This is a genomic window from Lentibacillus sp. Marseille-P4043 (assembly GCF_900258515.1).
Taxonomy (GTDB): domain Bacteria; phylum Bacillota; class Bacilli; order Bacillales; family Amphibacillaceae; genus Lentibacillus_C.
This window is the reverse complement of record NZ_LT984884.1, coordinates 921,712-979,382: the sequence shown is the minus strand read 5'-3', so window position 1 is coordinate 979,382 and position 57,671 is coordinate 921,712. Positions and strand designations below refer to the sequence as shown.

The window sequence follows — 57,671 nt, the reverse complement described above, 5'->3', positions numbered from 1 at the left end:
CAAATATTCCGTTTGGACAATGGCCTTATCCACTATTTCGTAAAATGGCCTCATCATTTCATAACCAGTCAAAGCCGGATCAGGAAAACTATGTGGGAAAAGAACACTATTTTCAATAAACATTTTCAAATAGGTAAAGCCAGAAACTGTATATATCACATGATCAATATTTTCCGAGTAAATTTTGTCTAAAACAATATCATAATTGACCAGATCGCCTTTTTCATGCTCATATCCTGGAATCCAATCATACCCGCTAACATGCCGCTCAGGAGATATAAAGACAATATCCACACCAAATTCTTTACATAGTTGCTTCAGTCTATCAGCAAAAATGCGTGGTCCTTGCGCTTCGGTAAATTGTATTTTTCTCATCACGAGTCCAACTTTTTTCATCGATACTCACCTTAATTTTTTCTTCATCATACCATACTTTATATTTCTGTTTTACAAAAAGCAGTTTTCTTCCTGGAGTTGATCACGTTCGGGGCGATGTTTCCTCGCTCGGGCTGATGTTTCCTCGCTCGGGCTGATGTTCCCGCGCTCGGGTTGATGTTCCCGCGTTTCCGGTCGATATTCTCGCGCTCGGGCTGATGTTTCCTCGCTCGGGCTGATGTTTTCGCGATTCGGGTTGATGTTCTCGCGATTCGGGGCGATGTTTCCTCGCTCGGGCTGATGTTTCCTCGCTCGGGTTGATGTTTTGCGATTCGGGTTGATGTTCTCGCGTTCGGGTTGATGTTCTTGCGTTCGGGCTGATGTTTTCTCTCTCGGGTTGATGTTCTCGCATTCGGGCTGATGTTTCCTCGCTCGGGCTGATGTTCCCGCGCTCGGGTTGATGTTCTTGCGTTCGGGCTGATGTTTTCTCCCTGGCGCCGATGTTTCTGCCCCCGGGCCGATGTTTCTGCGTTCCGGACGATGTTTTCTCTCTCGGGCCGATGTTTCTGCGTTCCGGACGATGTTTTCATCCTAGCGCTGATACCCTCGCACTTCATGCTACAAAAAAGGCCTTACATAAAAATTTCTAAAACCGCAACACTGACATTTGATAATAGGTGTCTCATATTGCTATGATAAAGTAAGAATAATTCATTATTTCAGCCATGTTAGGCGTTCAAATATTGAAGGAACATAGAAAGTAGGGGAAAGACGATGAAAACTTTGGTGATTGTATCACATCCAGATATTCTAGAATCCAGTAGTCAACAATACTTTTTAAATTCAGTTCCCGATAAAGAAGATGTGACGATTCATCATTTAGAAAAAACGTATCCAAATGGAAAGATTGATGTTGCTAAAGAACAGGAATTACTGAACCAGCATGATCGTATTCTTTTCCAATTTCCGTTTTATTGGTACAGTTCACCGGCCCTCTTAAAGCATTGGCAAGATGAGGTCTTAGCGTATGACTTCGCCCATGGGAAAAAAGGGAATGCTCTAGTCGGGAAGGAATTTGGTTTAATTTTAATGATCGGGGTTAATGAAAGTGATTATCAAGCTGGCGGCAAAGAGCAATTCAGCATCAGTGAACTTACAAAACCATATCAAGCAATGGCCTATAAAACAGGAATGATTTATCTTAAGCCATTATCCATTTTTCAGTTTTCCTTTATGACCGAGGAAGAGAAGATGGAAATGTTAGTAGCTTACCAGCAAATGCTTACAAACGAAAATGATAGTAGTCTTGAGTCAAGAGAGAAATGGTTAATTAAACAGCTTAAAAATACAGATAAAGCAACATTGAAGTCTGGTGACGATACAACTTTAATACATGCGATCGACCTTATCGAGGAAAATAGAGAAACCATTGACGAATTAAAACTAGTGTTGGAACAAATGTATTAAGTCCAGGAGGGTCGAAATTGGAAAAAGAAGATTGGATGCTTCAGGAATTGGAGCGTGTATACCACAATAGCAGTGACTACAAACAGAGAGCTCTTATTGAAGCGGCACGAGGCATTATAAAAGAACAAGCAAAACGAATTACGCAAATGGAAGGCGAATTGGACGGTACCCTGTGGAGCCCACGAAATTGGAGTGAATAATGGTACAGAGGGGCAGATTAGTGTTCCTCTGCTGGGACAACTAACCTGTCCCCTCGTCCCACTTATTTTACTTCAGTTGGATGTTTCATAAAAAACGGAACTTCTTTAGCCCCGGTCATCCGGACATACGTAAATAGCTGTCCTTTATGATGAATTTCATGATCGATTGCATTCGATAGCCAGAAGCTCCCAGGTGCTTTATCATTGTTGAACTCAATCTCTGCATTTACTTTTACTTTATTCAGCGATTTCAAGTCCCACTTCGACATTTCCGTGTACTTCTTAACAATCTCACGCACATCATCCATTGTTTTATAATCAACTTCCGCTTTTGGTGGTGCAAACTTTCCATTCACAACCATTTTAGCGAACATATCCATTGACGTTGCAATATGAATCGCCAAATCACCTAATGAATAGGCGCCATCCCATGGTTTAAAATCAATATGCTCATCATCCACTAAATCAAGCAAATCATGAACAACCAAACGATGTCTCAACCATCCTTCTACAACTTCATCCATTGTACCCATATCAAGTCCCTCCCTTACACCCACTATGCTACAATTAACAGACAACTTCAACTACAATGCTTCTGAGACATGGGGACAGGTTGAGGCCGCTGAAAAAGTCCGGTTACAAAAATGACTATCCACGATATATAGATAACTGTATTTAATAACGACGCTAAATATAGTGGCCTCGAACAGGTTAGTTATCCCACCGTGAAGGTTTAGCAACAAACGGTACAGAAAACCTCCTGCCCCCATCTCCCTGCAAGTCACTTTTTATTTAAAATAAAAATTGCTCCTCCATAACCTAATAAGCACCATATAATGAGGTTAATGTAATTGCCTGTACTTGCAGTGAAGGTAGAGGCAGCCATTGATGCACGCATAATTTCAGCCATCGAGTATATTGGCAGTACTTCATGTAGCGTTTGAAGCCACTCTGGAAGTCGCTCCATCGGGAAATTTACTGGCGAAAACATAAGAGCCCCAAAGACGATTACTTGAGAAATTCCAAGTGAAGCTGCGGGAGGTAGAATGTAAGAAAAACCGTATCCAACACCAATGGATGTCAGCGCAATCAAAATTAAAGCTGGAATAACAGTCCAGGAGACACTATATCCGGGGTTAAACATAAAATGGGCAACGATTGATGAAATAACGATACCTGGAACAGTTATAAGTATCCATATAGTTGTATCAGCTCCTAGAATGACAGAGCGCTTGACAGGCCACGTCCTGATAAACTCCATATACCCATCAGCTTTGGCCGTGCCGATCTGCTGAGGTAAAATAACTAATCCTGTGACGATCAAGATGATGGTGGGTGCTCCCGTCGCTAAGTAGAGAATGCTGTTTGTACTGGGGTCTGGAATCAGGTAGGTAAAACCAATAACGATTCCAATCGATATCAATATTTGAATGAGAGCTATCACGATAAAAAAACCTGCATTTCTAATAAACTGCATTTGAAAAACGTATTTATAGTGACTTAACATATTCACCATGATGCGATACCCCCTTCCCTGAAGTTAATTCCACATAAACATCTTCAATTGTTGCAGGAGACAAGGAGTAATCCATAATATGACCTTTATCCACTTGATCTCTTGCCCATTGAATTGTTGATGGTACTTCTGAAGGATCTATTGAGAATAGCAAACGGGAACCACTATGATGGTAAGAAGGCGCCCAACTAGGTAGATCAATTCCATCTAACTCCCCAGCCAAACTGACCTCCATTCGCATTTGATGACTTACTGACATTTTTACTTCTGAAGGCGTTCCTTGGGTAAGAAATTTCCCTTTATGCAATATAGCCAATCGATCAACTACCTTTTCGGCCTCAACCACATTATGCGTCACTAAAATAACTGAAGTTCCATCATGCGTCAGTTCGCGTATCACTTGCCATAGATATCGTCTACGTACAGGATCTACATCATTTGTAGGTTCATCAAGTATGACTAAATCACCAGGGGCAACCACCGCCATACAAAAGGCAGTCAACCGACGTGCACCACCTGAAAGTTTTTCCCCCTCGGTATTTGCCCACTGACCCATATCCAACGCTTCAAACAGTATTTCCACCCGCTTCGGATCAAACCCTTTTCCCGCTCGCATCTTCCCCATAAGTGTAACGGCTTGTTTTGGAGTAAGAAACCCCAGCGGTACCTGAGACTGTGGCTGTACGGAACAAATGGATCGCGCCCGAGTTGTTGACTCGACTACAGGTTTTCCTAGTAAATTAATTTCACCTTCATCAGGAGTTAACAACCCTAGAATTTGGTTTACCAAAGTCGTTTTTCCTGCACCATTATGTCCCAAAAGACCAAAAATCTGTCCCTCTTTTATGTTGAATGTAAGATTATCATTGGCAATCACCTTTCTCTTACCTGAACGAGAGAAAACCTTCGTCACACCTCTTACATCAAGAATCATCATTTACCTCCAGCTATTTTATTTACCAATCAAACGATGGCAGGCTATTCATAAATTCATTTTTCGTTTTAGTTCATCCAACATACCGTCTTTGCGAAAATGCGCTGTAGCAATCACATCCTCCGCTGCACTATCTAGAGTCTCAATCATCATCTCATCACTGAAATTTTTAGGAAGTAATCCATTCGCCGCCATAACAGAAAGACCCATTTGAAAGATCTGCATTTTTAATAAAATAGTCTTGAGTTCTTCATTAGAAAATCGGGCAAGCATTGGATCCTTTCCCATTTGCTCCATTACCATTACCATATCGATATCATTGGTTTCATACTCCATATGGGGATTTTTCTTCATAATTAAGTCCCTAAAAAGCACACTATACTCTTTTGCAAATCTAAGGCTAGCGATTCCAATATCACGAAATGGCTCCCCAGAATTCTGCTCCTGTAACAGTTGTCTTGAAATCTCCTTCGTCTTCGTTACCACCTCCTGTATTAGTTCATCAACATCACTAAAGTTCACATATATTGGTGCTATGGAACTTCCTAGCTCATTAGCAACCCTCCTAATCGTAATCGCCTCAAGTCCTTCAACCTTTGCTATGTTAAATGCTGCATGAATGATATCTTCTTTAGAAAATTTTTTCTTCGGTGCCATAATAACTCTCCCTGTACGATTAAATAGAACAATTGATATATATCAAATGATTTATAATGATTATACAATTTTAAAAACAACATTGCAATATTAATTTTCAGAATAGTAAGTTGAGTATGGGGACAAGTTGTTCTCCCGCCGTGAATATTTAGCAATAACCGGGACAACTAACCTGTCCCCATGTCCCGATAACTTCATCCTTCTATATCTCTTTTATTATATCCGATAAACCCGAGTGTCGTTATAACGGCTGCTATAAGGGGTAATACCACAATCGGCGTCCATGACATGTCATCTACTGGAAGGCTTGGAATGTGTCCAAATGGAGAAATTTTGCCGACCCAATCCGAAAGTTGAAACATTCCTCCTAAATAAAGAGTGAAGAAAGAATAAAGCATATAGAGCCAGATTAGACTTGTGAACTTTGGTAAATATCCAATTAAAAATACGGCCACACTAATCATCACAAGTGTCGCTGGATAATACGCTAGTGAGTTTCCATAAATTGTTCCAAATTCAAGGCCGTCTTCCATTACGGAGGTACCCGCTATCCACATGCCCACTGCAGCAAGTGACAACATTACAAAGCCATTAACAACAGAAATAACTAGATAACTTGCCATCAGCCGTGTGCGGGAAACCGCCCTCCCTAAAAAGTGTTCCATACGTCCTTTCTTTTCCTCTCCGTACAGTTTGTTCATTGCCATTAGTGGTGGAACCGTACCAAGTATTGCCATTACCATCAATATTATCGACACAAACTGTTCCGTATAAGAGAATTCCTCCTCGGATGCTAGTATCTCCATTACCGATTCATTACCTTCGAAAAAGGTATCCAAATCCCCTAACACTGAACCGTAAGATACCCCCATGATGAACATTCCAATTGCCCAAGCAATCGTACCTGTGCGCTGTAATCTAGCCCCTAGACCAATTGGACTTTGTAAAGATGCCGAAGCAAACTTTCTACCAGGTTTTGATGGTAAAAAGCCAGCCTCTAAATCTCGAATTGCATTTAAATAGTTTGCAATTATAAATAGAACAATAGATACACCAACCATTAATAGAATTGGCCACCAGTTATTTTCACCATAAGTTTGCGTTTTCGTTATCCAACCAAGTGGTGATACCCAACTTAACGCTTCATTACCAACATCCCCAATCCCACGAACGAGATAAGCAAAGAGAAGAACTGCAATTGAAAAGCCAATTGTCCCACGAGAACTTTCCGAAACTTGGGCCAAAAGCGCTGTTACGCCAACAAAGAAGATACCAGTTATCCCTAAAGCTGCGCCATATAATAATGATCCCTCTAAATCCATACTTTCTATGTTTAGTGCATATAATCCAATGCCAATGATGAGTGCTAAAAGAAGATTGACAATGGTATAAACAAGTAACGTTGCATTCAAATGGGATAACCGCCCTACTGGTAAGGATCGTATCAATTCAATACGTCCTTCCTCTTCATCGGCCCTTGTATGGCGTGCAACAAGAAGAATACACATTAACCCAACCACAACAGCTGTTAAAAGCAGCATCTGATGAGCTGTCATCACACCAATGGTATAGTTACTTAAATCGGCCGGTCCAACCATAGCAGTCATCGCAGGGTTTTCCATTGTTTCAGCCATGACATCTCTATCTTGCTGTGCGCCGTATAACTCACTGAAGGATATTGGTACCATAAAAGTAAACAGGCAGATTCCAATTAACCATATGGGAATACGAAACCGATCCCGCCTAACAATTAATTGAGCAAGGCGTCCACTTCGTTTATAAAACGTACCAGCCATTACGATCTACCCCCTGCACCTGTCCCCGTTTGACCTTTCTCCTCATAATGCCGCATGAATAAATCTTCCAATGTCGGTGGGGTACTTTCTAATTTTAAAATACCAAACGAACTTACATGTTTAATAACAGTATCCAATTCTTCGGTATCTACTTGGAAGGACATTCTCCCATCTTTCTCTACAAGTTCATGAACACCTTTTAATTCATGTAAATTTGTAATTGGTTTCTTTGTTTCTATCAGCAGATTTATGCGCGTTAAGTGCCGCAACTCGCTTAAAGAACCGGTTTCAATCATTTTACCCTGTCGAATAATCCCAACCCGGTCACATAATTTCTCTACCTCCGATAAAATGTGACTCGATAACAGGACGCTTTTCCCTGCTTGTTTTGCCTCCATGACACACTGTTGGAAAACTTGCTCCATTAACGGATCCAATCCGGATGTTGGTTCGTCAAGTATATAGAGATCCGCATCAGATGAAAAAGCAGCAACTAGAGCAACCTTCTGCCGATTACCTTTTGAATAGGTTCGGCATTTCTTTGATGGATCCAAGTCAAATCGTTTCACCAGTTCCTCTCGTCTCGTTTTATGATTTACGCCACGCAATTTCACAAATAAATCAATGACCTCTCCACCAGTTAAATTAGGCCATAAATTAACATCCCCTGGCACATATGCAATACGTTTATGGATCTCCACTGCATCTGACCATACATCCTTGCCAAAAATTTTCGCGCCTCCCTCTGTTGCTTTTAAAATCCCCAATAATACCCGGATAGTTGTTGATTTTCCAGCGCCGTTTGGACCGATAAAGCCAAATACTTCCCCTTTATTTATTTCTAAATTGACGCCATCTAAAGCAGTAAACTTACCAAACCTTTTCGTTAAATTGTTGACCTGTAATACACTCATTTTGTTCCCTCCTTATGTTAATAAAAAATCATTTTAAGGCACTTTTGGCATTATAATTATTAATTATGAAATTTTTTTACCCGTATAGTTCATTATATACAAAACAACATCTCCCTTCAATATAATTATGAATTATTTTTGTTGTTTTATTACATAATTTTTATTAAACTAAAGAATGAGGTGAACAAAATGGACGGTTTTGAACGTCGCAGAGAACAAAAAAAGAACAACATACTAGATGCTGCACTACGTTTATTTCAAAAATACGGAATTCAGAAGGTTTCCATTGCGGAGATTGCCAAGGAAGCGAATGTTTCACAGGTAACGATCTACAACTACTTCGAGAGCAAGCATAAATTAGCTGATGATGTAATTGTTTACTATATAGAAAAGGAATGGTCCAAGGCTGAAGAATTACTTGACAGTGACCTTTCTTTTTCAGAGAAAATTAAACAGATCATTTTTCGTAATACAGAAGCAGTAAATGAAATTCATGAAGACTTTTATCAGTATCTTATGAAGGCATATACAAGCGAAAATCAGTACATTAACAAATATATTGAAAAGTCTTTATCCCGTCTAACAGAGTTTTTAAATACAGGCAAGGAACAGGGGTATATCGATCCAACCATTTCAAATGAAGCAATCTTATTCTTCATTCAGATGTTTGATGATTACCTTTCAAAAGAGGAAGTTTACAAAAAGGCACTCCCCTTGAGTGAAGAACTTACAAAATTGTGTTTTTATGGGATTGTTGGAAAAAGGGACGACTAAAAATTTTTAACTGTTTCTATGGTAGTTGGAGAGCAGGGCAATTCTAAACGGGCTTGGAAATTCAAGCCCGTATTATTCATTTAAGTTCTCGTTTCGATTTTACCCGACTTTTTTTCCTATTTTCATTTATAGAAATCACAATCCACAGTCTTCGTTACCCAATTTTGTATATTTATTGATCTAATGTGACATACTTTTAGGAGTTACACCTTGAAAAATTATCCAATTAACTCTAGAATATAAAATAGGATAAAAGATATGATGCTTTTATCTAAAATAAGGAATGATTTGAACAAATGGCTGATAATCAGCGACAAACAGAGCTGGCAAGCTATATTGGCAAATTGCTGAGGGATAGCTTCGGAAAAGGTCCAGAATCAATTTTTGTAACCATTGAGAAGTCGGTCGTAACCATTTACCTAAGAAATTTCATGTCGCCAATGGAAAAAGCTCTCCTTGATCAAGACCAAGTGGGAATTTTCCAGAAGACAAGGGATTCACTTATGAAAACGCTTATTCCTGAAATTAAAGCCTATATAAAGATTGTTACGGGAATGGAAATGAGTGAATTTTACTATGATTGGGGACTGCATAACCGATCAGGAATATTTATCGGTATCGGGGCAGATTTGGATACGGAGAACCTTTGGCTGTCAGAAAGCTATGAAGGAAAAGAACAAGTTCATCAGGAAATCATGCGTCTCAGCAAACAAGTTGAAAAAGCACCTGCAGAAATCTATTCTCATCGACTTAATCCAAGAACACTGTTACTCTTTCGGAATGACATTTTGGTCAACATTGAAAAGGAATTAATTAGACAGGGTTACGCGGAAATACTGCGGATAACTAAAAGAACATTGGAAAAGACGTATCTTCATAATAATAACCATTTTGAGTCAATCCTGGATACAAGTGTTATTGATATATTTGTTGACTGGGATTTTGATAAAAATAAGAGCGCTATCGTTTTTATTACGAAGCCACCTACATAATCTGGCGGAAATGAGCTAAACAATTGAGTTAGACATGAGCCAAATAAGAAGCAAAGGGCTTCTTATTTGGCTTTTTTATTTTTCAGAACAGAGGGTTCAGCACCCAAGGTCATTGGGGTGGATATAGTCTGAACTAAGACGGATTCTGAGTTCCTTTGTTCCAAAACATAGGGGGAGTATATGAAACTTCATAAACTAAAAAATCCATATTTATTAAAACATGCGTTTGATTACGCAGCTATTGGGAAAGGATTGGTAAAACTAGATGGTAGTATCATTAAAGTAAATCATTCGTTAGGTGCATGTCTTGGTTATGAGGAAGATGAGTTGTTAAGCTTGCCGTCTCGACATTTTGTTCACCCTGAGGATTTGGAGAGTCTTTGGAACGAAACGGCATCATTATTAAACGGAAAGACTGACTCTGTTCAAACAGAAAAACGCTTTATTCATAAGGATCATTCCGAAATTTGGGCTTCATTAAGTATTACCTTGGCCAAAAATGATCAAGGCCAACCGTTATATTTTGTATGTCAGCTTTTTGATATTACCGATCAAAAACATGCACAAAAAAAACTTCTCGATGGGGAAAAAAGATACAAACAGATTATTGATGAGACGCCGGATGCAGTACTTATCCTAAGAAATCAAAAATGTTTGTTTATCAATGAAGCTGGAGTTCAGCTTATTGGAGCCGAACATAAAGATGAGGTAATTGGAGAAAATGTGTTTAATTTTATTGATCGGGAAACCAAAGAAAAACTAATTGACAAGCACGTTTTCACAGAGGCAGTTGGTCCTTTAGAAGGAAAAGTTATCCGTTATGGAGGAGAAAAAGTCGATATTGAATTAAAGACAATTCCAACAGTTTATCAAGAAAAACAAGCAGTACACGCTATTATAGAAGACATAACCGAACGTAAGCGGACACAAGAACTGATGATTAATACAGAAAAACTTACCGTAGCTGGGCAATTAGCAGCGGGAATTGCCCATGAAATTAAAAACCCATTAACTGCCATTAAAGGGTTTCTGCAAATAATTGAAAATGACTTACCGGACAAAAAAACATATTTTAATGTTATTTCTCAGGAAATGAATCGGATAGAGACTATATTAAGCGAACTATTAATTCTTGCAAAACCGCAAACAGTTAAGTTCGAGCAAAAAAAGATTGCAGTTATATTAAATCATGTCATGACATTGTCCAAAGCTTTGCCAAATTTGAACAACATCATCATTACCGAAAATATTGAATCAGATTTACCCAAAATTTTTTGTGATGAGAACCAGCTCAAACAAGTATTCATTAACTTTGTAAAAAATGCCGTTGAGGCCATGCCTGATGGTGGTGAAATACATATTGAAGCAAAAAGGGGAAACCACAAAACAATTATTATTCGCATTATTGATCAAGGACATGGAATCCCAGAACATTTACTAGGTCGGGTTGGGGAACCGTTCTTAACAACTAAAGACAAAGGCACAGGATTAGGACTAATGATCTCCAGACAAATTATCGACAGTCATAACGGCAAACTGCAATTTAACAGCAGCAAAGAAGGAACAACGGTAGAGGTGACACTGCCATATACAGAATAACAAGACAAATCTAAGATGAAATATAGTGATTTTGATTGTATTTGCTCTTATTTAAATCATATTTTACGCAAATCAGATCGTATTTCATGCATTTTAGTGGAACTTTGAACTGTATTCAATGCTCGTTCGACATGTATGGTACAATTTAGATGATACGAATACAAAGGAGTAATGGAAATGGCGTCTGTATCATCCGTTTTTAAAAGAAAATACCATATTGATCTTAGAGATGTTGATTTCACAAAAAGTCTAAAGTTAAGCACTTTGTTCAGCTACTTCCAAGATATTGCTAGCCTAGCTTCCGAAGAAATTGGTTTTGGAATAGAAAAACTGGAGAAGGAGTTCGGCGTTGCCTGGGTATTAACCCGAATCCGCGTTAATATCATACGAAACCCGATTTGGGATGAAGAAATTACGATCGAAACTTGGCCACTTGAACCAGGTAAGGCTGACTTTGATCGGGATTATCTTGTTAAAGATGAAAACGGAAACATAATCATAAAAGCTGTTTCCAAATGGGTAATCATGGACTTGCATGAGAGAAAAATAAAACGAAGTAAAACAATCGGCATTCGCTATCCAGAAAATATAACGGAACGAGCGATTGAAGGAAAACTAGAGAAATTAAAAGACTTTGGTACGTTAGAGGAAGTATATAATAAAGTAATCGGATACAGCGATATCGACTTTAATGGACATTTGAATAATTCTAAGTATGTTGATTACATCATGGATTGCTTCCCCATAGATGATCATAAAAGCCATGCCATCCATACAATTGACCTTAGTTTTAATCACGAGGCCTTGCCTGGAGATTCCATTACACTTTATAAAGATATTTCCAAATTAGATGAGAATTTTATATACATTGAGGGCGTTAATCAAACAAATGATCATGTGGCATTTAAATCATTAGTCAACATTAAACAGAACAGCTAGCAATTGTCTCCCATTCTAAATGATTGGGAGATATTTTTTCTTCCCTCAGTTAACGTCCCTTTATTTTTCTATCATATTCCATTGTTCAGTTAAGCAGCTAACAAAAGCAGAATAAATTGTTCTCTTGCTTTTGTTAGCTTAATGGCTATGGGAGCGGAAATCCTGCTCCCGTGTAACTTAAAGGTATCCCATTTTTTTAGCTTCAAATGTAAGTTCTTCTTTAAACGTTGGATGGGCGATTTCAATAAGTGCTTTCGTCCGCTCTCTTATTGTTTTACCACGTAATCTTGCAATTCCATACTCTGTTACCAAATAATCAATGTCATTTTTCGAAGTAGATACAGGTGTACCTGGGTTTAGCGTCGGTACTATTTTAGAAATCGTATCCCCTTTTGCGGTAGAGTGCAGACAAAGTACACCCCGGCCGCCTTCTGAAATATGGGAGGCTAATTGGAAATCTGATTGGCCACCTGTGGATGACCAATACGTATCGCCAACCATTTCCGAGTTTGCTTGACCCAAGAAATCTACTTCCACTCCTGCATTTACCGTTACTAGATTTTTAACAGATTGCAAGCAACTAATATGATTCGTCTTGTTCACTGGCATCATATACACATCTTGATTTTCATGAAGAAAGTCGTAAAGCGCCCGCGATCCGTATGCAAATGTTGCCGTTATTTTCCCCTTTTGGAACGGGTTATTTTCATTGGTCACTGCCCCACTACGATATAATTCAATAATTTTCTCAGGTATCATTTCTGTATGAATGCTTAAGTTTCGATGGTCCTTCAAATTATCGATGATTGCATTTGGAATGGATCCATAACCAATCTGAAGTGTATCACCATCCTTGATCAAACTCGCGACATATTCACCAATTAGCTTATCCTTTTCTGATTCTTTAGCGGACGGCGCCTCTGGTATAGGTTGGTGATTCTCAACTAAAGCGGTTACATCTGAAACATGTACTTGATTTTCCCCAAATGTACGAGGCATGTATTCATTAACCTCTAGTAACACGGTACTCGCAGTTGAAATCATCGCTGCTACATGATCACTATTTGTTCCTAGTGAAAAATAACCGTCTTCATCCATTGGCGAGACAACTGCCATTACAACTGGGTCCTTAGCAGTTTGTTTCAAAATCTTCGGTATATCAGAAAAGTGGTTTGGTAATAGATCTATTTTCCCTTCCTTAAATGCTTTTCGCTCCGTCGTCCCCATAAACATGCTAATGATTTTCAATTTCTCTGGATCTATATCTAGCACTTCACGTGTGGTAAACATTTGAAAAAGACGGTTTCCATCCAGGCCTGCGTAGGTTTCCAATTGTTTCATCAATGCATATGGTTCCCCAGCAAGTATTGGGGTAATAATATCTACTCCGGGCCGAATAAATGTGATTGCTTCCTCTTTTGTTCGTAGTTTTTGCCGGTATAGTTGAACAGGATTCATGTTGATAGCCCCCTTTTATATAGACTGTTTTCCCATTGTTTGTTGCCTTCTGCCCTGCAGCCTTTATACAATATACTTCATCTATAGATTACAAAATTTCAGAGCAAAAAGATAGACTAAAAAAATAGTAATTAATGGTGGGGCATTGGGACAGGTTTCTTATACCAATAGAGACATAATTTAGTCAGCTTTAATAACTGGGACAAGGCTCCTGTCCCCATGTCCCACGCAATCAAAAAAGGAAGCATAAATTGCCAAAATAACAATTTATGCTTCCTTATAACATACATCTTTTTCAGTTATGCTAGACTTGTTTGCTTTCTGCTATCCAAGCCAAGCGCTTTATCCGTTTTTGTATGAACTTCATCGACAAGCTCTGGATTATCCACTAGTGACTTGCCATAAGATGGAATCATTTCTTTTATTTTTGGTTCCCACTCTTCTAAACGTTGTGGGAAGCACTTTTCGATTATCTCCAGCATAATTGGAACTGCCGTAGAAGCACCTGGAGAAGCACCAAGCAATGCAGCTATCGATCCTTCAGCACCAGTAATTACTTCGGTACCAAATTGAAGTGTTCCTTTACCGCCTGCCTCTGTATCTTTGATAACTTGTACACGCTGGCCTGCTACAACAATGTCCCAGTCCTCAGCTTTTGCATCTGGGATAAACTCGCGTATTTCTTCCATACGCTGTTCTTTTGATAACATAAGTTGTTGAACTAAGTACTTTGTTAGTGGCAAGTTTTTTGCACCTGACGCTAACATCGTAAAGACATTATTTGGTTTTACAGAACCTATTAAGTCCATATTTGAACCAGTCTTCAGGAATTTTGGTGAGAATCCTGCAAACGGCCCAAAGAGCAGTGATTTTTTGTTATCAATAAATCTTGTGTCAAGATGCGGTACAGACATTGGCGGGGCACCAACTGCAGCTTTGCCGTATACTTTCGCATGATGCTGTGCCACAATATCCGGATTATTACATACCATAAATAGTCCGCTTACAGGGAATCCCCCAACATGTTTACTTTCAGGAATATCCGTTTTTTGTAGTAACGGTAAAGCTCCCCCACCGGCACCGATAAAGACAAATTTTGCAGTATGGTATTCAAGTGTACCACGTTCAAAGTTGCGCACTTTCACTTCCCATGCGCCGTCGTCAGTACGTTCGATATCTTCCACAGTGTGATTGTAATTTATATTAACGTTTTGACTCTCTAGGTTGCCCATCAATTTACGTGTAAGGGCCCCAAAGTTGACATCGGTTCCACTTGCCATTCTGGTTGCTGCTATCGGTTGATCAACTGACCGATCTTCCATGATCAGTGGGATCCATTCCTTTAATTTTTCTGGATCATCGGAAAATTCCATCCCTTGGAACAACGGATTATCTGACAGCGCTTCAACCCGTTTCTTCAAAAACCTTACATTATCTTCCCCGTGTACTAAACTCATATGAGGCAATGGCATGATAAAATCACTCGGATCATCTATCTGGTTGCTGTTTACAAGGTGAGACCAGAACTGTTTGGTAACCTGAAACTGTTCATTAATCTTTAACGCCTTGCTAATGTCTATAGAACCGTCCGATTTTTCAGGAGTGTAGTTTAGCTCGCATAATGCAGAATGCCCCGTTCCTGCATTGTTCCATTCGTTAGAGCTTTCCTCTCCTGGTTTTGCAAGTTGTTCAAAAATTGTAATGTTACAATCTGGTGCCAATTCTTTTAATAATGATCCTAATGTTGCACTCATAATTCCGGCGCCAATTAGGATAACGTCTGTTGATGTATTACTGTTACTCATTTTTTCCATCCTTATCCCTGTGATTTGCAGAAAGGATGTAGGCACTTAGGCGTCACAGCAAGTTAGGGCGCAATCTAGCCGCACATCTTTTCTGGATCAATTGTTATATAATATTATCTTATATTAGTGTATCACTATTATTAATGGATTAAAATATTTATTTATTTTTTATATGATAGTTATAGGCTATGAAAAAGCTGGTAAGAAGTGTGACGGTTGGTAATATGATGCCATGGTTCGGGCAAAATGGACGTTCAATTGTTTTCTCTCTCTAAAGGCGTGACACTAATCCTTGAATTTTTTCCCTAAAGATGCTATTTCATTATTTTATCCGTATTTGCTTAAATCATTACTTTTATTAGCAAGCCACTCCAAATCACTTCAACAATTATTACTTATTTTCACCATGCATTTTCGCATATCATATACTATGCAAAGGTTTTAATACTTTACCGATAGAGAAAGTGAGATGTGCGAAATGAACAGTGATTCGGATGATCACTACCTGTTTCAAAATCTGCAAGAAAACCGGATGCCTTTGTAGCCTCTAGCTATGCCAATCGTTTTACGAAATAGGCGTACGCAAGGGTCTGTTATCATTATTCCACGGCTGAGAACGAGCGAAGGGACACATTGTGCGGTCCCTTTCAGTTTTACCATCGCTTATGACATGGCCCTTCAGAATTGGCTGCAAACTTAATTCGATGTTGACAAAACAAGTTCTCTGCAATGATTTGTTTCTCTCGTGAGTGATCCTTAATTCCTAATCTCTGCCCCACCAAGAACCGTAATACAATTAAGTTTCAATACAACGGCATCTTCCTTTTTCACAAGGTTTCTTGTCTTATCTTCCCAGCCTCCCAATATTGGGATACCTGAAAGTTCAACATGGACATTTTCTGGAACTATGATGCTTACCCCTCCCAAAACAGAAGTGAAATCAAGTGAAGCCCCTTCTGCAATAACCGCATCACGGAGGTCAATTTCTGCTCCACCTAATATCGACACCACACTTCCACCTTGAAAGTTTTTCGATTGACTCTTAATCTCCGTACCTGAAAAGAGCACAAATGTGTTTAAATTCTCACCCGTATGAGGAGTTTTTCCACGTTTGAATCGGGTAAAAATAATAACGATACCAATAAAAATGAAAATTAGCGGCCAGAAATAAGCGATTAAATTCAAGTCAAACCATTGATTTACGGAAAAAAAGACCCCAACTAATAAAAACACAAAACCTGAGACGGTAGAGGAATATGTACGATTGAATAGCTGGATAATACCGATGATAATTAGAATCACCGGCCACCAAACAGACAGTATTTGTGACAAGTCAATGATATTACCTTGGTGCAAGAGAAAGCCAAAACCAAACAATAGAAAAAATAGACCTAGCCAGACTCTGCCAGACATGGACACACCTCCTAAAGTCATTTTATGTATCGTGATGTGTTTAAATGATGATTGGAAAGTGATTTGCCGATTTGGAACTTTATACTTTACTATGTAAAGTATAAAGTTCTGCCGAGAGCTAAAAGACAAATACTGATTCGCCTAAACCCGCAAATAAAACATCATCTTAAAGCAGAAACAAGTTCCGCAGCAGAATGATTTTTTATAATTGTGAGGTAATACTTGCATCCGATTGCGGTACAAGATGCTTACTTATTCACCAACGTCTTTTCTGCACCATCATAATAACGGTCGATTTTCAACCCATTTTTCGTATCTACAATAGTCATTTGTCCCTTCATTTCTTCCTCATCCACTTTGTTTCCATCCTGGTCCGTAAATATCAAAGTGAAGGTATGTTCAAAATTTTGATCTCCATCACTTTTTTTGATGGAGATCCTTTGAACAGAAATTTTATTGTTTAGTTTATTTGCTACTTCTTGTGGTATTGTAAAAAATCTAATCTTTTCTAAATCCTCAAATTCCTTCTTCGTAAAATAAGATGAAAAATTGTCTTGAAAATCCATGAGCTCTTCAATGCCCATCTTCTTTGCATCAACACTTGGGTCATCAACACTATATAGCTCTTTAATAAATTTCTCTCCAAGTTCGGTCGCCGCGTCCTCTTGGTTTTCGCAAGCACTAACCAAGAATAAAAGAGAAACAGAACAACACAGTAAAACAAATAATTTCCTCATAAAAACATCCTTTTCTGCGATAACATCAAATAGGCTAAACATTTTTATGTGTGGCTTTTTTTGATATGTCGAAAACAGTGATGAGCACCTAGCACAAGGAAGGCGAAGTGTATTTCCATAGCGGTAATTAGTGCGCATACTATATCAACTACAAACTTAAAAATCAGCAATATTACGAAAGGGTTTTTCTGTTTAAATGGTCCTTTATTTTGTGGTTAGTCCTATTATTTAGAATTTTTTATGATTTGTCAATACGCAAGCTAAATTATTTTTAGGATTCTGCCATTCCGTTCATCCGGTTCATCATTTCACTGGAGACAAACGAATGTATGGCATCAAAATTTTTTGGCAAAATGCGATGGATCTGCATCTGCAGTAATTATTTCTTTTTGTTTTATTTTCTTTAGTTTTGTTTATGTATTGTTTAATAATGGGGCCGCAGTGTGGTTCATACTGTGGTTCGGATAGTGGTCCATACTGTGGTCCGTATTGTGGTTCATACTTCGCCCACGGATATCATTTAAGGCCGGGTAGTGGTCCGCGTTGTAGCCCGCAGTGTGGTCCACATTGTCGGTCATAGGGCGGTCGTTCGTATGGTCATTAGCGGTTCAAAAAGCTACAAAATTGCTCGTGATTCTGTACTTGCAAGACGATATGAAACTGAAAATTCACCTAGTTTCCACCACTTGATCAATAATGAACATATCCTTTTCCTGAAGTTCATTCCTTGGAGTAGTTCCATGACACATTTATATTTAAACACGCCAAATAGACCCCACCTCGAATGGGGTCTATCAACCTTAACCAAGTTCAATTTCCTCAACATTTCGCTCTACAATTCGTGCACTCTTGATCGAAACGAGATCCCCGCCTGTTGATGTGAAAGCATTTTGAGTAATGATTTCGTCCATGGCACTTTTGATTGTTGCCGGATCAACAGGTTCAACGGGTTTTTCCAAGGAATACGTAACTGTTTTCCCTTCTTTATTTAAAAATTTAAGTTCAAGCTTTTTCATGGTTCTCCCTCCCTTCTACCTTATTTACGAGAGGCTTATGCATCTCTGATTTCTGAGCTATCCCTACGTTCAATGTTGTAAAGCGGGCGCTCCTGTAATGGTGCAATTGCATGTGCAATCGCGTACAACTGATCTGCTGTTGCAGCCGTTTTGACATTGTTGAAGCTTTTTGTTTTATAAAGTGGTTTCCCAGTCAAAACATCCGCACCATCATCTAGCACTAGACGTAGTGTGGAATCATATTTTTCTGCTACTGCCATTTTTCATCCCCTCCTTTCACCATTACAATCGAATGGACTAAGGTGAAAGGTGGCATTGATGTTGAAAATTGAAAAGTGCCAGTTTTTCTTGGAAACTGACACTTTTTTAAGACTCTTTTTCTATGGATTGTTGTACCTACGTCGTTTTCCTGAACCTAACCAATAGAAACCATACGCTCAATAGCCAATTTCGCTTGCTTAGCCGTATCGGCGGGGACTGTGATAACATGCTTGTTTTCCTTTAATGCAGCTAAAACTTTTTCAAGTGTGATCATTTTCATAAATGGACAAACGGCCTCTGGATTGGCTGCCATAAATCGCTTATCAGGGTTTTGTTTTTCCATCTGATGGATAATTCCTACCTCTGTTGCGACAATGAATTCATCGGCCTGTGAACTTTTGGAATGCTTAAGCATATTACCCGTTGATAGAATGTGAGTTTTATTCTTTGGCAGTACCCCTTCAGACTTTAAGTACATGCTAGAAGTAGAGCAGCCACATTCCGGATGAACAAGCAGATCAGCTTCTGGATGCTGGGTTAAAACGTCATCTACCTGATATGGTTCAATCCCTGCATGGACATGACACTCTCCCATCCAAATATGCATATTTTCACGACCTGTTTCATTTTTGACAAAAGAGCCAAGGAACATATCGGGTAAGAATAGGATCTCTTTTTCCTTAGGGATGGATTGAACGATATCAACAGCATTGGACGAGGTACAACAATAGTCGCTTTCTGCTTTAACTTCTGCCGTTGTATTGACATAAGAAACCACAACTGCGCCCGGATGTTTCGCTTTCCATTCACGGAGCTGTTCTACTGTAATTGAATCTGCTAACGAGCAACCCGCTTCAAGATCTGGAAGAAGCACGGTTTTCTCAGGGTTTAATATAGCCGCTGTTTCTGCCATAAAGTGAACACCACAGAACACGATGACGTCTTTAGTAGTGTCAACTGCTGCACGCGCAAGACCTAGGGAGTCACCTAATACGTCAGCAATATCCTGAATTTCTGGAATTTGATAATTGTGAGCGAGTAAAATGGCATTTCGTTTTTCCTTCCATTCTTGAATTTCCTCAACTAAGCGGCTTTGCCTTTTAGTAACTGTCATTTAAAAATTCCTCCCTACTACTTCATGTATTTTAAAACTGGATACCTTGTCGTTTTGAATCCTCTATTAACATTTATTGCGGTCATTTGTATTTTTAGAGTGCTTTCATATCACGACTTTCGCACTGATATCAAGAGCTTTAACCGAGTGGGTCAAAAAACCAAGGGAAATATAATGCACACTCGTATCACGATAGGAAGCCAAGTTGTCTAATTGAATGCCACCTGACGCTTCCGTAATAATAGGAGCAGGTACTAGTTTTATATATTCCTTCATTTCATCTGGCGTACAATTATCAAACATAATTACGTCCGCACCTGCTTCGATCGCCTCGATTACTTGTGCCTTTGACTCTGTTTCCACCTCTACTTTGACCATATGTCCTATATTTTCACGTACGAGCTCGACCGCACGCTTGATTGAGCCAGCAAACGAAATATGATTATCTTTAATCATGACTGCATCATAAAGGCCAAATCGATGATTGTAGCCACCACCACAGCGTACAGCGTGTTTTTCAAGCATCCGGAGGCCTGGTGTCGTTTTTCTAGTATCACAAATTCTTGTATAAGAACTATCTAGCGTGTCCACTGCTTTTCTAGTTAATGTCGCAATGCCGCTTATGCGCTGAATAAGGTTAAGGATAACGCGTTCCCCTTTTAAAAGACTTGAAATTTCTCCTGAAACAATAGCCAACTGTTGACCTGTTTCAATTAGGTCCCCATCTTTGACCAGCAACTGTATGTCAATTTGGGAATGCAAAAGGTGGAACCCTATCTTAACAACCTCTTCCCCACAAAAAATGCCATTTTCCTTTGCCCAAAAAACGACCTGTCCTTTCGCATCGCCTGGAAAAATCGAGTCTGTTGTGACATCGTGTTCCCCATGGTCTTCCATAAAAAATCGCTCCATTAACGATCGTAGTTTTAATGTGTTCATGATTGATTATCACTTCCTTTATGTACTTCTGTTTAATCACTATTTACGTACATTACCTTCATCTTCAAACGGAATTTGCTTCAAAAAATGAGCCCATCAGCTATTATCAATATATACATATGTCTTTACATATATGTTTACACATTTTTAAACCTAAAACAAGACTTTTCGTACAAAAAATAACTTTTGACGAAAAGTCTTGTTAATAAGCGAATTTACTTGCCTTTATGGAGCATAAAATCATTGACTAAGAATGAAACATGGAATTTTTTCATGTCGTCTCTTTCTATTTTTCTAAAGAGGCTTTAATTGGATCAGGTAACAGTCGAAAAAATAATCCTTTATATTTTAAGTCAGCCAAACCAGCAATGAAGAGGATAGCTGCCATTAAAAATAACAATGGTTTTTTATTGTTTTTGTAAGGCTTGGTCATGTGTTCACCTCCAGCGTGAAAGTAAAATAGGAAAAGCAATGATACATGCAATATTCAGACTCTGTATTTGCCTTCTAAATGTACCAAACACTTATAAGATTAATCTACTTCAACGACTAAAATACTTTCCAAAAATTCATCCGTTACTTTATATTTTTTTGGTCTTTGGCTAGTTAATTTCACTTGGGCATCATCTTCTAATTTACTCATAATTTTATTTACTTTATACCTCGATTTATCGGTTAGTTCCATTAACTTAATTACTGAAAAATTTGCTTCATCATTAACGAACACACTTAAATAAGTCATTATTCGTAATAAATTGGCTTCTTCTATTTGTTCAGACCAATTATCACTTTTAAAATATTCCTTGATTCGTTCTATTTTTGATAAGTTTACTTCTAAATCTTCAATAATTCCTTCTTGACCTGCCGAAAGCAATTCTAGCATATCTATCAAGTAAAACGTCATTTCACCTTTATTTAATGGAGAAGGTATTTCCTCAAGCGCTTTATAATACTTTGATTTATTCCTATTAACCGTATAAGAAAAAGTGATAGCAGAATATCTCTCTAAATATCTAGATAAATAACTACACACTAACAAACGCCCAGTCCTTCCATTTCCATCATAAAATGGGTGTATATATTCATAGTAATAATGAGCAACCATGTAGCGGTATAATTCTGAATGTCGTTCATCATCAAGAAAATTTACTAACGCATTTAATGATTCAATTATTTTCACCTCAGAACTTATCCCTATATGTGTTGTTTGTGTGCCATCATTTATCTCTACATACCCTTTTCTAAATAATTCACCATCAGGTGCATTTTCCTTGTCAATTTCATCCGAAACTAAATCATCATAAAGCCTTCTAAAATCGGATATTTCCGTGAATGGCTTGATTTGATCGATAAACAAATATGTTTTCATTAACCCTTTAAAACGTTTTTGTTTTTTTTCAGATCTCATTAAATCGCTTAAAACTTCTTTTAATTCCTTTTTTGTACTACGGATACCCTCTATCTCATTATTACTTTGTGCTTCGTTGACTATTAGTTTATGGAAATAGGGCTCAATAACAAAACTCGGCAATTTGCTAATTAGTGAAGAAATCCTTGAACTATTTAGTAATATTTTGTTATTTAGAGACATCAACTGGTGAGTATTTACATAGAATAACTGGTTAGGTTCGCTTAATGTTTGTCCCCTTCGAAATCCTTTTACCGTTAATGATGTTAAATAACTGCCGTAACTACTTGTTCTTTTATCAAGTTCATTCTTGTAATATTCATTACCCTTTTTATAAAAAAGTTTTGATAGTCTCTCGTATTTCACATTTATCACCTGCCCTATTTTAAATTATTGTCCTTTTTTTAAATTATATAACCAAACGAGGACTATTTCCAATAAAAAAGCCCCATTTTTAATTTTATGTGATAATATTAAAATCATCTATCGCTTGCATATTCTGCTCTTCCAGGACAAGAACTGAAAGGTGATCCCAATTCTTATCCAACAAAGGATGAAATGGCTGATTACATAGAAGATTACATAGTACATTTTAATTTGCCTCACAAAATGAATACCATGGTTACAGGGATTGAAAAAGTAAATAATTATTTTTACGTATTTACAACAGGTGGAAATCTTCAATCAAGAAAAGTAATTGTAGCCTCAGGAGCCTTTTTAAAAAAACTATATACCACCCGTAATCCATAATGATAATGTATTATCACATATCCACTCTTCCTCCTATACCGAACCTAAAGATCTTAATAGTGGAAATGTATTGATTGTAGGAGGGGGTAATTCAGGAGCGCAAATTGCGGTAGAACTGTCGGAGGATAGAGAAGTCATCCTTGCGATATCACATAGGTTAAAATTCCTTCCTTTACGAGTGTTTGGGAAAAGCCTTTTTTATTGGCTACAGAAACTTCAACTTTTATATGCCGGTACGGATACAATTAGAGGCAGACTCTTTCAAAAAAGAAATGATCCTATATTTGGAAAGGAATTAAAACAAGCCATTAAAAGTCAGAAGGTAAAACTTAAACCCCGGGTAACAGAGGTTGACGGGAAAAAGGTGACCTTTTCTGATGGTAGTACACTTAAAGTAAATCAAATCATCTGGGCAACTGGCTTTGTTCCATCTTATGAAATGATCCACATTGATGGAGCAATTGATAAAAAAGGCAGACCTATACATAATCGGGGTGTAAGTCCTATTGATGGGTTATATTATATTGGACTACCTTGGCAACACACTCGTGGTTCTGCACTTGTTTGTGGTGTTGGCAGAGGCGCAGAGTACTTAATAGATAAATTGAGTAGCTAAGTCTTCAACAATAGGGACATTTAACGGAATAAGGACAGGCATTAGTTGTTAGTTGAATTAAAGCTTCTAAATGCAGGTAATTCAATAAGTGATTAATAATAAAATATGAAACTTTGACTAGTTAGCTATCGTAAAATAAATAAAGCAATTAATGATAAGGAGCATCTAAATGATAAATAACCGTGAAAAGAACTGTGAGAAATGCGGGGGTCAAATGATAGAGTGTTATGTTGATCAAGGGTTCAAAGGAGTACCCGTTAAAAACCCACAAGGAGAACAGCTGTTTAAAAATAAAAAAAACACCCGTATAAACCCCTTCATATGTTCTAACTGTGGCTTTGCAGAATGGTATGCACAGAATCCCGAAGACTTAGTTTAATCTTATATTCAAAATTTGTTGATATTCTATATTCAGGGAGACTTCCGTAATGAGATTTAGCTTTAAAGATATAATAAAAACTATAATAATTAGCTTAGGATGGTTAATAGCTATTTCCATAATGGGTATTATCATATTATTTTTGTTTGGTAATCCTGATAATCCGGATACCATCTTATATTCTGTTGGTATTATATTCATTCCATTTTTTATTATGACAATGCTTACAATTAATAAGTACCTCCTTAGAAAAAATGGTTTAGGTTGGGATTCACTGGGTTTTATTCCCTTGAAGAAAAAGCAATTATTAAAGTTGGCTTGGCAAGTCCCTTTATGTTGGTTTTTTATTTTTTTGGTAGAGTTAGTCTTTTTAGTTGTTTTTTTCGGTGATAGCAGTAATCTTCCAGATACACAAAGTTCTGCACAAATAATGGAGCTTACTCCTTTTATTTTTGTCTTGGTTTTTCTGGCTTATGCCATATTAACTCCCATTTTGGAAGAAATTATATTTAGGGGTGGGTTGTTACAAGCTTTGGAAAACAAATTTAACGCTCCTGTTGCGATGATTGGAAGTTCATTTTTATTTACACTTGCACACGGGATACCACTTATCATCCCTGCATTATTTATGATGGGCCTGTCGTTTGCCTATCTTTATCAAAAATATAGAAGTATTTATGCTCCGATTATTTTACATATGTTTACCAATGGAGTAAATGTTATTGCTGTAAATATCGTTTTGTAAATGGATTATAATTGTTCAATAAAAGGGTGCATTTCTTGATTAATAAACGGTGTCAGTTCCGGATATAGGGCGGAATTTTGTGTAATCAGGAAAGGATAAGGTGGGTAAATAGAAGTCATGTTGAGAACTATGTGTAAAATATTTCCTGAGGGTATATAAAGCAATTTTATAGCCAAAAAAGAAAAGGCAATCTATCATAAAATGTATGTTTCTGCGGGCAAATACATTTCAGAAAGAGACCTTCTCACGGGGAATATTATATCAGAATTACAACTACTAAATAAAGGATACTGACAATTTAATTGAAATAGAAGAAAGTCTTCGATTGTTTATGTATGAAGTGTTTGCTTCTCATCTGGGTGAAGTATTTTCAACGCTGGATCGGGTGGTAAAACAGAAGAAACAAGAAATAGGCTGGAAGGTGAAAAGAGAAGATTGGAAAACCATTCAATTTACGTTTGGTGCAGTTCGGTTTCGCCATACATTGATGAGTGATGAAAAGGGCGATTCTTCTTATCCTTTTGATGCGTGGATGGGATTTAGGAAACACCAACGTCTTAGTCCTTTGGTGGAAGTGAAAGTGGCCGAATTGGCGAGTGAAAGTACGTATCGTGAATCAGCACGCATATTGAGCGAATGGACGCCCGTTACGATTAGCCATCAAACGGTTGGAAGTATTGTGAAACGTGTGGGAGAAATACAAGCTAAAGCTGATGAGGAAATGGTGATTGAGTTAGACGAGGCTGCTTCTTTACCAGAGGGGAAAAAAGTTGATTATTTGTATGCGGAGGCTGATGGAGTCTTTGTTCGAGGAACGAAGAAGAAAAAGAGCCTTGAGGTTCATCATGCGGTGATTCATGAGGGTTGGGAGAAGAATGGGAAAAGGATATCACTAAAGGATCCCAAAGTAATCATGACTACCAAATCAACGCAAGATTTCTGGAGTGAGGTTCAGGCCTCTGCTGCCCACCGTTATTCATTAGAAAGTACACAGGTTGTGACAAATAGCGATGGCGGCCTGGGTTACACTGCTGAGAGGTTTCAGGAAGCGTTTTCCCAATCCGAATATTCTGTTTTAAATCAATTGGACCCGTATCATGTTTCACAAGCTTTAAATCGTGCTTTAGGTGGTGGCAAGAGTAAATATAAAGATGCCATCAAAAAGGCGATGAAAGAGCACAATATCGATAATTTCACCCTATGGCTAGACACATATGAAAGCACGCTAGAAGGCAAAAAGGAAATTGAAAAAGTAAATACATTTCGGACTTATATCGTGAATAATTGGGATCGAATTTTTGACTGGAGAGAGAAAGTAGAAAATCCGCCAGCCGATGCATGAAGCCTGGGGGCGATGGAATCCAATCAGCGACATATCTCTTTCCGCATGAAGAAAAGGGGCATGCATTGGAGTAAAGAAGGCGGAGAGGCCATGGTGAAAGTGAAACAGGGCATACTGAATCAAACCCTACGTGATGCATACTTAAAAAACCAAAACAGAAGCGCAAGAAAACAGCGTGAAGTAAAACAGGTAGTTCGGATGTCACAGATTTTAAAACAGCCTGTACGTCCTTCAATTGGCGCGAAACAGGGTACAGTAAGCCTATATGATGCAAACTCGTCAGCTATTGGAAATCTAAGAAAGATTCTTAAATAACACCCTGATTTTTGTGAAACGTTCTTGGTTTTTAGAACGTTTCATGGAAATCAGGGCCACCAAGCGACAGGTGTCGTGCGGTAGCCGAAAGAAGCGTACAAAAATAGAGTGCTGGAAATATTGGTATTATAGCTATGTCGAGAAAAACTTGACACAAACAAATAATAAATAAAATGTGTACAAACATTGATTTCGTGGTATAATTAACATAGAAGGATAATAAGTGCATACACTAATAAAGACCGCCCATGCTGGTGCATGGAACGGTCATAATAGACTGAACCCCATCAAGAGGGGCAGGCAGCATTTAGGAAAAAATAATCCCTCAGCGCCACTCAAACGCATAGGAGGGGTTATTTTTTATGGTCCGACATTATAAACGCCACCAACATCCCGAAGGATATCATAAGCGTTAGTACATGTGTCATTTCCATTCGCAACACCTCCCTCCCCGGGAAGTCTCTTAACCGTTGACTACCGACGAGCGACAGTGCCACCAACCCCTCATGCGAAGCCAGTCTATTATATTTTATTATATCATATTGCTATCATTTATACTTTAATTACTAGGTTATTTTTATTCAAATAGCATCAATGGAGCGTTTGTAGAAGATCATAAGCCAAACCCCTCACTTAAAGAACGAGGGATTTGGCCTTTTTATCCTTTGGTTAAACTCGGTGGCAACAAATGGTAAGCCTTGTGGAAATACCTGATAAAATAGATGACAAGAGTAGTACATTCTTATGGGTATAATCAATTGACCTAGTTACCAAAAAAGGGCTAATCAATATTCGTATTCGGCTTGTAGTGTAAAATAACGAAATGGAGAGGAATTATGTAACCTCTCCTTTACAATTGTAGACTCAGATGTATGAATAAATGTATCCTAATGTTAATCTTATTCATCAAAGAAATATCTTACCCCTAATGATCCCTGCTAATACTATAATCTAATAAATATTTTAGAAACGCTGTATTGCGAGGCACCTTTTGTAAGGCCTCCATCGCGAGACAATAATGATCCCACATTGCCTTCTTAGCACCTTCTGAACCTAAGATAGACACAAACGTTGAATTGTTATTTTCAGCATCGATTCCAATTGATTTTCCTAGTAAGTTAACATCTCCCTCAACATCAAGTAAATCATCCTTAATTTGAAAAGCTATGCCAAAATGATAGGAGAACTTTTTTAAAGCTGCAATTTCACTTTCATTTGCTTGAGAGAGAATTGCTGGCATGACAAGGGAAGCTTCGAATCCGATCCCTGTTTTATAAAAACAAATCATGTTTAGCTGGTCTAATGTTAATTGTTTCCCCTTGGCATTCAGATCCATCATTTGTCCCCTGCACATGTCCTCTGTTGATTTCGCGGTATATTGAATCAACCGAAGCACTGTCTTCGGATCGAATTCATCAAGCGATGTTTGCTCTTCTATAGCCTTCTGGGTTAAAAAGAGAGCCGTTAATTCGGCAACGCTCGTATTATACACTTGATGTATTGTTGGACGCCCCCTGCGCATGGACGCATTATCCTGCGCTGGAAGATCATCAAAAATTAACGATGCTGTGTGCATGTATTCTAGTGATTTAATTAGTGGTTCAATTGCTGAGCGCTTTAACCCATATTCATTCACACCCATCATCCAAGTGACGATTGGGCGGAGTCGTTTTCCACCACCATTTAAACTGTAATTGGCTGCATCGATAATAGGTTCACCCACAGAAGCAATCCCATCAGATTTAGGGATATTCAAAATATCATTGATTTGATGACGCACCGTTTTAATCGTTTCCGAAAATCGCTTCCTCTGCTTACTTTCATTTTTCATAGTTGTTATCATATGGTCCCGAATCAGTTTATCAAAGAAATTGACATCGTCCGCTTTTCTAACCATCTTCTGGATCAGTTTATTAAACTCTGGAATATCCGCAGCAAAAAGTTCCATTATCTCTTTGTACTTTTCTGCCCCAAAATTCTCCTTTAACCGTTTCTGGCTATTTATTGCTCGATTCAATATTACCTCACGACTCTTGGGGTCTGCATGATAGACGTTATGAATTAAATTGCAGACAACCGCCCAGTATAATTCAAATGGGTTAATTAAATCCGGGCGCTGAGTATGATAGTTATAATAATAGGTGTAAGGTGTTACCGAACCTTCCTCCAGATCACTGAACATGTCCGTCAAATCATCAGATAGCTGATTATAAATACCATAATAAAATGTCCGATTGATAAATTCCTCTTCCTTTGGTCCATTTGTAATATAATGGACAATTAATCGGGATGAAGCAGATTTCAATATGACAGGGATATAAAGTTCCTCATTCGTGTAGGATTGATTCGTTAAATCCTTTAATCGGTCCACTTCCTGCGAACGGAAAAAAACATAAGCCTGCTCCAAAAAGTTGTTTTTTGTCGCTTCAGGCTGGTGATCCTTTATATACTCAAAGGCACTTTTCAATTCAGAGTGTACAAAATGAATTAATTCCTTATTCTTTCCATCCCAATTGCCCAAGCCGGGTACAGATCCGGTAATCAGTGTGGTACGTATCATATCAGAATATCGCTTCTCTTCTTCCGCTGATAATACTTTGCTATCTAATAGATCATCAATGAAGGGGTATGTCAGCCCATAAGCATAACCTAGCCTAATTGCTTTATCCAGCCGTTGCGTGCGTTCTTCTGGTGGTATGTCATCCCCAATTTCGTCAAGTTCATTCATTACAACACCAGCAATGATTTTAATTAATTTTACCTTGGCCCGATCAGCATCAATTTCTTCTGGAATGTGGGAAGAAACAATCTTAAGTTTATCAATTAAACAAATCATGGTGGTTTCAATACCATCTTTCTGAGCCGATTTATATAACCAATCCATGCCAAACATCCCAGCGTCTGCTTCACCTTTTTCACTGGAATCAATCAGTTGTGTTTTTAAGTTTTTGACTACATCCCTAACTTTCGTCTGTGTTTCAGGTGTGCTTAAGTCTTTCCCCATATCTCTCATCAAAATATAGGAAATACTACGATCCAGGTAATCATCTAGTTTTCCTGCATAATTCAACCACTTGATATAGTCATGATACCCTTTTGAACTATCCTTTCTACGTGAAAAAAGGGATATGAATGGATAATGGTGAATGTGACTCTTTTTCCACAAATTTATATCCAGTGTTAGGGTAGAGGCATAAGTCTTTTGTTTGACTTGATCATAAAGTGTATTAAAATAATTCATCGCCCTCCGCTCTGCATGGGAATAGCATGCATCAGCATTTATTGCATTTTCCTTAATCATATACATTCCTCTACTTTATGTTCTTTAATATTTTTGTTGTAACAAATGGCCATCTAGCGGGGAGTATACTGCCCATTATTGCAGGAAGATTTAGCCCAAATATGCATATATCGTAATAAAAATTGTATGCCGTGAAACCCCATTTATACCTGACAAGACTCTCAGACTATGTGCATTTTTTATTCAGGCCAAGTGGACACTCCTCCAATTGAACTCTAACTTATCTTCTTCTTTTAACAAAAATATACAAACCAATTACGATTAAAAACAACATCGCGTAAATTGCATCTGAATAAATATCCATATAACCGACAATCGCTTCCCAGGAGGTTCCAACTGATGCACCTAACCAAACAAGGGCAATATTCCAAATTAAAGTTCCTAATATTGTAAACAGAAGAAATAAACCTGTTTTCATTTTCGTGATACCAGCAGGAATGGATATTAAACTACGAATGAGAGGAACAAAACGGCAAAAGAAAACCGTCCACAGGCCATATCTGTCAAACCATGTAAATGCCTTGTGAATATCATCGACTTTCAAACGAATAATATGCCCCCATCTGTTAACGATCTTCTCCAGTCTTTCTCCACCCAGTTGCAATCCAATTATGTATAGAACGATCGCTCCAATAACTGAACCTGCTGTTGCAGAAATAACGACACCAATAATACTTAGGTTAGATGTAGTTGTCATAAATCCTCCGAACGTAAGAATTACTTCAGAAGGTATTGGGGGAAAGATATTTTCGATTGCAATTAAAAATACAATACTCATATAGCCATATTCATTTATAATTTCGATTAACCAATCTTCCATATTTCCTCCCTACATTTATAAGAATAAAAACAACACCGTCAGCGAGCCTTCCTTTACTACAGATAATTTCTCGTGAGGGCAGATGGTTTCCCGCTAGCGCTGATAGTTCTCTGTCACGGCAGATGGTTTCCCACGAGCGCAGATAGTTCTCCTACAGGGCAGATAATTCCCCGCTAGCGCTGATGATCATTGCCATTTTATATCTATTTTACGTACTATTACATAAAAAGGTTGCATAATTAATACATATTCAGCCCAGCGTTTCCACATAACAAAGGCACATGAAATGATGAAAAATAAATAAGCAACCACTGTAAAAATACATTGATTGCCTAAGACTTAATACAACATTTTATTCATCTGTTATTTTACATAATTACGCAGTTTACCGATATGTTCGACCTCTACAGACACTACATCCCCTGACTTCATTGGACTACTTCCAGAAGGTGATCCAGTAGCCAAAACATCTCCAGGCTCAAGTGTCATCACCTGTGAAATCCAACTGATAAGGTAAGGGATGGAAAGGGACATCTCGTTTGTATTGCCATTTTGTACAACTTTATCATTTAAAGTTGTAACGATTTTTAAATTTGTTGGATCTAAACCTGTCACAATCCATGGACCCAATGGACCAAATGTATCAAAACCCTTCCCACGTGTGAATTGGGGATCTGTTTTTGTCAAATCTCTTGCAGTTACATCATTAAAAATCGTGCAGCCAAAAACATAATCCAAGGCATCTTCTTCCGTTATGTTTTTCCCGTGTTTTCCGATAATAAGTGCCACCTCGCCCTCCATTTCCACCTGGTTTGTTAAACGAGCAGGGGGAAGGACAATGTCTCCCTCGTTTGGGATCAAGGAGGATGCAGGTTTTAAAAACAAGAAGGGTTCTTCGAGATTGGCTTCCCCTCCGGTCTCATTAGCATGCTCGGCATATGTCCAACCAAAATTAATCAGTTTTGAAGGGCTTACAGGCTCTAATATCTCCACATCTTCAACCTTAACTTTAACGCCATCATAGTTTAACTCATTGTTTACTATTTCATTAAAATCACCGGATAATTGTAAGATTTCTTCATCATCAACAATCCCGTAGCATACTTTATCCTTTTGATTCCGATAACGAACGATCCTTTGCGTTTTTTGCAATAACTTCATTCCATAACCATCTCCATATATTACTATTATTCCCAAAACCATTATACCTATATTTTCGGCTTTCTTCATTCAATTCTTCCCTAAGAACATGTTTTAATCCATTTTCATAAGATCCCCCGGACTATAACAACATTATTTGGGTTATAACTGGCTATGCTTACGGGAAATATATCCTTGATCTCTCTTTTATACATTGTAATACATTTTCCGGCACTTCCTTGACCTTGATGTCCCCGCCAAGAAAAAGCAGCCAATTTGTTATTTCCGTCAATTCTTCGGGATTATTAACATCGATAAAAGCCTTTAGAATAGCTGTAGTTTGATATGGATTCGTATAGGAAATTGAAGCTTTTAAAGGATGGTATTTTTTAAACTGGACAATTGCCTTGGGACCAAGCTCAAGGACAAGGTTATTTACTTCTTCCTGCTTCCTTAGTTTTTCTAAAATCTTTTTCCAGCTTAATCTTTTTTTCTTAGGGAATGGTTTGACACCGGTAAGATTATCGACTGGAATAATCCTTCTTTCTTCATCCTTTAGGTCAAAGCATTCGATCAGCCAAATGCCTTTTTCATGATAAAGGTGCACAAGATAAATCGGATAAGACTTTATTTCCTTCTCATCTTTGATGGTAATGAATAAATAGCTGTCCAAAAGAAGGATTTGGATAAGTTTTTCTAACATGGGATGCGGGAGGTCTGACAAATCAAGCAAGTTAGGATTATTCGGATTAGTGCCTTCAAAAAGCAAGATTTGATTTAAAAGAATAAGATCATCTTGCCGGTTTTCTGAGATGAGGCCAAGTAACTTTTCAGCTAAAGACTGACGACTCTTTAGATAAGGAAGTTGCTGATTTCTTGTAGCCATAAAGGCAATAAAAAGCGCTTTTATTTCATTATCAGTAAAGCGAACAGCGGGCAGAACCGAGTTGTTCATGACGGAATAACCCCCATCTCTGCCAACTTCAGCGACAAGCGGCATCCCCATGGCTTCAATTTCCCTAATATCTCTAATAGCTGTTGAGCGAGAGATGTTAAATTCCTGCATGATTTCAGAAATTGTAAAATGGGCACGGTTGTTAATATACCGCATGATAATGTTAATCCGTTCTACTTTTTTCATTGGATCCCCCCTAAACAGTATCACTTTTTGACATGGTTTAAGGCTATCCTATACTTATCAAGTTAAGAAAACAAGCATTAAAAAATTTAAAGAAGAGGAAGTGTTCGAATATGGCAGATTATACTTTAGAAGAAAAAGACGGTTTTACTGTAATAGGTTTAGGGACTGATCTTAAGAGCCATTACACAGACTTTGCGGGCATTAATAAGGAAAAGGCAGAATTTTGGCAGGCTGTCAGTGAAGATGGACGGCTTGAAACCTTAAAGTCCATTGCCGAAAATGACTACATTTTTGCTGTAAACGAAGCGGTAAATAACAAGATGATGCACTATGCTGGTGTCATGTCAGAGGCACCAGCACCAGAAGAGGCAAGAGTAATCCAATTTCCTAAGGGAGAGTACCTGGTTGTTAAAGGGGAAGAGGAAACGGCTGAAGAATTAATGAATAAGTTAACCGGTATTGCCTTTGGTCAAGCCTTGCCAGAAGCAAAGAATGTTGCCTATGTTGGCGGGCCAAATGCAACAGTTGAGATGGGACAGCGAAATGGCTTCATATATGGTGAAATGTGGATTCCTGTTGTTAGGAAATAAGGAGATAAAGGCAGGAGATGGGCAAGAAATACCATTCGCGCAACAGCATTCATATAACAAAACAGCACCTCTTCATTAAGTTGAGGTGCTGTTATTCTTTTGCAAAAACTTCATTTACTCGGATCAAATTATCAATCTGACAAAGCTGCATCTCGTTATTTTTCTGGCTATTATGCAATGAAAAATTGAAATTTTGCTTTAGTTCCATCTCTTTGTTTCCGCTATAGGTTTATACTTTTAGCACCCTTTCATCATAAGGTTTGCAATAAAGGGAAATAGTAAAGGGAGAAAGGTAGTAACGTGTTAACAGAAAGGACGATGGAACATGTTCGAAAAACGGACTGGTGAAGTGCTTACTGAATTGTTGATTGACTGGGATGTTAAACATATCTATGGAATGCCTGGTAACTCCATTAATGAATTCATGGATGATATGCGCAAGAAAGAGAAGGAAATTGATTTTATTCAAATTCGCCATGAAGAGGTTGGTGCCCTTGCAGCATCATCTTATGCCAAATTAACAGGGAAATTGGGTGTTTGTTTATCGATCGCAGGGCCTGGTGGCGTTCATTTGCTTAATGGGTTATACGATGCCAAAAAGGATAGGGTTCCCGTACTTGCGATTGTTGGCCAGGTACCATCTGATGTCGTCGGAACGGATACCCATCAAGAAATTAATTTGGAACGAATGTTTGATGGGGTGGCTGTTTATAACAAGCGCGCGGAGAAGGCTACACACCTGCCGGATATGCTGAATACAGCCATTCGGGAGGCGTACACACATAGAGGTGTTTCCGTTTTAATCGTGCCAGACGATTTGTTCGCTGTAAAACAAAAGCATGACAATAAGAAACTTACCAATAGAACACTGGCAGCCCCAACGACAATCCCGCATGAGGGCAGATTGAACAATGCTGTCAAACTAGTGGATAAGGCTGAGAAACCGGTTATTCTTGCTGGGAAAGGCGCTTATGATGCAAGGGAAGAATTACTTTCGTTTGCCGAGAAGATAAAAGCACCTATTGTGTTAAGTTTGCTTGGAAAGGGGACCATTCCCGATGAGCATCCATTAAATCTGGGGCAACACGGGCAAATTGGTACGAAGCCGGCATTTGAAGCGGTCATGGATACAGACTTATTACTACTAATTGGGACAAGTTTTCCGTATCGGGATTATTTGCCGGATGATGTAAATGCAATTCAAATTGAGATTATGCAGGATAGGGTTGGAGCAATTTATCCCATTACCGAGGGACTGTGCGGGGATACAAAAGAAATTTTACCAATGTTAACAGAGCGAATTTCGGAAAAGAAAAATACGGAATTCCTTGAAACGTATCAGGAAAAAATGAAGCGATGGCATACCCATATGAATGAAGAAAAAAATAAAACGGATGAGATCCTTTATGGGCCGCAAGTAATCGGCGCATTGGAAAAAAACGTGCATAATGATGCCATCGTATCCTGTGATGTAGGAAATGTAACGGTGTGGACTGCCCGTTTTTTCAACTTTACCAGACAGCATTTTCTTCTTTCCGGGGGACTTGCCACGATAGGAATTGGACTGCCAGGTGCAATCGCTTCTCAGCTTGCTTATCCGGATAAACAAGTTGTTGCCATCTGCGGAGATGGAGGTTTCGCACAGAACATGCAGGATTTTGTAACAGCTGTTAAGTATGAATTGCCACTCAAGGTTGTCATATTGAACAATAGCATGATTGGGATGATTAAGTATGAACAGGAAGCATCTGGTCATGTCAATCATGAGACGGATTTGGGAGCAATGGATTTTGCCGGTTTTGCCAGAACTTGCGGAGGGGAAGGATACCGCATCGAGAAGCATGCCGATTTGGAATCAACGATGAAACAAGCATTACAGTCAACAAAACCAGCTATTATTGATGTGGTTATAGAAGATATGGCACCATTGCCTGGAAAAATCACCTATGATCAGGCAGTAAGTTATGGGAAGTTTTTAATAAGGGATTTCTTCCTAAATAAAAAGATTGAGTTCCCAGATATTGAAAAAACAGTGCGCCGTCTGTTTTAATGAACATATTTTCATGGTGCAATTAATGTTTGATTACGACGTTTTGGAGGATTAATCGTGTACATGCTGTCAAGTAAATGACAATAATCATCCCTCTGGCCCTGGTTAGAAGGGACGTGGATTAGGTTCCTCGTCCCGGCTTGTAGGGTAAAATAAATTACTTCATGTAAATACAAGGTAAACAAGGTAAAACCGCTTCATGTTTATCGGTGAAAATCACTCCGTTCCTATAAGGTTGCAAAGTTAAAACGCCATGAAAACCTATATTCTTCTAATCCCTAGAAAAACACAAATGACCACTCTTGCCAAAACGGTGATTATGAGTCTTATTATGTAACTTTCACTAATATCTTCCAATTGTTATGAGGATTTCCTTTAAAAATTAGTCGATTATACCGATATAGTCCATAGTTAGATAAAATTTTAGGGAGGACATCACGTGTTACACAAATGGAAGTGGGGCAATATTAGAATTGGTGCAAAGTATGGATTTGTATTTTCCATCATGGCAATTATATTTATTAGCTCTATATTGCTAACCCTTTATTTATTAAATCAAATCAATACCACTATGGATGATACTACCTCAACAAGTGAAGTAGCGATTGATTCATCTGAGTTGGTTTCTTATTTTCATGAAAAATACACACAAATTCCAGATTATCTTGTTGCAGAGGATGAGGCAAAATTGCAGCAATATTTAACCTCTAGTAAACAGTTTGTGGAAACTGCAAAATCTCTAAAAAAGAAATTAGAGAATCAGGAGCAACTTGATTTGTTTGAGCAAATCATTGCCAATAATAATGAGCTGGACGAATATTTTTTTGGTATGGTCGTTCCACAAGTACAACAAATTAATACAAAGCAATATGAGGAATTACAAGTAGCTACCAATGAACTAAAAGAGAATACCAGACAATTGGGAGAACAATTAAAAGAAGCTGCAACCGAATCCAATCAAATCGCGGTAACGGATGCTAAATCAAGTATTAGCAAAACTACCAAACTATTATTAATAACAGGGATACTATCCATTATTATCTCCTTCATTCTACTAGTACTAATTAGTAGAAGAATCAGCAAAAACTTAAATCAAATTGTTGATAAGAGTAATCAAATTGCATCTGGTGATTTAAATATTACCGATTTTGCCTATAAGGGTAAGGATGAAATCGGTCAACTTTCTAATTCCATTGATCACATGGGTAATAGTTTACGGGAGATGATCAAAGAAATAACTGGATTATCCGAAGAAGTTGACGAGCAGGGGAGCATTGTGTCTGTATCAACAGAGGAAGTTAAATCAGGCAGTCATCAAATCGCGTCAACCATAGAGGAATTAGCTACGGGTACAAGTAACCAAGCAAATGAAGCATCGAGTATTTCTGAAAGTACAAATGAATTTAGCCTGAAATTGCAGGAAGCAACCCAACATAGTAAAGAGTTAGTAGAATTTTCAACCGGGGTACAAGATTCTTCTATTAAAGGTGATCAACAAATGAAACAATCGTTAAACCAGATGAAACGAATTCATGGTGTTGTGGAATCATCAGTAACCAATGTGAAGACTCTGGAAGATAAAACAAATTCAATTACAGACATCGTTTCCGTGATTAAGTCAATTTCAGAACAGACAAATTTACTAGCTTTAAATGCCTCGATAGAAGCGGCTAGAGCTGGAGAAGCTGGAAAAGGCTTTGCCGTCGTCGCAGAAGAAGTAAGAAAACTATCAGAAGAAGTCGCAAGTTCTGTTGAAACTATTTCAGAAATTGTCTTTAGTATAAAGGAAGATACAACTACCATGTCCAATCAATTAAAAGAAGGATATGATGAAGCGAGAAAAGGAACAGAAGACATCCAATTAACGAATGAATACTTTATCAACATCAAAGAAAAAGTGGATGATATGAGTGAACGCATAGATAAAATTGCTTCTACTTTTACGTACTTGGAACAATCAAGTCAAGAAGTTAATACCTCTGTTGAGCATATCGCATCGATTTCAGAAGAATCAGCAGCTGGCACAGAGGAAATTTCCGCCGCTGTTCAGGAACAGAGTAGTTCGATGGATAATATCACGACAAGTGTTCAGACATTATCACGTATGGTTGAGAGTATGAATCAATTATTGAAAAAGTTCCAATTGTGATAGTTAGAGAGGAGTCAACAATGAAATCTTTTATAAAACGAGACCTGCTAGTCATTGCAGCTATTCTTATGTCATTAATCATGGTAGGTTGTTCGAGTCAATCATCACAAACTAGTAGTCAAGCAAGTAACACAATAAAACTCACAACCGATGAAGAGAAACCCTATATAGGTTTTGTGTTAGATACCTTACAAGATGAACGTTGGTATAATGATAAGGAATTATTTGAAGAAAAGGTAAAGGATTTAGGTGGTAATGTAAAAACTTTAGCCGCTAATAGTAGTGATGAAATTCAAATCTCTCAGGCAGAGTTGTTAATAGAAGAAGGAGTGGATGTATTAGTTGTTGTTCCAGCAAATGCAGACACTGCGTCAAAAATTGTGGAAATGGCCCATAACAAAGATGTTAAAGTTATTTCATATGATCGCCTAATCAGAAATGCAGATGTCGATCATTATATTTCCTTTGATAATGAAAAAATCGGAGAAATGCAGGCTAATGGCGTCCTCAATGATATATCAGAAGGTGATTTTGCCTATATTGGTGGAGCTAAGACAGATAATAACGCCACACTTCTTCGCCAAGGAGCAATGAGTGTTCTAAAGCCACTTATAGATGAAGGAAAAATTAATCTTGTATACGATAATTTTACAGATGATTGGGATCCCGCAGTCGCTAAGAAAAATATGCAAGATACTTTACAAGCTAATGGCGATGAAATAGATGCCGTTATTGCTGCAAATGATGGTACTGCTGGAGGAGTTATTCAGGCATTAGAAACTAAGAATTTAGCTGGAAACGTTCCAGTCTCAGGACAGGACGCAGAGTTAAGTGCCATCAAACGAATTATTGATGGCAAACAAACGATGACCGTTTATAAGTCAATTAATTTGTTGGCAGAGAATGCAGCAGAAATAGCCGTTAAATTTGCCAATGATGAATCTATTTCAACGAATAAAACGATTGATAATGGAAAAATTGATGTGCCAGCTACATTACTCGAACCAATTTCTGTAACAAAAGATAATATCAAGGAAACAATCATAAAAGATGGCTACCTAACATCAGAAGAAATTTATGGTCAATAATGGTTAGTCCGAATGCAAATAGGGAGGGTCCTTCATCTGCCTCATGCATACAAGATTAATGGCAGAAGCGGGGTCCCTCACCTTATGCTTAAAGGTATCAGTGAAAAATAGTAAATTTCCGTTAAAAACGTTACACCTCTGATTAGCATAAACATTAATATACCGCAGTTTTTTAACACAACGTCAACAATATAAAAACTCTCATCTCACGGTTCTCTATAACACCTTGAAATGAGAGTTTTTGATTTTCCTTTAGTCCATAAACACCTTTTTAGGATTGCAAAATGAATGTCAAAGAAAGATTGGCTTCATTCGTTTAAGAGCCTTCTCCTTCGTTTAACACTCTCCATGTTAGGCATGTATTAAGAATTAGCCTTGCCCTGCATTTTACTTTAAGTTTTTAACGCCCGTTTCTAATATTTCCATTTGCAGCAGTGTCTGTTCATCAGTAATGGTTTTATCTTTACCATTTATGACAGTTTCATATAAGTCATCATATACGCTTCCATAATCACCATTTACGGATTTCACTTTTTCTTCGTGGATTGTACCTTCTTCATCCATATATGTCAGTACACCATAATGTTTTATTGTATCTATACCAAAATCCTTATTATCAGGCATGTAAAATAACTTTAAATGTTCTTCCTGACGATCTTTGGTCTGTTTTACAAAGCATCCGTTTTTACCATAAACGGCGAAACTGGGTCTTTCTTTCAGTCTAAAATAACTAGATTTTACAGATACCTTTAACCTGCCATAATATAAATCTAAATCGAAATAGTCATTCATTCTTCCTTGTCCTAATAATTGCCTTACATCATAATGTATCTGATCGGGCTTGCCAAAGTAGCTGATGACCTGATCCAGTGTATGACAACCATGTCCATACAAAAATGATGAAGCAGGATCAAAAGAGTGAGCAGACTCGGGTACTTCAGGACGATAATAGTCATAATGCATTTCCACTTCCAACAAGTCCCCTATTTTCCCTTCTTCCAAAACCTTTTGAACGGTTAAAAAATCACTGTCAAAGCGCCTGTTTTGATATGCCTGAACAATTAATCCTTTCTCTTTTGCCAATGCAAATATTTCTTTTGCCTGTTCTGATGTTTCCATAAAAGGCTTTTCGACCAAACAGTTTTTGTTATGTTCTAATACTAGTTTTGCGTAATCATAGTGGCTGTCATGTTTTGTGCAAACCACAATGAGTTGAATGTCCTTGTCATTTAATAACTCATTTAAATCAGAAGTATAATTTACTCCTGCAATCTTACCCCAACTGTCATGTTCAGGATTCCTTCGATAAATTGTTTTTACCTTTATATTCTCTCTTTGCAGCACGAACGGTAAATGATATCTGTTCGTGCTTTTCCCATTTCCAATATAACCAATAGTAAGCATAGCAGCCTCCTTAATGAATGACTTTAATCGTATAAAAAAGCGCCTCTGTAGATGAAAGGTATATCCTAACAAGAGGCACTTCTTTATTTGTATATTTAATCATTAATTATTACATTACGTGTATCACATGGAGTACAACACCGACTACGAACAATCCAAGAATCATCACAATCGGAGAAACTTTCTTTCTAAGCAGCCACATGGAAAGAAGTGTTATCAACAATCCGGCTAAACCGGGAATTAAGCTATCCAAGTTGTCTTGCAGGGTTGTCACATCATATTCGCTTAATGAACGACCCGCTGCTTGTTGTTCTAATGCGGTTTTAATTCCCTCGGATCCAGAAGGCAAGCTATCCCAATCAATATAGGCACCTTCGTCAAGTTCGACTTTAGATACCGTTGGCGTAAATGCTACATTCACCCAACGGTTAACTAATGATCCAAGGATGAACATACCCAGTATGGATGCACCTTTTGTAATATCTTGAAGTAACCCGCCAGATAAGTCTTCCGTAATTTTGGAACCAGCTTTGTAACCAAGTTCTTGTGAATACCACATGAATCCCATACGAATAATATTCCATAAAACAAAGTAAAGAATTGGTCCTAGTATATTGCCAGACAAAGCAAGAGAAGCCGCTAATGCACCAAGAATCGGTTTCACCGTAAACCAGAACATTGGATCCCCGATACCTGCTAAAGGCCCCATCATTCCAACTTTAACCCCTTGAATTGCCTTATCATCAACTGGAGCACCATTTGCACGTTCTTCTTCTAGTGCTAAAGTCACACCAAGAATAGGGGAAGCTACATATGGATGCGTATTAAAAAATTCTAAGTGACGTTGCAGTGCAGCAGAACGGTCTTCTTTTGATTTATATAATCGTTTGATCGCGGGAATCATGGAAAATGCCCAACCGCCGTTTTGCATACGTTCATAGTTCCAAGAGCCTTGAATGAAAGTGGAACGCCACCAAATAGAAACACGATCTCTTTTTGATAATTTCATTTCTTGCGTCATCTTCATATCCTCCTTCTTTTAATAGTCATCAATAATATCGCCTAGCGGGTCACCAGTGTTTCCGTTTCCGCCACCAGAACCACCTTGTTTAGAAAGTGTTATATAAATAAGTGCAAGAGCTACACCAATACCACCAAGACCCATAAGTGTGATGGATGGAATGGTCGCTAATACGAAACCAATTGCAAAGAATGGCCATACTTCTTTTGTAGCCATCATGTTAATAACCATTGCATAACCAACAGCTACTACCATTCCCCCGCCGACTGCTAAACCATCTGTCAACCAAGTAGGCATTGCCTGAAGCAAATCTTTTACTGGACCTGCACCAATAGCCACAATCAATGCAGCCGGAATCGCAATACGTAATCCCTGCATACAGATAGCAATAATATGCCATACTTCAATTTTTCTAAAGTTTCCTTCCTTCGCTGCAGCATCCATTAAATGTACGATACCTGTTGCAATGGTACGGACAATGATAGTTAATAATAATCCCGCAACTGCAAGTGGAATTGCAATCGCAATGGCAGAAGATACGCCAGCTTCACCTTGTCCACCTAAAACGAGAATAATTGCGGATGCCACAGATGCCAAGGCAGCATCCGGCGCTACTGCTGCACCAATGTTTGCCCAGCCTAAAGCAATCAGCTGCAGGGTACCTCCTAGAATCAGACATGCTGTTAATTCTCCTGTAACTATCCCGATTAACGTACAGGCAATGATTGGTTGGTGAAAGTGGAATTCATCTAAGATCCCTTCCATACCAGCTAAAAATGCCACGATAATAATTAGGATTATTTGAATAATAGTTAAATCCATGATTATTATACCTCCTTTTTTGTCTAGTGATTAGGATTATTTCTGTCTGTTTAATTCCTGTTGTGCTCTTCGTAAAATATCGTCCATGTTGCCCATTGAATCGCTCGGAACTTTACGGACATCGAAGTCCACACCAGCCTCTTTTAACTTAGCGAAGGCATCAATATCATCCTGGTCAAAGGCCAACACCTTATTCGGCTGAACCTTACCAGTCGAATGTGCCATAGAGCCAACGTTGATTGTTTCCAAAGGAACGCCGCCCTCAACCGCTCTAAGTGCATCATGCGGATTTTCGAAAAGAAGTAATGCACGCTGACCGCCAAAGTGCTGATCATCTTTCGCAAGTTCGATCATTTTATTGACAGGAACAGTGTGTGCCTTTATCCCTGAAGGAGCAGCCTGTTGAATTAACTTTTTACGAAGTTCATCCTTTGCTACAACATCAGATACAACGATGATACGTGTAGGACGTGTATTTTTTGTCCAGGAAGTCGCCACTTGTCCATGAAGCAAACGAGAGTCGATACGCGCTAACACGTATTCAAATGTACCAGGAGCACCTGTATCTACTACCTCTGTATCCGCTGCAGCAGGGGTTTCGGGTTCTAATGCTTCAGGTTTTACTTTAACTGCTTCTTTTGCTGTACCAACAATATTCGCAGCTATTTCATGCGCTGTTTCCATGGATAAGCGCGATGCATAAGCTTCAATCAGCATTGCCAAGTTCAACCCAGCAACGATTGCCCATTTATCTTCGTGTTCTTCTATCAAACTGTTGGCTTGGTTGAAAGGAGTTCCACCCCAAAGATCGACTAAGAATAATACTTCATCCTGGTTGTCGAAAGAGGCGATTGCTTCTTTCATTTTTGCCTTTACATCATCAGGTCCTTCGCTTGGCATCAATGTGACAGCTTTTACATTTTCTTGCTCTCCAAAGATCATCGCTCCAGATTGCAAGATACCATTAGCAAATTCACCATGACTAGCAATGATAATTCCTACCATCTATTTACCTCCTCTTATTATTGTTATGGCTTAATTAAACATGGCAAGCCTATAAAGTAGTATTTTTCCAGACTTCCGAAGCGGTTACATTTCCGATAATAAAAAAGACATGAGCAAAAGTAGATTAGTGAGTTAAATGAAAGCAGAGGGATAAAAGAACCCATTCTTCATTTTAAGCACTACTTTTTACTCATGCCTAATCGAATCAGTAACACGTTAAAAATAACTCTGATGGTTATTTATCTTATGAAAGGGCTTTAATGATAGCGTAAAACAAAGCTTCACTCGAACTACTTTAATACACTGCTATAATAGAATAGCACTCTAGCTTTCATTTTTCAAGAAAATAGTTATTTGTTCCTACCTTTGTAACAGTTTATCCGTTAGAGATGACCCCACAAAAAAAGACAGGTTCCAATCTGTCTTGAATGTAAAACGATTACTTTTTAGCTTTACGCCTGAAACTGCGTTTGATTATATCAACGAAACCTAATGATTGTACCATATGATTCGGATCAACGTATTCACGTATTGCTCGAAGAACCTTTTTTGGATCTTTAGAAGAAAGTGTATATGTCCCATTCCGCTTCGTTTGGATAGCATAACGCGGGATCCATTTGCCTTTGAACAAGACTGAAGCAATCACGTAATCAACTTCTTCCCAAGGAATTTGAATGAACTTACGAGCATCACGATTATTGTAAAATTCAAATCCTTTGTCTCCAATCATAATCTTACCATAATCCGAAATTCTTATATGTGAGGTTGCATTAATAACTAAATCGACTTTTGTATTGATTGATTGGACCATTTAATCTACCCCATTCTTTTAATACTAATTATTATTATACACGGTTTATCAATTTAAAAAAAGATTACTTGGGGCAAGTTCCAGCATTTCTAAGAAACAATGCCAGGTACACATTCAATTCTGAATTATTTATGTACCTGGCACTGTTTCTTAACGTAACGGCAAAAGTGTCCTATCCAACACAAAAGATCATACAATTAAGAGACGAAGTAATTGACTACTTAAATACGTCTAATGAAGATAGAGAAACACAAATAAAAGAGGTTGCAAGGCTATCACGTCAGAAACTGGGACTACGTAATGATACGAATGATGAGCTTATGTTTCTAGTAGAAAAAAGTGGTGTTTTTATTTTTGAAAAAGCAATTGGTGGAGAGATTGATGCTTACAGTTTATGGTCGAAACAAGCGCGACCTTTTATCATTTTAGGAAATTTAAAACGATCCGCTGTACGGAGAAATTTTGATATTGCACACGAACTCGGTCATTTATTACTTCACTATCGGGTTGAATTTACAAGTTTAAATCGTCAAGAACATAAAGCAGTCGAAAATGAGGCCAATCAGTTTGCAGGTGCATTTCTCCTACCTGAGGAGTCGATTTCAGCTGATATGCAAACTATTTCTCATGTAACAAATCCAGATGCATATGTTGACCTGAAAAAGAAATGGAAAACGTCTTTGCAGGTTTTAGGGTATCGAGCAGCCAAACTAGGTATACTGAATGCAAAAAATCATCGTAATTTTTATGCGGCACTTCACCGGAAAGGTTATTTAAAAATGGAGCCTCTAGATGAAACGATACCTATTCAAAAGCCGCAAAAAGTGAAATCAATTATTGACTTAGTTACCAAAAAAGGACTAATCGATATTCGCCAAATGATCGAAAACGATTGGATGGTAGATATTACTTTCTTCCATCAAATAACAGGTATTGATGTAAGTTTTTTTAAACGTTATATGGCTAACGAACAGGATTTTGAACTAGTTAATGTTACTGATTTATCATCTGGTAATTATAAGAGGAAGATATAAACTAATTACTATTAATGGATAAAAAAGAAACCGTTCATCTGTCAATATAAGAACGGTTTCTTGATTTTCTTTACTTAGCTTTTGCAACCGTCTTTATCACAAGTGTTTTAGAACCAGTGTTTACCCAATGACTTGATTCTTTGTTGGTATTAGCACCGCAACCAGTTTTACTGCCATCCTTTCACCTTATTTCGATCCCATACCAGGCATGTATTATTTAAATGTGGAAATCTGAGCGGGCAAACAATTTTTCCCATTAGTAAGCCCTCACTAGATAATTCAAGCGATTGTTTCTACTTAAACACCAAGTTAAATTAACATTAATAAGTCTGATATAATCAATATATGGAGGTGATAGTGTGGGCGATATAAAATTATTTCGTGTAGATAACAATCATATTAAAGAATTAGAAGGTAAAGCAGTCGCAGTTGAAAAATCTCTCCAAGACACAATAGAAAGGCACCTTGAAACATTCTTAGCGGTTCGTTTTCTTTCATCTGAATATAGCACTGGGAAAAAACATGCGGGTAGAATTGACACTCTAGGTATTGATGAAAACAACTCCCCTGTTATCATTGAATACAAACGTTCCATCAATGAAAATGTCATAAATCAAGGATTATTTTATCTAGATTGGCTCTTAGACCATAAAGCAGAATTTGAATTGATGGTTATGAGAAGGTATGGAGAGGAAATATCAATAAATATAGACTGGAGCAGCCCTCGCTTACTTTGTATAGCAGGTGGATTCACTAAATACGACGAGCATGCTGTACAACAAATTAATCGTAACATCGAATTGTATCAGTATAAACAATATGATGAAGGTTTTTTACTACTTGATTTAGTTAATGCCACAACAGCTCAAACAGTTCATATTAATGATAATATAAGCACTGACAACAAGGCAAAATCCAAATCAAAAACAGTGACAGAATATATTGAGCAGGCTAGTACTGAACTTACAGACAGATACGAAGCACTTAAATCATACATAACTGCTCTTGGAGACGATGTCCAGATAAAGGTCCTAAAAAATTATATTGCTTTTAAACGAATCAAGAACTTTGCTTGTATCGAGGTTCATCCAAGTACCAAGAAGATTCTCATGTATTTAAAAGTGGGTCCAGACAAAATAAACTTGGAGCCTGGTTTCAGTCGTAATGTCACAAATATTGGTCATTACGGAACTGGTGATTTAGAGATTACAATAACTACTGATGATGAGATTGAGAAGGCCAAGCAATATATTAATTGGAGTTATGATAATAGCTGAATTTGAAGGATGTTTAAGAATATTAGTACCTGTAGAAAATTGAAAGGGAGCTGGACGCATCCAACTCCCTTAGGTGTGGTCCGAAGACATCCACCGCTATTCTCTAACTATAATATACAACTACTGTACAGATTATGCAAGAAATTTATATTTGGATATAGCTCCTTAATGCTATTAATTTTTGTTGTGTATTCGTATGAAAAACTTGATGGGAAACGGTTGCTGGAACCTTTTGTCTGAAATTATCAATAAGTGATTCAAATCGCCGTACTGCTCTATATAATTCTGTCTTTGGTATTCCAAGTTTTTTTTGTAAATAAACAAGTAATAGTAAATAATCAGTTATGGAATTAAAGTTAATTCCACCAATATTCATATCATTCTGTAACGCTTTTTTTAATGATTTCCTTATTTTAGCTCGCTTAAATCTTACGTCAAATATAACATCATTATGAGCAACTGCATTCCTCAAGTCTTTAATCATAAATATAATACTAGAAGTCATCAGGGCATCTCCATCAAATGCCTGATTTAGTAAAAGGGATTTGGATACTTCTCTTCTGACGGTTTTATTTAAACAATTGAAGAAGTGACCGAACTCACCCATATTGATTACTTCAAATATAGCCCATACCGGTACATATCGGTCAGAATGATAGAAGTGCTGCACAACTTGACGGCCTGTATTATAGTCACGGGATAATGTCCCATATATTTTATTTCTTAACTCTAGTCTTTTCCTTAAAGCAAATTTATAATTATCCGAATGATGAACATGCCGTTTATAATCATCCAATAGCCTTTCGTATATGTCATCAAAACTATCAGTTCTAGAGTGACTTAGAACCTCTTCTAGAACATAGTTTTTGAGTGCCGTTTCCAAAAACATTATTTGAGGATAAAATAATCCCTTAAGTTCCATATCTAGATTATTTATTGCTAGTACTTCATTAAAATCATTAAAATTGATTCGATTCTGCGGACTTTTTATAAAACGATAGCCTTTAAAGCCGTGATAATAACCAAAATTTCTTAATTTACGTTTATGGTTACTACCTTTTATATGAATATTATGCTCATCACGCATATACCTCATTAAGGAATCAATTGTTTTAACCTTTGTCAATGCTATACCCCTTCCCACTTCCACTATATTATTATTGTAGCATGAAGTCACACAAATAATAAGTCACTGGATATAGGCAAGTAACACTCACTGCATCAATCTTCTATTTAGTTGCCTTTATTCATACCAAAATGTAAAATATGTAATTGAAAGAGGGTATCAAAATGCCACAAATTCAGTACGGAAATACCACCATATATTACTGCCATTACAAACAAGCCCGAAAAGATGTTAAAATCTCTGTCAACATTGTCAATGGTGTTGAAGTATTTATACCAGATAACCTTGATGATGCTAAAATCTCTCAAATTATTAAGCAAAAAGCTCCATGGATTACAAAGAAGCTCCGACAACTTGATGAAGTTACGACTACTGTCCAGCAAAAAGAATTCGTAAGCGGGGAAAAACTTCCCTACTTAGGTCGTCATTATCGACTGAAAGTACACAAAGAAGCCATTCCTAAAGCTTCGTTTCAGTTCAAACAAGGTCGTTTCATCGCTACCGTTCCTCGTTCGTGGCCTCAGGACAAAATACAGGATCATCTCGAACAAAAACTCATTCATTGGTATCGTGAACACGGACATAAAAAAATCATTGAACGAGCAAGTGATTATCAATCCATGCTAGGTGTTGAACCACGGTCTCTACAATTAAAAACACAACATAAACGTTGGGGAACATGCACTCCAAATGGTGATATTTATCTAAATTGGCGAATCGTGATGGCACCTGTTCGAGTGATTGATTATATTATCGTGCATGAGTTAGCTCACCTAATTGTTCCTGAGCATAATGATAAATTTTGGCGGATAGTTAGAACGACTCTTCCTCATTATAAAGAAGCAAAAGAATGGTTACGTGTACATGGTATCGAATTACATAGCATCGGGTGAATGCACCAAAGCATACAGACCATGCCCGATACGTTTGTAATCATCATAGGGTTTGATGGTGTTGTTTGGTCTCGACACAACATTTACTTGTCAGATGGGTGCGGATAGTGGAATCCTTATAAGTGGTTCCAGCCCTTCCCATCTCATCTAGCACCTCTTGGATTGAAAATTCATTTTTTCCTTTTGCTTTCACAAGTTGCTGTACCACCTGTAACATTTCTTCACGACAGCTTGTCCTTTTCTTTTTACCCATCAACCTGATTCCCTTCTGTAAATAAAGGCATAACACCTTTCCATGATGTTATGCCTCCTAGATGCTGTTAATTAAGGCTTATAATGAACCTCACCCAGTTCCATCAATTGTCTTGCTACACTTTCGACTTGTTTATTAGGAACAGAGCTAGCTCGAAGTTGTTTCTTTAGTCTTTTTCTCATTTCACGCTTCACGTCTTCTTTTTCTGTCCAATCAATCACAGCATTATCTTGAATAATATACGTAATAATTTCGGTCAAATCTTTTAAGCTTTCTTGCTCCATTTCAACTGGAATTTGCTGTTCCAACAACTGATAAAACGGCAACTGCTTGGCATCTTTTAGACCGAACGATTGACTCTCCTGTTCCATATCCATCATTTCTTCTCTCATGGCTTGGTATTCTTCCAGTAGTTCTTCAATCGTTAATTGTCGTGCTTTCCGTTGTTCGATTAACTGCTCCAATCGTTCCTTTATGGATGTGTATTTCACTGGGTTCTCTTCCAGTTTGATTCGGATTTCATGTTTAATGGCATGTTCCATTTCCGCTGCTTTTGCTTCAGGAGTCTTCAATTCATCTAACTTTTCATCAAATTTATTGGTTAAAATATTTACAGGTTCAAATAAAATTTCAGGTGTCGATGCATAAACATATTCTTCAATCAATTCCCGTACCTTACCACCACAATCGGATATATCCAACGTGCCATCATCGACATGGTAACGGGACTTCGCTAACTTTCGAATCTTACCTAACCATTTCAAATCATCAACATAGGCTTTCGCTTTTGGACTTGGCATCACCATATCCATGCTTTCAGAAAACTTCTTGAAGGCTGTATCGAACGTATTGCGCACATCTTCTGGTTCCAGCACTTTCAAACAAGCTTCTAAATCATCTTTTCGTATATAATCAAAGAATTGCATCACCCTGCGATGACGTGATTGTAATCGTGGAACTTCCTCATCCACATGGTGCATGGCCCCTTTGATATCCTCTTCATGAAAGATACCGAGTGCTTCTTCTAGGAAGCGGGAGACACCATAATAATCCACAATTAATCCGTGTGACTTTTTATCATAGGTTCGATTCGTTCTGGCGATGGCCTGAAGAAGATTATGTTCCTTCAAGGGCTTGTCCAAATACATCACCTGTTCAATCGGTGCATCAAAGCCTGTTAAGAGCTTATCGCAGACGATTAAAAAGGCAAGCGGGTCCTCCTCTAATGGTTTCTTAAAACGTTGGATAAATTCCTTTTCTTCTGCTCGTGACAGGCCATACTGTTTCATTTCTTCTGAATCATTATGACTGTTAGAAATAATGACAGCTGATTCATAATCACTTAATTCATCCATTAATTTTTTATATTCTACGGCTGCTTGACGTGATACCGAAACAATTTGTGCTTTAAAGCCGTTTGGCTGGATATGCTGTTCATAATGGTCAATCATATCAAGCACAACTGTTTTTAAACGCTTGGGAGATGCAGTCAACGCCTCTTCTGTCACGTATTTCTGCTTAATCCGTTCTTTATCTTCATCGGAATAATCGCGGAAGAAACGGTCAAATAAGGTATCAATGGTCTCGCCTTGAACGTGTAAATCAATTAATCTTGCTTCATAAAAGATTGGTACCGTTGCCCCATCTTCCACTGCTTTTTCAATTGGATATTTATCAATATAGGTTCCAAAGGTTCGTACGGTACTTTTGTCTTCTTTGTCGATTGGTGTTCCTGTAAAACCAATATACGTTGCATTTGGTAAACCTATACGCATATTCATCGCTAACGAACTGTACTGAGAACGGTGCGACTCATCAACCAACACAATGACATTTTCTGAATCAGTCAGTAGGGGGTAATCCTCATCTTCTTCGGCTTGGAATTTCTGTACTAAGGTCATTACGGTAGAGCCTGGACCTTGTTGTAATAATGACTTGAGTTCATCTACAGATTCAGCTTGTTTTGGATTTGGAAACCCACATCGTGTAAAGGTAGCGGTTATTTGGGCATCTAAATCTTGGCGGTCTGTTACAACGACAATGACAGGATTCTCTAGCTGTTTTAGACGTCGCAGTTTCATCGATAAAAATACCATCGATAATGATTTTCCTGACCCTTGTGTCGCCCATACAACCCCACCACGAGCCTGTGGATGTTTACCTGTTAGGATTCGTTTTACAGCTTTATTCACAGCTCGATACTGCTGATAACGAGCCATTTTCTTAATCACTCGACCATCTTCTGGTTCATAGACAATAAAGTTTAAGATAATATCAAACAGTCGCTCTTTCTCCAATATTCCTACCGTTAAAATATCCTGGGCTGTCGGGGCCTCCCCCACATCCTGAACAGCCAACGGATAGGGTTCTTTCCATGTACTATAATGTTGTGCTTTGGCCCCCATTGTACCAACTTTTGCACGGTCATTACTCGTGGAAATCATGAATTGGTTATAATGAAAAAGTGCTTCATTTTCTTGTTGATAGCGACGTAACTGTTTCACTCCTTGTCCAATTTGTTCATCTGGAGGCAGGGCTGGACTTTTACATTCAATCACGACTAATGGCAAACCATTGACATACAGCATAATATCAGGACGAATGATGTCATTAGCATGTGTATAGCTGAATTGATTGGTAATGATGAAGTCGTTATTGTTGATATTGTCAAAATCAATCAGTTTTACCGTCTGGTTCTTCCGTCCACTCCCAACATCTTGTTGAACCGACAGCTGATTAATGAGCAGTCCATGAAAATGTTGATTTGCTTCCATGAGGCTTGCGGCTTCCATATGTGTAACACTGCGTACCACTTTATTTAAGTTATTTTCATTTATCCATGGATTCAATTGTTTAATCGATGCTTCCAATCGCCCTTTTAAGACAACTTCCGTTTGCGATGTGCGCTCTTTATCCAGTTCCGTTCCATGAACATACGTGTAGCCAAGCTTCTGAAGTTGGTCCATCATTCGATTTTCCACTAACGTTTCTTCATTCCAAGCTTGTGCTTCGCTCATGACGGAACCCCCTCGTTATCATCAATTGGTACACGGACTTTGCCTGTTAGAAGTTGTTGCATAAGGCCTTGTTTGATATTATTTAACATTCTAATTTTTTGTTCCTCAAATTTAATTTTATCATTAATTGAATCAATTCTTGAAGAAATTTCTTTCTGTTCTTCTAGTGGGGGCTTCATTAATAAAAGCTCTCGAAATGACGACGCATTCAATTTGAAATTTACTTGGACTGAAGTATCTTTTGAAAAATATTGAATTGATTTTAGATAATTCAATAAATGATAATAAAATTTATTATTACAGTCGTCGTTTACTCTTATTTTTAAAATAAAAGAAGCATATGTGTACTCATCATCTAAATTAAATATAGCTGTTTTTCCAACGTGCTTTTGACTTCCAGAACGCCAATTAAAAAGCAAATCACCTTTATTCAATTGAAATCGTTCCTGTTCACGTTTTTTTACATATACTTGTTTAGTCAAATCCAAATTACCTTCTAGTGTTATATTTGCTCCAGTAATAATCGGGATACCTATATTAGGGTCTGTATTATTAGATACAGCTTCCGATATACCATAATCTACAATAGCAAACTCATTAACTTTTAAAACTTCCCAATTTCTTGGTATTTCACCAAGTGGCGAAGACTTAAAATCTGTATGTCCAATCCCTTTCGTCAACAACTGTTGCATTAATCCTTTTTTCACCGTCTCAGTTTGTTCGATGATTTGTTCTGTTTTTTCAATTGTTTCATCGACGGATGAGAGGATTGCTGCGATTTTTTGTTGTTGCTTTTTAGTTGGCTTTGGTATAGGTATTGATAATGTATCCTTAGGAGATACCCTCATCCTGCTCCCAGTCGAACCCGATTGTAGATTTAGTAAATACCTTTGGAAGATTTTCGATTTAAAAAATTGATAATAATATTCTAAATCAATATCACTACTCTTTCTTTCATATACCATAAATTCTGTAGAACAGATAGAATTTATCTTATTTTTGTCTTCATTATCAAATTTCCATACTCTATTTATTCTCGGATTTAACTTTGATACTAATATCGATGGTTCTTTTAATAAATATTTATTGCTTTTTATCGAAGCTCCTCTTTCAAGTAACGGTTTCTCACCATTATCATATGCAGGGATACTATAATGAAGAAATTGTTCCTCTGGGATATCATTGGGTTTAACATTTTTCCTGCTCATATTAAATATTTCATCTAATTGATAATCCTTATAACTCATTAAATCCCAACTCCTTCAAATACCCATACATCTTATCCTCTATTTCTTCACGTTCTTGCTCTAGCTTCTTCAAATCATTCAATGCCGCTTGAACGTCAATTTCTTCTTCCTCTTCGGTAGTATCAATGTATCGGGCAATGTTTAAGTTGTAGCCATTCTCTTCTAATTCTTCTAAGTCAACGACTCGGCAATATTTCTCCTGGTCTTCCCAAGCATCATAAGCCTGAACAATTTTGTCGATATCCTCACTACGAAGAACGTTCTGATTCTTGCCTTCTTGATAATCTTTAGAACCATCTAAAATAAACACTTTCCCTTTTTGGTTCTCTACTTTATTTCGATTCAGGATTAAAATACAAGCAGGGATACCTGTTCCATAGAAAAGGTTGGATGGCAACCCAATAATCGCCTCCACTAAATCATCTTTTAACAGACCTTCGCGAATTTTCCCTTCTGCACCACCACGGAATAACACACCATGTGGCATGACGACGCCAGCTTTACCTTCATGGTTTAACGTAGACACCATATGTTGAACAAAGGCATAGTCCCCAGCGTTTTTTGGTGGTATGCCAAAGCGAAAACGACCATACTCATCCGCTTCAGCTTCTTCACGTCCCCAATTCTTAAGTGAAAAAGGTGGATTGGCTATTACCCTGTCATATAAAAGCAATTCCTTATCATCACCTAATAGCTTCGGCTCACGTATCGTATCTCCACGTTCAATTCTGTGGTCACTTAACCCATGTAACAACAGATTCATCTTACAAATCGCCCATGTGTTCAGGTTTCGTTCTTGTCCATGTAAGGATAAATTACGTGCGTCTCCACCTTGTGATTTAATGTAATCGACGGATTGAACAAGCATACCACCTGAACCGACAGTCGGATCACACACCCTCATCCCTTCTTCTGGTTTAATCAGATTCACAATCAGTTCAACAACTTTTGTCGGTGTATAGAATTCGCCACCCTTTTTTCCAGCATCATCCGCGAACTGCTTAATTAAGTATTCGTAAGCACGCCCAAGCATGTCGGGTTCCGATAGATTCTCATTACTTAAATCAATCGAAGAAAAATGTTGAATCAATTGTAATAACAATTTATCAGGTAATTTATCTTTATCATTAAAATCAATATTAGCCAAAACACCAACTAAAGATGGGTTCTCTTCTTCAAGTGCTTCAAAGGCTTTGTTAATCGTATTACCGATATCCTGTGTTTGGATTTGAATATGTGTCCACCGAGCCCGTTCTGGAACAAAGAACTGATGCTCATCACGGTCATACCATGCATAATCATCATTTTCTTCTTCTTCCACGTATGTCGCATGCTCAATAAACACGTCACTCAAACGTTTTAAAAACAGTAAACCAAATATATAATTTTTATAATCAGAGGAATCAATGCTCCCCCTTAAAATATTTGCTGATTCCCATAAGTGTGATTCTAATTGTTGTAATGTTAGCTTTGCCATATATTAACCCCCAGATATTTCTTCTTACCTATATTACAAATATATCAAAAGCAGTTTGAAATAGATAGAATCGGGGATAAATTGACAGAAAAACCCTATATAGCAGAAAAAATGCAAAAAATCCAACCTCAAGTTATGTATAGATGATTAACTATTGTATTGTTTGGTGCCCACCGTCTCTTTATAGAGGCTTTTTTTATTAAAGGGAAAGGAGGTGAGAACATTGTTAGTCACCACAAACACACAGTGAAACCAGTCATCGGAGGGGGTGGATGGTGAACAGGGTTTCTTGTAGCAAACAAGGTACATCCAGCACACATTGATGGTCTGTGGTGTCTTGGTATGAAAGTTACCATTACAAGCCTAGAAGAATTGGAAAATGTGATTGCAAAGTATGCTTACTACAATTGCAATGGCGAACTGGGAAATCGAGTAACGTTCTACGCCCAGCAGTAAGAAAATTAAATGAAGGAAGGGTAATACCAGTTGAAAGTTCAAAACAACATTGTCACTTTAAACAAGGAAGATGTTGCTTCTCTTACTATATCCTCCGATAATGCTGTTTCATTAACGGAAGTAAATAGAAGGAGAACGTATTTATAGAAAAGCGCGGGACTGACACTATCCCCACGTTAACCACCTTTGCATATGCATACAAATTTTACAACAAGTCTAAAAATTATTGACGTAATTTTAAATTCGCTTTAAAATAAAAATAACTCATCAGATGACTTGATGATCTTATAACCAGTTTAACAAGAAAAAATGAAAGCGTTTTTTTGGTGAACTCATAATAAAGGGGGTTAGTTAACATGTTATTATTTGCAGCATTAAGTGCGATAATTGCACCATTTATTTTCCTAGTTATCTTTAGGATGCCAGCAGTTAAAGGAATGCTCTTTAGTGCACTCATTGTAATTGGCCTTGCATTTTTTGTGTGGGGAATGGGTGGGACAATTGTCATTGCCTCCATTCTTCAAGGGCTACATAAAGCATTGACCATTCTATTGATTCTATTTGGTGCGATTGTTTTACTAAATACACTCCGACATACCGGTGCGGTTGATCGGATAAATCAAGGTTTTCGTAATATTTCAAGCGATATGCGTGTTCAAGTTATTATTGTTGCTTTCTTATTCGGTGCATTGATTGAGGGGGCTGCGGGATTTGGGACACCAGCTGTTGTGACAGGGCCTTTAATGGTAGCACTCGGTTTTAACCCAATGGCTGCTGCTACATTGGCTTTAATCGCTGATAGTTCCCCTGTATCATTTGGTGCAGTCGGTACACCGATTCAAGTAGGTTTAAGTAATATTCCTAATGCAAATCTAGCGTTTTTCAATGAAATTGGTGTCAATGTTACACTGATTGACTTGTTTGCTGGAACATTTGTACCACTTATTTTAATTGCTATTTTGACTCTATTCTTTGGTAAGAAAAAAGGGCTGTCCAGTACATTAACAATGGTACCATGGGCACTTCTTGTTGGTATAACTTATACAGGGTCATCCCTTTTATATGCAACATTGTTTGGACAAGAGTTTGTTTCAATTTTAGCTTCATTAACAGGACTTGCTATTGCTACATTAACTGCAAGAAAAGGGTTCCTTCTGCCAAAGACAACGTGGAATGAGGCGCTCCAATCTGATTTTAAAGTATCAGAGAATAAATCTAATATGGGGTTAATAAAGGCTTGGTCACCGTATTTAGTAGTGGTAGGGTTACTGCTTATCACTAGAATCATAGACCCAATTAAAGCGTTTACCCTTAATCACGTTGATTGGACATGGAGTAATATTCTTGGAATTGAAGGAATAACATCTGGGTGGGAAGTATTATATTCCCCTGGAACGATTTTACTCATTGCAGCTCTATTTGCAATATTAATTCAGCGCAAGTCATTTTCAAATTTCACAAAGGCTTCAAAAGAATCACTTGGACAAGTTAAGAGCGCTGGCCTTGCCTTGTTTTCAACTCTTGCACTGGTACAGGTGTTCTCTAACTCTGGTTTGAATATGAATGACTTAGTTAGTATGCCACAATACATTGCCGAGACATTGGCAGAAACATTTGGTTCCGGTTGGTTATTTGTTGCTCCATTCCTTGGAGAACTTGGCGCATTTATTACCGGTAGTGCAACCGTCTCAACACTGACATTTTCACCAATTCAGTTTAATGTAGCAAATGAAGTTGGTATGAATCCACAAATTATATTGGCACTGCAGGTTATTGGTGCTGCTGCTGGAAATATGATTTGTGTTCATAATGTTGTTGCAGCGTCAACAGTTGTTGGCTTGACAGGTAAAGAGGGAGATGTCATCCGAAAGACGTTAACACCAGCAATATTATATGGGATTTTAGCTGGTATTGGCGGGTTTGTAATCATGCAATTTATTTAAAATGCAGATGACCTCCAAGTAAATAGAAAGCCTTAACAAATAGTCCAATAAAGTACTGTAATACAAACTGGACTAGGCTCCTTCTTCCTTATTTGGCACCTGTGCGGTAAACTAGAATGTAGGATAGGAGGGATATCTTGAATGTTAAGCCGATAAAGACAAGAAAAATATATGAAGAAGTTTCAGATTCATTGATTGATATGTTAAAGTCTGGCGAACTTTCACCAGGTGATAAGCTGTCTTCGGTTGAACAGTTAGCAAAAAACTACAATGTTAGCCGTTCGGCGGTCCGGGAAGCATTAAGCGGATTACGTGCCATTGGTTTAGTGGAAATGCGACAAGGGGAAGGAACATATATTACCAAGTTTGATCCCTCTCAATTTTCACTCCCTGTTACCACTGCGTTGTTGTTAAAGCGTGAGGATATCAAAGAGTTATCCGAGGTAAGGAAAATTCTCGAGGTTGGTTCAGCAAGTGCTGCTGCGCTTAGTCACCGAGAAGAAGATTTAATCCCGATGGAAAAAGCATTACAGAAAATGTACGATGCGAAGGGGAAAGGGGAACTTGGTGAAAAAGCAGACCTTGAATTCCATCTAAGCGTAGTAAATGCAACACATAATAGAATGCTAATAAACCTAATGGGGAGTGTTTCCGATATTATGGTTGAGTCCATGCGTGAAACACGTCGGCTAATTTTATATTCAGATGAGAGAAAAGGTGCTCTTTTCAACGAACATCAGCGTATTTTTGAGGCCATTAAATCCAGAAACCCAGAAAATGCCCAAAAAGCAATGCGTGATCATCTGATTGAAGTTGACCGTTTAATTGCGGAATATATTGATTAAAAATGATTGTTCTGGCTTTACAAACTGTAGGGCCTTTCTAAACAAGCTAGTCATCTGATGACCTGCTTTAAACGATGTTAAGACAAACGAACTTAAATGTTCCTTTATCCGACCATAATCCAAATTTTAAGTTGGGTACTTCACTAACAATACGAGAAATATAAACTTTGAACGAATTACCAAATTATTATTATACGAGGATGATTTATATGAATAACAAGCCATCTACATCAGATGTTATTTTAATTGGTACAGGAATTATGAGTGCTACCTTAGGAGTGTTACTAAAAGAATTAGCAC

51 protein-coding genes and 1 pseudogene (2 of these 52 only partly in view) are annotated in these 57,671 nt (G+C 37.8%); 20 read left to right on the top strand and 32 right to left on the bottom strand.

Annotated elements, in window-relative coordinates; translation table 11 throughout:
- Positions 1-396, bottom strand: the 5' portion of a protein-coding gene (locus C8270_RS05065) for a glycosyltransferase (protein ID WP_106495789.1). Its footprint begins 606 nt before the window's first position; only the first 396 of its 1,002 coding nucleotides appear in the window; its start codon is at positions 394-396; the stop codon falls past the left edge of the window.
- Positions 397-434: 38 nt separating this feature from the next.
- Entirely contained in the window at positions 435-965 is a 531-nt protein-coding gene (locus tag C8270_RS19720; RefSeq protein ID WP_158701594.1) for a hypothetical protein, read from the bottom strand.
- Between the two features lie 184 nt (positions 966-1,149).
- On the opposite strand from C8270_RS19720, the gene C8270_RS05060 reads away from it, so the two are divergent.
- On the top strand, positions 1,150-1,842 hold the full coding sequence (locus tag C8270_RS05060) for an NAD(P)H-dependent oxidoreductase (RefSeq protein ID WP_106495788.1): 693 nt from the start codon (positions 1,150-1,152) through the stop codon (positions 1,840-1,842).
- A 17-nt stretch (positions 1,843-1,859) separates the two neighbouring features.
- Positions 1,860-2,042 carry a hypothetical protein gene (locus C8270_RS05055; RefSeq protein ID WP_106495787.1) on the top strand — a complete coding sequence of 61 codons (183 nt, stop codon included), beginning with the start codon at positions 1,860-1,862 and terminating at the stop codon, positions 2,040-2,042.
- 62 nt (positions 2,043-2,104) lie between these two features.
- Here C8270_RS05055 and C8270_RS05050 read toward each other — a convergent pair whose 3' ends face one another.
- The 6 genes from C8270_RS05050 to C8270_RS05025 form a co-directional block, all read right to left on the bottom strand.
- On the bottom strand, positions 2,105-2,575 hold the full coding sequence (locus C8270_RS05050; RefSeq protein WP_106495786.1) for a DinB family protein: 471 nt from the start codon (positions 2,573-2,575) through the stop codon (positions 2,105-2,107).
- A 248-nt stretch (positions 2,576-2,823) separates the two neighbouring features.
- Positions 2,824-3,558: an ABC transporter permease gene (locus C8270_RS05045; protein ID WP_106495785.1), complete on the bottom strand. Its 735-nt coding sequence runs from the start codon at positions 3,556-3,558 to the stop codon at positions 2,824-2,826.
- A complete protein-coding gene (locus C8270_RS05040; protein WP_106495784.1) occupies positions 3,533-4,492 on the bottom strand; it encodes an ABC transporter ATP-binding protein in 960 nt (319 codons plus the stop codon). Before C8270_RS05040 ends, C8270_RS05045 begins: the two co-directional genes overlap by 26 nt.
- Before the next feature lie 48 nt (positions 4,493-4,540).
- Positions 4,541-5,149 (bottom strand): TetR/AcrR family transcriptional regulator, encoded by a 609-nt coding sequence (locus C8270_RS05035; protein WP_106495783.1) that lies wholly within the window; start codon positions 5,147-5,149, stop codon positions 4,541-4,543.
- A 194-nt stretch (positions 5,150-5,343) separates the two neighbouring features.
- Positions 5,344-6,945, bottom strand: a complete 1,602-nt coding sequence (locus C8270_RS05030) for an ABC transporter permease (protein ID WP_106495782.1) — start codon at positions 6,943-6,945, stop codon at positions 5,344-5,346.
- Complete coding sequence (locus tag C8270_RS05025) at positions 6,945-7,859, bottom strand: ABC transporter ATP-binding protein (RefSeq protein ID WP_106495781.1); 915 nt, start codon at positions 7,857-7,859, stop codon at positions 6,945-6,947. Before C8270_RS05025 ends, C8270_RS05030 begins: the two co-directional genes overlap by 1 nt.
- Positions 7,860-8,048: 189 nt before the next feature.
- Here C8270_RS05025 and C8270_RS05020 point away from each other — a divergent pair, with 189 nt between their 5' ends.
- From C8270_RS05020 to C8270_RS05005, 4 genes are all read left to right on the top strand, one after another.
- Positions 8,049-8,633, top strand: a complete 585-nt coding sequence (locus C8270_RS05020; protein ID WP_106495780.1) for a TetR/AcrR family transcriptional regulator — start codon at positions 8,049-8,051, stop codon at positions 8,631-8,633.
- Positions 8,634-8,929: 296 nt separating this feature from the next.
- Positions 8,930-9,625, top strand: a complete 696-nt coding sequence (locus C8270_RS05015; RefSeq protein ID WP_106495779.1) for a Na-translocating system protein MpsC family protein — start codon at positions 8,930-8,932, stop codon at positions 9,623-9,625.
- Between the two features lie 180 nt (positions 9,626-9,805).
- Positions 9,806-11,224 (top strand): PAS domain S-box protein, encoded by a 1,419-nt coding sequence (locus C8270_RS05010; protein WP_106495778.1) that lies wholly within the window; start codon positions 9,806-9,808, stop codon positions 11,222-11,224.
- A 177-nt stretch (positions 11,225-11,401) separates the two neighbouring features.
- Positions 11,402-12,163 carry an acyl-[acyl-carrier-protein] thioesterase gene (locus tag C8270_RS05005; protein ID WP_106495777.1) on the top strand — a complete coding sequence of 254 codons (762 nt, stop codon included), beginning with the start codon at positions 11,402-11,404 and terminating at the stop codon, positions 12,161-12,163.
- 177 nt (positions 12,164-12,340) lie between these two features.
- Here the strand turns inward: C8270_RS05005 and C8270_RS05000 are convergent, their stop codons facing one another.
- From C8270_RS05000 to C8270_RS04960, 10 genes are all read right to left on the bottom strand, one after another.
- Positions 12,341-13,621, bottom strand: a complete 1,281-nt coding sequence (locus C8270_RS05000; protein ID WP_106495776.1) for an acetyl-CoA hydrolase/transferase family protein — start codon at positions 13,619-13,621, stop codon at positions 12,341-12,343.
- A gap of 299 nt (positions 13,622-13,920) precedes the next feature.
- A complete protein-coding gene (locus C8270_RS04995; protein ID WP_106495775.1) occupies positions 13,921-15,426 on the bottom strand; it encodes a malate:quinone oxidoreductase in 1,506 nt (501 codons plus the stop codon).
- 756 nt (positions 15,427-16,182) lie between these two features.
- The gene (locus C8270_RS04990) at positions 16,183-16,839 is read right to left on the bottom strand and encodes a LiaF transmembrane domain-containing protein (protein WP_106495774.1); all 657 of its coding nucleotides are present in this window, start codon (positions 16,837-16,839) and stop codon (positions 16,183-16,185) included.
- A 248-nt stretch (positions 16,840-17,087) separates the two neighbouring features.
- On the bottom strand, positions 17,088-17,576 hold the full coding sequence (locus C8270_RS04985; protein ID WP_106495773.1) for a hypothetical protein: 489 nt from the start codon (positions 17,574-17,576) through the stop codon (positions 17,088-17,090).
- 800 nt (positions 17,577-18,376) lie between these two features.
- Positions 18,377-18,592: a DUF2922 domain-containing protein gene (locus tag C8270_RS04980; protein WP_106495772.1), complete on the bottom strand. Its 216-nt coding sequence runs from the start codon at positions 18,590-18,592 to the stop codon at positions 18,377-18,379.
- A 35-nt stretch (positions 18,593-18,627) separates the two neighbouring features.
- Positions 18,628-18,852 carry a DUF1659 domain-containing protein gene (locus C8270_RS04975; RefSeq protein ID WP_106495771.1) on the bottom strand — a complete coding sequence of 75 codons (225 nt, stop codon included), beginning with the start codon at positions 18,850-18,852 and terminating at the stop codon, positions 18,628-18,630.
- Between the two features lie 155 nt (positions 18,853-19,007).
- Positions 19,008-19,967 (bottom strand): quinolinate synthase NadA, encoded by a 960-nt coding sequence (gene nadA, locus C8270_RS04970; protein WP_106495770.1) that lies wholly within the window; start codon positions 19,965-19,967, stop codon positions 19,008-19,010.
- 105 nt (positions 19,968-20,072) lie between these two features.
- A complete protein-coding gene (gene nadC / locus C8270_RS04965) occupies positions 20,073-20,906 on the bottom strand; it encodes a carboxylating nicotinate-nucleotide diphosphorylase (RefSeq protein WP_106495769.1) in 834 nt (277 codons plus the stop codon).
- 286 nt (positions 20,907-21,192) lie between these two features.
- Entirely contained in the window at positions 21,193-21,339 is a 147-nt protein-coding gene (locus C8270_RS20240) for a hypothetical protein (RefSeq protein ID WP_199794643.1), read from the bottom strand.
- A gap of 99 nt (positions 21,340-21,438) precedes the next feature.
- The gene (locus tag C8270_RS04960; RefSeq protein ID WP_106495768.1) at positions 21,439-22,680 is read right to left on the bottom strand and encodes a Fic family protein; all 1,242 of its coding nucleotides are present in this window, start codon (positions 22,678-22,680) and stop codon (positions 21,439-21,441) included.
- Positions 22,681-22,872: 192 nt separating this feature from the next.
- On the opposite strand from C8270_RS04960, the gene C8270_RS20385 reads away from it, so the two are divergent.
- From C8270_RS20385 to C8270_RS04940, 4 genes and pseudogenes are all read left to right on the top strand, one after another.
- Positions 22,873-23,064 (top strand): NAD(P)-binding domain-containing protein, encoded by a 192-nt coding sequence (locus tag C8270_RS20385; protein WP_234028477.1) that lies wholly within the window; start codon positions 22,873-22,875, stop codon positions 23,062-23,064.
- Positions 23,045-23,680 (top strand): FAD-dependent oxidoreductase, encoded by a 636-nt coding sequence (locus C8270_RS04955; RefSeq protein WP_325034797.1) that lies wholly within the window; start codon positions 23,045-23,047, stop codon positions 23,678-23,680. Before C8270_RS20385 ends, C8270_RS04955 begins: the two co-directional genes overlap by 20 nt.
- A 428-nt stretch (positions 23,681-24,108) precedes the next feature.
- A complete protein-coding gene (locus C8270_RS04945; RefSeq protein ID WP_106495766.1) occupies positions 24,109-24,804 on the top strand; it encodes a CPBP family intramembrane glutamic endopeptidase in 696 nt (231 codons plus the stop codon).
- 280 nt (positions 24,805-25,084) lie between these two features.
- Positions 25,085-26,461 (top strand): annotated as a pseudogene (locus C8270_RS04940) (ISLre2 family transposase).
- A 925-nt stretch (positions 26,462-27,386) separates the two neighbouring features.
- On the opposite strand, the gene C8270_RS04935 reads toward C8270_RS04940, so the two are convergent.
- The 4 genes from C8270_RS04935 to C8270_RS04920 form a co-directional block, all read right to left on the bottom strand.
- Complete coding sequence (locus C8270_RS04935) at positions 27,387-29,762, bottom strand: polyprenyl synthetase family protein (RefSeq protein ID WP_442785790.1); 2,376 nt, start codon at positions 29,760-29,762, stop codon at positions 27,387-27,389.
- Positions 29,763-29,982: 220 nt separating this feature from the next.
- Positions 29,983-30,582: a DedA family protein gene (locus C8270_RS04930; protein ID WP_106495764.1), complete on the bottom strand. Its 600-nt coding sequence runs from the start codon at positions 30,580-30,582 to the stop codon at positions 29,983-29,985.
- 363 nt (positions 30,583-30,945) lie between these two features.
- A complete protein-coding gene (locus C8270_RS04925) occupies positions 30,946-31,812 on the bottom strand; it encodes a fumarylacetoacetate hydrolase family protein (RefSeq protein ID WP_234028476.1) in 867 nt (288 codons plus the stop codon).
- A gap of 88 nt (positions 31,813-31,900) precedes the next feature.
- Positions 31,901-32,863, bottom strand: coding sequence for a helix-turn-helix transcriptional regulator (locus tag C8270_RS04920; protein WP_106495763.1), 963 nt, complete (start codon positions 32,861-32,863; stop codon positions 31,901-31,903).
- A 110-nt stretch (positions 32,864-32,973) separates the two neighbouring features.
- Between C8270_RS04920 and C8270_RS04915 the strand changes: the two genes are divergently transcribed.
- From C8270_RS04915 to C8270_RS04900, 4 genes are all read left to right on the top strand, one after another.
- Positions 32,974-33,453, top strand: coding sequence for a GyrI-like domain-containing protein (locus C8270_RS04915; protein ID WP_106495762.1), 480 nt, complete (start codon positions 32,974-32,976; stop codon positions 33,451-33,453).
- A gap of 325 nt (positions 33,454-33,778) precedes the next feature.
- On the top strand, positions 33,779-35,503 hold the full coding sequence (locus C8270_RS04910) for a pyruvate oxidase (RefSeq protein ID WP_106495761.1): 1,725 nt from the start codon (positions 33,779-33,781) through the stop codon (positions 35,501-35,503).
- Positions 35,504-35,942: 439 nt separating this feature from the next.
- Positions 35,943-37,652 carry a methyl-accepting chemotaxis protein gene (locus tag C8270_RS04905; RefSeq protein WP_106495760.1) on the top strand — a complete coding sequence of 570 codons (1,710 nt, stop codon included), beginning with the start codon at positions 35,943-35,945 and terminating at the stop codon, positions 37,650-37,652.
- A gap of 20 nt (positions 37,653-37,672) precedes the next feature.
- Entirely contained in the window at positions 37,673-38,740 is a 1,068-nt protein-coding gene (locus C8270_RS04900) for a sugar ABC transporter substrate-binding protein (RefSeq protein ID WP_106495759.1), read from the top strand.
- 387 nt (positions 38,741-39,127) lie between these two features.
- On the opposite strand, the gene C8270_RS04895 is transcribed toward C8270_RS04900, so the two are convergent.
- The 5 genes from C8270_RS04895 to C8270_RS04875 form a co-directional block, all read right to left on the bottom strand.
- Positions 39,128-40,144 (bottom strand): oxidoreductase, encoded by a 1,017-nt coding sequence (locus C8270_RS04895; RefSeq protein ID WP_106495758.1) that lies wholly within the window; start codon positions 40,142-40,144, stop codon positions 39,128-39,130.
- 109 nt (positions 40,145-40,253) lie between these two features.
- Positions 40,254-41,165: a PTS system mannose/fructose/sorbose family transporter subunit IID gene (locus C8270_RS04890; RefSeq protein ID WP_106495757.1), complete on the bottom strand. Its 912-nt coding sequence runs from the start codon at positions 41,163-41,165 to the stop codon at positions 40,254-40,256.
- An 18-nt stretch (positions 41,166-41,183) separates the two neighbouring features.
- A complete protein-coding gene (locus C8270_RS04885) occupies positions 41,184-41,987 on the bottom strand; it encodes a PTS mannose/fructose/sorbose transporter subunit IIC (RefSeq protein WP_106495756.1) in 804 nt (267 codons plus the stop codon).
- A 36-nt stretch (positions 41,988-42,023) separates the two neighbouring features.
- Entirely contained in the window at positions 42,024-42,992 is a 969-nt protein-coding gene (locus C8270_RS04880) for a mannose/fructose/sorbose PTS transporter subunit IIA (RefSeq protein WP_106495755.1), read from the bottom strand.
- Between the two features lie 439 nt (positions 42,993-43,431).
- Positions 43,432-43,803 carry a DUF956 family protein gene (locus C8270_RS04875; protein ID WP_106495754.1) on the bottom strand — a complete coding sequence of 124 codons (372 nt, stop codon included), beginning with the start codon at positions 43,801-43,803 and terminating at the stop codon, positions 43,432-43,434.
- Here C8270_RS04875 and C8270_RS04870 point away from each other — a divergent pair.
- Together C8270_RS04870 and C8270_RS04865 are read left to right on the top strand one after the other, a co-directional pair.
- Positions 43,791-44,837, top strand: a complete 1,047-nt coding sequence (locus C8270_RS04870; protein ID WP_234028475.1) for a spr1629 family repressor/antitoxin — start codon at positions 43,791-43,793, stop codon at positions 44,835-44,837. The two genes, C8270_RS04875 and C8270_RS04870, sit on opposite strands and share 13 nt — an antisense overlap.
- Before the next feature lie 359 nt (positions 44,838-45,196).
- The gene (locus tag C8270_RS04865) at positions 45,197-46,114 is read left to right on the top strand and encodes a DUF5655 domain-containing protein (RefSeq protein ID WP_106495753.1); all 918 of its coding nucleotides are present in this window, start codon (positions 45,197-45,199) and stop codon (positions 46,112-46,114) included.
- A gap of 145 nt (positions 46,115-46,259) precedes the next feature.
- Here the strand turns inward: C8270_RS04865 and C8270_RS04860 are convergent, their stop codons facing one another.
- Positions 46,260-47,240, bottom strand: a complete 981-nt coding sequence (locus C8270_RS04860; RefSeq protein ID WP_106495752.1) for an Abi family protein — start codon at positions 47,238-47,240, stop codon at positions 46,260-46,262.
- 164 nt (positions 47,241-47,404) lie between these two features.
- Between C8270_RS04860 and C8270_RS04855 the strand changes: the two genes are divergently transcribed.
- A complete protein-coding gene (locus tag C8270_RS04855) occupies positions 47,405-48,133 on the top strand; it encodes a M48 family metallopeptidase (RefSeq protein ID WP_106495751.1) in 729 nt (242 codons plus the stop codon).
- Between the two features lie 43 nt (positions 48,134-48,176).
- On the opposite strand, the gene C8270_RS04850 is transcribed toward C8270_RS04855, so the two are convergent.
- The 4 genes from C8270_RS04850 to C8270_RS04835 all read right to left on the bottom strand — a co-directional run bounded on the left by C8270_RS04850 (position 48,177) and on the right by C8270_RS04835 (position 54,127).
- Positions 48,177-48,386 (bottom strand): DUF7669 domain-containing protein, encoded by a 210-nt coding sequence (locus tag C8270_RS04850; RefSeq protein WP_106495750.1) that lies wholly within the window; start codon positions 48,384-48,386, stop codon positions 48,177-48,179.
- A 71-nt stretch (positions 48,387-48,457) separates the two neighbouring features.
- A complete protein-coding gene (locus tag C8270_RS04845; protein ID WP_106495749.1) occupies positions 48,458-51,403 on the bottom strand; it encodes a type I restriction endonuclease subunit R in 2,946 nt (981 codons plus the stop codon).
- Positions 51,400-52,650 (bottom strand): restriction endonuclease subunit S, encoded by a 1,251-nt coding sequence (locus C8270_RS04840; RefSeq protein ID WP_106495748.1) that lies wholly within the window; start codon positions 52,648-52,650, stop codon positions 51,400-51,402. Before C8270_RS04840 ends, C8270_RS04845 begins: the two co-directional genes overlap by 4 nt.
- Positions 52,640-54,127 (bottom strand): type I restriction-modification system subunit M, encoded by a 1,488-nt coding sequence (locus tag C8270_RS04835; RefSeq protein ID WP_106495747.1) that lies wholly within the window; start codon positions 54,125-54,127, stop codon positions 52,640-52,642. Before C8270_RS04835 ends, C8270_RS04840 begins: the two co-directional genes overlap by 11 nt.
- Before the next feature lie 812 nt (positions 54,128-54,939).
- Here C8270_RS04835 and C8270_RS04830 point away from each other — a divergent pair.
- From C8270_RS04830 to mqo, 3 genes are all read left to right on the top strand, one after another.
- On the top strand, positions 54,940-56,526 hold the full coding sequence (locus C8270_RS04830) for an L-lactate permease (protein WP_106495746.1): 1,587 nt from the start codon (positions 54,940-54,942) through the stop codon (positions 56,524-56,526).
- 137 nt (positions 56,527-56,663) lie between these two features.
- Positions 56,664-57,371 carry a FadR/GntR family transcriptional regulator gene (locus tag C8270_RS04825; protein ID WP_106495745.1) on the top strand — a complete coding sequence of 236 codons (708 nt, stop codon included), beginning with the start codon at positions 56,664-56,666 and terminating at the stop codon, positions 57,369-57,371.
- A 209-nt stretch (positions 57,372-57,580) separates the two neighbouring features.
- Positions 57,581-57,671 carry the 5' end (the start) of a malate dehydrogenase (quinone) gene (mqo, locus tag C8270_RS04820; RefSeq protein ID WP_442785789.1) on the top strand. 1,388 nt of this gene lie beyond the right edge of the window, so only the first 91 of its 1,479 coding nucleotides appear in the window; its start codon is at positions 57,581-57,583; its stop codon lies beyond the right edge, outside the window.

What these genes read in the sequence shown, in the direction of transcription:
- C8270_RS19720 (WP_158701594.1), bottom strand. Translation starts at nt 965, where the DNA reads ATGAAAACATCGTCCGGAACGCAGAAACATCGGCCCGAGAGAGAAAAC.
- C8270_RS05060 (WP_106495788.1), top strand. Translation starts at nt 1,150, where the DNA reads ATGAAAACTTTGGTGATTGTATCACATCCAGATATTCTAGAATCCAGT.
- C8270_RS05050 (WP_106495786.1), bottom strand. Translation starts at nt 2,575, where the DNA reads ATGGGTACAATGGATGAAGTTGTAGAAGGATGGTTGAGACATCGTTTG.
- C8270_RS05045 (WP_106495785.1), bottom strand. Translation starts at nt 3,558, where the DNA reads ATGGTGAATATGTTAAGTCACTATAAATACGTTTTTCAAATGCAGTTT.
- C8270_RS05040 (WP_106495784.1), bottom strand. Translation starts at nt 4,492, where the DNA reads ATGATTCTTGATGTAAGAGGTGTGACGAAGGTTTTCTCTCGTTCAGGT.
- C8270_RS05035 (WP_106495783.1), bottom strand. Translation starts at nt 5,149, where the DNA reads ATGGCACCGAAGAAAAAATTTTCTAAAGAAGATATCATTCATGCAGCA.
- C8270_RS05030 (WP_106495782.1), bottom strand. Translation starts at nt 6,945, where the DNA reads ATGGCTGGTACGTTTTATAAACGAAGTGGACGCCTTGCTCAATTAATT.
- C8270_RS05025 (WP_106495781.1), bottom strand. Translation starts at nt 7,859, where the DNA reads ATGAGTGTATTACAGGTCAACAATTTAACGAAAAGGTTTGGTAAGTTT.
- C8270_RS05020 (WP_106495780.1), top strand. Translation starts at nt 8,049, where the DNA reads ATGGACGGTTTTGAACGTCGCAGAGAACAAAAAAAGAACAACATACTA.
- C8270_RS05015 (WP_106495779.1), top strand. Translation starts at nt 8,930, where the DNA reads ATGGCTGATAATCAGCGACAAACAGAGCTGGCAAGCTATATTGGCAAA.
- C8270_RS05010 (WP_106495778.1), top strand. Translation starts at nt 9,806, where the DNA reads ATGAAACTTCATAAACTAAAAAATCCATATTTATTAAAACATGCGTTT.
- C8270_RS05005 (WP_106495777.1), top strand. Translation starts at nt 11,402, where the DNA reads ATGGCGTCTGTATCATCCGTTTTTAAAAGAAAATACCATATTGATCTT.
- C8270_RS05000 (WP_106495776.1), bottom strand. Translation starts at nt 13,621, where the DNA reads ATGAATCCTGTTCAACTATACCGGCAAAAACTACGAACAAAAGAGGAA.
- C8270_RS04995 (WP_106495775.1), bottom strand. Translation starts at nt 15,426, where the DNA reads ATGAGTAACAGTAATACATCAACAGACGTTATCCTAATTGGCGCCGGA.
- C8270_RS04990 (WP_106495774.1), bottom strand. Translation starts at nt 16,839, where the DNA reads ATGTCTGGCAGAGTCTGGCTAGGTCTATTTTTTCTATTGTTTGGTTTT.
- C8270_RS04985 (WP_106495773.1), bottom strand. Translation starts at nt 17,576, where the DNA reads ATGAGGAAATTATTTGTTTTACTGTGTTGTTCTGTTTCTCTTTTATTC.
- C8270_RS04980 (WP_106495772.1), bottom strand. Translation starts at nt 18,592, where the DNA reads ATGAAAAAGCTTGAACTTAAATTTTTAAATAAAGAAGGGAAAACAGTT.
- C8270_RS04975 (WP_106495771.1), bottom strand. Translation starts at nt 18,852, where the DNA reads ATGGCAGTAGCAGAAAAATATGATTCCACACTACGTCTAGTGCTAGAT.
- nadA (WP_106495770.1), bottom strand. Translation starts at nt 19,967, where the DNA reads ATGACAGTTACTAAAAGGCAAAGCCGCTTAGTTGAGGAAATTCAAGAA.
- nadC (WP_106495769.1), bottom strand. Translation starts at nt 20,906, where the DNA reads ATGAACACATTAAAACTACGATCGTTAATGGAGCGATTTTTTATGGAA.
- C8270_RS20240 (WP_199794643.1), bottom strand. Translation starts at nt 21,339, where the DNA reads ATGACCAAGCCTTACAAAAACAATAAAAAACCATTGTTATTTTTAATG.
- C8270_RS20385 (WP_234028477.1), top strand. Translation starts at nt 22,873, where the DNA reads ATGGCTGATTACATAGAAGATTACATAGTACATTTTAATTTGCCTCAC.
- C8270_RS04945 (WP_106495766.1), top strand. Translation starts at nt 24,109, where the DNA reads ATGAGATTTAGCTTTAAAGATATAATAAAAACTATAATAATTAGCTTA.
- C8270_RS04935 (WP_442785790.1), bottom strand. Translation starts at nt 29,762, where the DNA reads ATGATTAAGGAAAATGCAATAAATGCTGATGCATGCTATTCCCATGCA.
- C8270_RS04930 (WP_106495764.1), bottom strand. Translation starts at nt 30,582, where the DNA reads ATGGAAGATTGGTTAATCGAAATTATAAATGAATATGGCTATATGAGT.
- C8270_RS04925 (WP_234028476.1), bottom strand. Translation starts at nt 31,812, where the DNA reads ATGAAGAAAGCCGAAAATATAGGTATAATGGTTTTGGGAATAATAGTA.
- C8270_RS04920 (WP_106495763.1), bottom strand. Translation starts at nt 32,863, where the DNA reads ATGAAAAAAGTAGAACGGATTAACATTATCATGCGGTATATTAACAAC.
- C8270_RS04915 (WP_106495762.1), top strand. Translation starts at nt 32,974, where the DNA reads ATGGCAGATTATACTTTAGAAGAAAAAGACGGTTTTACTGTAATAGGT.
- C8270_RS04910 (WP_106495761.1), top strand. Translation starts at nt 33,779, where the DNA reads ATGTTCGAAAAACGGACTGGTGAAGTGCTTACTGAATTGTTGATTGAC.
- C8270_RS04900 (WP_106495759.1), top strand. Translation starts at nt 37,673, where the DNA reads ATGAAATCTTTTATAAAACGAGACCTGCTAGTCATTGCAGCTATTCTT.
- C8270_RS04895 (WP_106495758.1), bottom strand. Translation starts at nt 40,144, where the DNA reads ATGCTTACTATTGGTTATATTGGAAATGGGAAAAGCACGAACAGATAT.
- C8270_RS04890 (WP_106495757.1), bottom strand. Translation starts at nt 41,165, where the DNA reads ATGACGCAAGAAATGAAATTATCAAAAAGAGATCGTGTTTCTATTTGG.
- C8270_RS04885 (WP_106495756.1), bottom strand. Translation starts at nt 41,987, where the DNA reads ATGGATTTAACTATTATTCAAATAATCCTAATTATTATCGTGGCATTT.
- C8270_RS04880 (WP_106495755.1), bottom strand. Translation starts at nt 42,992, where the DNA reads ATGGTAGGAATTATCATTGCTAGTCATGGTGAATTTGCTAATGGTATC.
- C8270_RS04875 (WP_106495754.1), bottom strand. Translation starts at nt 43,803, where the DNA reads ATGGTCCAATCAATCAATACAAAAGTCGATTTAGTTATTAATGCAACC.
- C8270_RS04855 (WP_106495751.1), top strand. Translation starts at nt 47,405, where the DNA reads ATGCCACAAATTCAGTACGGAAATACCACCATATATTACTGCCATTAC.
- C8270_RS04850 (WP_106495750.1), bottom strand. Translation starts at nt 48,386, where the DNA reads ATGGGTAAAAAGAAAAGGACAAGCTGTCGTGAAGAAATGTTACAGGTG.
- C8270_RS04845 (WP_106495749.1), bottom strand. Translation starts at nt 51,403, where the DNA reads ATGAGCGAAGCACAAGCTTGGAATGAAGAAACGTTAGTGGAAAATCGA.
- C8270_RS04840 (WP_106495748.1), bottom strand. Translation starts at nt 52,650, where the DNA reads ATGAGTTATAAGGATTATCAATTAGATGAAATATTTAATATGAGCAGG.
- C8270_RS04835 (WP_106495747.1), bottom strand. Translation starts at nt 54,127, where the DNA reads ATGGCAAAGCTAACATTACAACAATTAGAATCACACTTATGGGAATCA.
- C8270_RS04830 (WP_106495746.1), top strand. Translation starts at nt 54,940, where the DNA reads ATGTTATTATTTGCAGCATTAAGTGCGATAATTGCACCATTTATTTTC.